The 56,440-nt window shown below is 71.2% G+C and carries 55 protein-coding genes (2 of these 55 running past the window's edge); 18 read left to right on the top strand and 37 right to left on the bottom strand.

Going from position 1 to position 56,440, the window contains the following annotated elements; translation table 11 throughout:
• Positions 1-413: the 5' portion of a DUF885 domain-containing protein gene (locus tag AB0K21_RS31025; RefSeq protein WP_364155211.1), read on the bottom strand. It extends 1,198 nt beyond the left edge of the window; only the first 413 of its 1,611 coding nucleotides appear in the window; it begins with the start codon at positions 411-413; its stop codon lies off the left edge, out of view.
• Positions 414-532: 119 nt separating this feature from the next.
• Here AB0K21_RS31025 and AB0K21_RS31020 point away from each other — a divergent pair, with 119 nt between their 5' ends.
• The gene (locus AB0K21_RS31020; protein WP_343964067.1) at positions 533-853 is read left to right on the top strand and encodes a co-chaperone GroES; all 321 of its coding nucleotides are present in this window, start codon (positions 533-535) and stop codon (positions 851-853) included.
• A 161-nt stretch (positions 854-1,014) separates the two neighbouring features.
• Here AB0K21_RS31020 and AB0K21_RS31015 read toward each other — a convergent pair whose 3' ends face one another.
• From AB0K21_RS31015 to AB0K21_RS31000, 4 genes are all read right to left on the bottom strand, one after another.
• On the bottom strand, positions 1,015-1,968 hold the full coding sequence (locus AB0K21_RS31015; RefSeq protein ID WP_343964069.1) for a hypothetical protein: 954 nt from the start codon (positions 1,966-1,968) through the stop codon (positions 1,015-1,017).
• Between the two features lie 116 nt (positions 1,969-2,084).
• The gene (locus tag AB0K21_RS31010; RefSeq protein ID WP_343964071.1) at positions 2,085-2,357 is read right to left on the bottom strand and encodes a hypothetical protein; all 273 of its coding nucleotides are present in this window, start codon (positions 2,355-2,357) and stop codon (positions 2,085-2,087) included.
• 178 nt (positions 2,358-2,535) lie between these two features.
• The gene (locus AB0K21_RS31005) at positions 2,536-3,366 is read right to left on the bottom strand and encodes an ABC transporter permease (protein ID WP_364155208.1); all 831 of its coding nucleotides are present in this window, start codon (positions 3,364-3,366) and stop codon (positions 2,536-2,538) included.
• 124 nt (positions 3,367-3,490) lie between these two features.
• A complete protein-coding gene (locus tag AB0K21_RS31000) occupies positions 3,491-4,477 on the bottom strand; it encodes an ATP-binding cassette domain-containing protein (protein WP_343964144.1) in 987 nt (328 codons plus the stop codon).
• Positions 4,478-4,608: 131 nt separating this feature from the next.
• Between AB0K21_RS31000 and AB0K21_RS30995 the strand changes: the two genes are divergently transcribed.
• Positions 4,609-5,379 (top strand): TetR/AcrR family transcriptional regulator, encoded by a 771-nt coding sequence (locus AB0K21_RS30995; RefSeq protein WP_343964076.1) that lies wholly within the window; start codon positions 4,609-4,611, stop codon positions 5,377-5,379.
• 134 nt (positions 5,380-5,513) lie between these two features.
• Here the strand turns inward: AB0K21_RS30995 and AB0K21_RS30990 are convergent, their stop codons facing one another.
• The 6 genes from AB0K21_RS30990 to soxR all read right to left on the bottom strand — a co-directional run bounded on the left by AB0K21_RS30990 (position 5,514) and on the right by soxR (position 13,823).
• On the bottom strand, positions 5,514-6,659 hold the full coding sequence (locus tag AB0K21_RS30990; protein WP_343964078.1) for an AI-2E family transporter: 1,146 nt from the start codon (positions 6,657-6,659) through the stop codon (positions 5,514-5,516).
• Between the two features lie 375 nt (positions 6,660-7,034).
• A complete protein-coding gene (locus AB0K21_RS30985; protein ID WP_364155206.1) occupies positions 7,035-8,234 on the bottom strand; it encodes a helix-turn-helix domain-containing protein in 1,200 nt (399 codons plus the stop codon).
• Between the two features lie 390 nt (positions 8,235-8,624).
• Positions 8,625-8,999, bottom strand: a complete 375-nt coding sequence (locus tag AB0K21_RS30980) for a hypothetical protein (RefSeq protein WP_343964082.1) — start codon at positions 8,997-8,999, stop codon at positions 8,625-8,627.
• A gap of 219 nt (positions 9,000-9,218) precedes the next feature.
• Positions 9,219-9,725 (bottom strand): TIGR02611 family protein, encoded by a 507-nt coding sequence (locus AB0K21_RS30975; RefSeq protein WP_343964084.1) that lies wholly within the window; start codon positions 9,723-9,725, stop codon positions 9,219-9,221.
• 444 nt (positions 9,726-10,169) lie between these two features.
• Complete coding sequence (locus AB0K21_RS30970; RefSeq protein WP_343964086.1) at positions 10,170-13,112, bottom strand: cellulose binding domain-containing protein; 2,943 nt, start codon at positions 13,110-13,112, stop codon at positions 10,170-10,172.
• Between the two features lie 234 nt (positions 13,113-13,346).
• The gene (gene soxR / locus AB0K21_RS30965; protein ID WP_343964088.1) at positions 13,347-13,823 is read right to left on the bottom strand and encodes a redox-sensitive transcriptional activator SoxR; all 477 of its coding nucleotides are present in this window, start codon (positions 13,821-13,823) and stop codon (positions 13,347-13,349) included.
• Between the two features lie 117 nt (positions 13,824-13,940).
• Here soxR and AB0K21_RS30960 point away from each other — a divergent pair, with 117 nt between their 5' ends.
• From AB0K21_RS30960 to AB0K21_RS30930, 7 genes are all read left to right on the top strand, one after another.
• Positions 13,941-14,762 carry a patatin-like phospholipase family protein gene (locus AB0K21_RS30960; RefSeq protein WP_343964090.1) on the top strand — a complete coding sequence of 274 codons (822 nt, stop codon included), beginning with the start codon at positions 13,941-13,943 and terminating at the stop codon, positions 14,760-14,762.
• Between the two features lie 7 nt (positions 14,763-14,769).
• Positions 14,770-15,378 (top strand): AAA family ATPase, encoded by a 609-nt coding sequence (locus tag AB0K21_RS30955; RefSeq protein WP_364155202.1) that lies wholly within the window; start codon positions 14,770-14,772, stop codon positions 15,376-15,378.
• Positions 15,379-15,763: 385 nt separating this feature from the next.
• Complete coding sequence (locus AB0K21_RS30950; RefSeq protein ID WP_343964094.1) at positions 15,764-16,723, top strand: LysR family transcriptional regulator; 960 nt, start codon at positions 15,764-15,766, stop codon at positions 16,721-16,723.
• An 85-nt stretch (positions 16,724-16,808) separates the two neighbouring features.
• Positions 16,809-18,308 carry a S1 family peptidase gene (locus AB0K21_RS30945; RefSeq protein ID WP_364155200.1) on the top strand — a complete coding sequence of 500 codons (1,500 nt, stop codon included), beginning with the start codon at positions 16,809-16,811 and terminating at the stop codon, positions 18,306-18,308.
• Between the two features lie 185 nt (positions 18,309-18,493).
• Positions 18,494-19,957, top strand: a complete 1,464-nt coding sequence (locus tag AB0K21_RS30940; protein WP_364155198.1) for a hypothetical protein — start codon at positions 18,494-18,496, stop codon at positions 19,955-19,957.
• 130 nt (positions 19,958-20,087) lie between these two features.
• Entirely contained in the window at positions 20,088-21,269 is a 1,182-nt protein-coding gene (locus AB0K21_RS30935) for an ROK family protein (RefSeq protein ID WP_343964100.1), read from the top strand.
• A 92-nt stretch (positions 21,270-21,361) separates the two neighbouring features.
• Positions 21,362-21,865, top strand: a complete 504-nt coding sequence (locus AB0K21_RS30930) for a GNAT family N-acetyltransferase (protein ID WP_343964102.1) — start codon at positions 21,362-21,364, stop codon at positions 21,863-21,865.
• Between the two features lie 60 nt (positions 21,866-21,925).
• Here the strand turns inward: AB0K21_RS30930 and AB0K21_RS30925 are convergent, their stop codons facing one another.
• The 7 genes from AB0K21_RS30925 to AB0K21_RS30895 form a co-directional block, all read right to left on the bottom strand.
• Entirely contained in the window at positions 21,926-22,075 is a 150-nt protein-coding gene (locus AB0K21_RS30925; RefSeq protein WP_364155195.1) for a hypothetical protein, read from the bottom strand.
• A gap of 15 nt (positions 22,076-22,090) precedes the next feature.
• Positions 22,091-22,213 (bottom strand): hypothetical protein, encoded by a 123-nt coding sequence (locus AB0K21_RS30920; RefSeq protein WP_364155193.1) that lies wholly within the window; start codon positions 22,211-22,213, stop codon positions 22,091-22,093.
• Positions 22,214-22,259: 46 nt separating this feature from the next.
• Complete coding sequence (locus AB0K21_RS30915) at positions 22,260-23,666, bottom strand: glycosyltransferase family 9 protein (RefSeq protein ID WP_343964104.1); 1,407 nt, start codon at positions 23,664-23,666, stop codon at positions 22,260-22,262.
• Positions 23,663-24,910, bottom strand: coding sequence for a glycosyltransferase family 9 protein (locus AB0K21_RS30910; RefSeq protein WP_364155191.1), 1,248 nt, complete (start codon positions 24,908-24,910; stop codon positions 23,663-23,665). Before AB0K21_RS30910 ends, AB0K21_RS30915 begins: the two co-directional genes overlap by 4 nt.
• Before the next feature lie 442 nt (positions 24,911-25,352).
• A complete protein-coding gene (locus tag AB0K21_RS30905; RefSeq protein WP_343964108.1) occupies positions 25,353-26,474 on the bottom strand; it encodes an RNA ligase in 1,122 nt (373 codons plus the stop codon).
• A 170-nt stretch (positions 26,475-26,644) separates the two neighbouring features.
• Positions 26,645-27,097, bottom strand: a complete 453-nt coding sequence (locus AB0K21_RS30900) for a dCMP deaminase (RefSeq protein ID WP_343964110.1) — start codon at positions 27,095-27,097, stop codon at positions 26,645-26,647.
• A gap of 26 nt (positions 27,098-27,123) precedes the next feature.
• A complete protein-coding gene (locus AB0K21_RS30895; RefSeq protein WP_343964112.1) occupies positions 27,124-27,822 on the bottom strand; it encodes a dihydrofolate reductase family protein in 699 nt (232 codons plus the stop codon).
• A gap of 163 nt (positions 27,823-27,985) precedes the next feature.
• Between AB0K21_RS30895 and AB0K21_RS30890 the strand changes: the two genes are divergently transcribed.
• The 4 genes from AB0K21_RS30890 to AB0K21_RS30875 all read left to right on the top strand — a co-directional run bounded on the left by AB0K21_RS30890 (position 27,986) and on the right by AB0K21_RS30875 (position 30,594).
• A complete protein-coding gene (locus AB0K21_RS30890; protein ID WP_343964114.1) occupies positions 27,986-28,135 on the top strand; it encodes a hypothetical protein in 150 nt (49 codons plus the stop codon).
• A 64-nt stretch (positions 28,136-28,199) separates the two neighbouring features.
• Positions 28,200-29,180 (top strand): inorganic phosphate transporter, encoded by a 981-nt coding sequence (locus tag AB0K21_RS30885; RefSeq protein ID WP_343964116.1) that lies wholly within the window; start codon positions 28,200-28,202, stop codon positions 29,178-29,180.
• A complete protein-coding gene (locus AB0K21_RS30880) occupies positions 29,177-29,836 on the top strand; it encodes a DUF47 family protein (protein ID WP_343964118.1) in 660 nt (219 codons plus the stop codon). The genes AB0K21_RS30885 and AB0K21_RS30880 overlap by 4 nt, the downstream gene beginning before the upstream one ends.
• Positions 29,837-29,964: 128 nt before the next feature.
• Positions 29,965-30,594, top strand: a complete 630-nt coding sequence (locus AB0K21_RS30875; protein WP_343964120.1) for a cupin domain-containing protein — start codon at positions 29,965-29,967, stop codon at positions 30,592-30,594.
• Between the two features lie 76 nt (positions 30,595-30,670).
• Here the strand turns inward: AB0K21_RS30875 and AB0K21_RS30870 are convergent, their stop codons facing one another.
• From AB0K21_RS30870 to AB0K21_RS30810, 13 genes are all read right to left on the bottom strand, one after another.
• The gene (locus tag AB0K21_RS30870; RefSeq protein WP_343964122.1) at positions 30,671-32,011 is read right to left on the bottom strand and encodes an NAD(P)/FAD-dependent oxidoreductase; all 1,341 of its coding nucleotides are present in this window, start codon (positions 32,009-32,011) and stop codon (positions 30,671-30,673) included.
• Complete coding sequence (gene kynU, locus AB0K21_RS30865) at positions 32,008-33,435, bottom strand: kynureninase (RefSeq protein WP_343964146.1); 1,428 nt, start codon at positions 33,433-33,435, stop codon at positions 32,008-32,010. Before kynU ends, AB0K21_RS30870 begins: the two co-directional genes overlap by 4 nt.
• Positions 33,436-33,597: 162 nt before the next feature.
• Positions 33,598-34,644, bottom strand: a complete 1,047-nt coding sequence (locus tag AB0K21_RS30860; RefSeq protein ID WP_343964124.1) for an LLM class flavin-dependent oxidoreductase — start codon at positions 34,642-34,644, stop codon at positions 33,598-33,600.
• Between the two features lie 11 nt (positions 34,645-34,655).
• A complete protein-coding gene (locus AB0K21_RS30855; protein ID WP_343964126.1) occupies positions 34,656-35,057 on the bottom strand; it encodes a TIGR04076 family protein in 402 nt (133 codons plus the stop codon).
• Positions 35,058-35,075: 18 nt separating this feature from the next.
• Positions 35,076-35,465: a DUF4440 domain-containing protein gene (locus AB0K21_RS30850; RefSeq protein WP_343964128.1), complete on the bottom strand. Its 390-nt coding sequence runs from the start codon at positions 35,463-35,465 to the stop codon at positions 35,076-35,078.
• Positions 35,466-35,538: 73 nt separating this feature from the next.
• Positions 35,539-36,783, bottom strand: coding sequence for an amidohydrolase family protein (locus tag AB0K21_RS30845; RefSeq protein WP_343964130.1), 1,245 nt, complete (start codon positions 36,781-36,783; stop codon positions 35,539-35,541).
• A complete protein-coding gene (locus AB0K21_RS30840; RefSeq protein ID WP_364155185.1) occupies positions 36,780-38,492 on the bottom strand; it encodes a hydantoinase B/oxoprolinase family protein in 1,713 nt (570 codons plus the stop codon). Before AB0K21_RS30840 ends, AB0K21_RS30845 begins: the two co-directional genes overlap by 4 nt.
• Positions 38,493-38,496: 4 nt before the next feature.
• Positions 38,497-40,173: a hydantoinase B/oxoprolinase family protein gene (locus AB0K21_RS30835; RefSeq protein WP_343964666.1), complete on the bottom strand. Its 1,677-nt coding sequence runs from the start codon at positions 40,171-40,173 to the stop codon at positions 38,497-38,499.
• Positions 40,170-42,227 (bottom strand): hydantoinase/oxoprolinase family protein, encoded by a 2,058-nt coding sequence (locus AB0K21_RS30830; protein ID WP_343964665.1) that lies wholly within the window; start codon positions 42,225-42,227, stop codon positions 40,170-40,172. The genes AB0K21_RS30835 and AB0K21_RS30830 overlap by 4 nt, the downstream gene beginning before the upstream one ends.
• Positions 42,228-42,235: 8 nt before the next feature.
• Positions 42,236-44,248 (bottom strand): dipeptide ABC transporter ATP-binding protein, encoded by a 2,013-nt coding sequence (locus tag AB0K21_RS30825; protein WP_343964663.1) that lies wholly within the window; start codon positions 44,246-44,248, stop codon positions 42,236-42,238.
• 6 nt (positions 44,249-44,254) lie between these two features.
• Positions 44,255-45,106: an ABC transporter permease gene (locus AB0K21_RS30820; protein ID WP_343964661.1), complete on the bottom strand. Its 852-nt coding sequence runs from the start codon at positions 45,104-45,106 to the stop codon at positions 44,255-44,257.
• Positions 45,106-46,116, bottom strand: coding sequence for an ABC transporter permease (locus AB0K21_RS30815; RefSeq protein ID WP_343964659.1), 1,011 nt, complete (start codon positions 46,114-46,116; stop codon positions 45,106-45,108). Before AB0K21_RS30815 ends, AB0K21_RS30820 begins: the two co-directional genes overlap by 1 nt.
• A 3-nt stretch (positions 46,117-46,119) precedes the next feature.
• Positions 46,120-47,796: an ABC transporter substrate-binding protein gene (locus AB0K21_RS30810; RefSeq protein WP_343964657.1), complete on the bottom strand. Its 1,677-nt coding sequence runs from the start codon at positions 47,794-47,796 to the stop codon at positions 46,120-46,122.
• Between the two features lie 344 nt (positions 47,797-48,140).
• On the opposite strand from AB0K21_RS30810, the gene AB0K21_RS30805 reads away from it, so the two are divergent.
• Together AB0K21_RS30805 and AB0K21_RS30800 are read left to right on the top strand one after the other, a co-directional pair.
• Positions 48,141-48,374: a type II toxin-antitoxin system CcdA family antitoxin gene (locus tag AB0K21_RS30805; RefSeq protein ID WP_343964655.1), complete on the top strand. Its 234-nt coding sequence runs from the start codon at positions 48,141-48,143 to the stop codon at positions 48,372-48,374.
• 15 nt (positions 48,375-48,389) lie between these two features.
• Entirely contained in the window at positions 48,390-48,788 is a 399-nt protein-coding gene (locus tag AB0K21_RS30800; RefSeq protein ID WP_343964653.1) for a hypothetical protein, read from the top strand.
• Here AB0K21_RS30800 and AB0K21_RS30795 read toward each other — a convergent pair.
• Entirely contained in the window at positions 48,700-49,026 is a 327-nt protein-coding gene (locus AB0K21_RS30795; protein ID WP_364155266.1) for a Scr1 family TA system antitoxin-like transcriptional regulator, read from the bottom strand. The genes AB0K21_RS30800 and AB0K21_RS30795 overlap by 89 nt on opposite strands.
• A gap of 58 nt (positions 49,027-49,084) precedes the next feature.
• On the opposite strand from AB0K21_RS30795, the gene AB0K21_RS30790 reads away from it, so the two are divergent.
• Both AB0K21_RS30790 and AB0K21_RS30785 read left to right on the top strand, forming a co-directional pair.
• The gene (locus AB0K21_RS30790) at positions 49,085-49,225 is read left to right on the top strand and encodes a hypothetical protein (RefSeq protein WP_343964651.1); all 141 of its coding nucleotides are present in this window, start codon (positions 49,085-49,087) and stop codon (positions 49,223-49,225) included.
• 17 nt (positions 49,226-49,242) lie between these two features.
• Positions 49,243-49,803 (top strand): hypothetical protein, encoded by a 561-nt coding sequence (locus AB0K21_RS30785; RefSeq protein WP_343964649.1) that lies wholly within the window; start codon positions 49,243-49,245, stop codon positions 49,801-49,803.
• Positions 49,804-49,828: 25 nt separating this feature from the next.
• On the opposite strand, the gene AB0K21_RS30780 is transcribed toward AB0K21_RS30785, so the two are convergent.
• Positions 49,829-50,191 carry a hypothetical protein gene (locus tag AB0K21_RS30780; RefSeq protein WP_343964647.1) on the bottom strand — a complete coding sequence of 121 codons (363 nt, stop codon included), beginning with the start codon at positions 50,189-50,191 and terminating at the stop codon, positions 49,829-49,831.
• Positions 50,192-50,318: 127 nt separating this feature from the next.
• Between AB0K21_RS30780 and AB0K21_RS30775 the strand changes: the two genes are divergently transcribed.
• Entirely contained in the window at positions 50,319-51,443 is a 1,125-nt protein-coding gene (locus AB0K21_RS30775) for a transposase domain-containing protein (RefSeq protein ID WP_343964645.1), read from the top strand.
• Here AB0K21_RS30775 and AB0K21_RS30770 read toward each other — a convergent pair.
• The 4 genes from AB0K21_RS30770 to araB form a co-directional block, all read right to left on the bottom strand.
• Positions 51,430-52,128: a hypothetical protein gene (locus AB0K21_RS30770; protein ID WP_343964643.1), complete on the bottom strand. Its 699-nt coding sequence runs from the start codon at positions 52,126-52,128 to the stop codon at positions 51,430-51,432. The genes AB0K21_RS30775 and AB0K21_RS30770 overlap by 14 nt on opposite strands.
• A 567-nt stretch (positions 52,129-52,695) precedes the next feature.
• A complete protein-coding gene (gene araA, locus AB0K21_RS30765; RefSeq protein WP_364155179.1) occupies positions 52,696-54,192 on the bottom strand; it encodes an L-arabinose isomerase in 1,497 nt (498 codons plus the stop codon).
• A complete protein-coding gene (locus AB0K21_RS30760) occupies positions 54,189-54,857 on the bottom strand; it encodes an L-ribulose-5-phosphate 4-epimerase (RefSeq protein ID WP_343964639.1) in 669 nt (222 codons plus the stop codon). Before AB0K21_RS30760 ends, araA begins: the two co-directional genes overlap by 4 nt.
• Positions 54,854-56,440, bottom strand: the 3' portion of a protein-coding gene (gene araB, locus AB0K21_RS30755) for a ribulokinase (protein ID WP_343964637.1). The gene runs 126 nt beyond the window's last position; the window shows 1,587 of its 1,713 coding nt (coding positions 127-1,713); its start codon lies off the right edge, out of view — the gene reads right to left on this strand; the stop codon is at positions 54,854-54,856. The genes AB0K21_RS30760 and araB overlap by 4 nt, the downstream gene beginning before the upstream one ends.

The raw sequence follows: 56,440 nt of genomic DNA, 5'->3' as shown, positions 1-56,440 counted from the left end.
CGGCAGGCGGCGATGACGCCCGGCACCTCGGCCAGCCGCGCGACGGCCGCGTCCACCAGCTCGGCCTCACCGGAGAGCCGCTGCAGGAACGGGCTGAACATCGAGGAGAAGATCGGGCCCACGTAGGCGGCCGGGTCACGCCGCCAGAGCGGCCACGCCTCGTACGCGATCTCGCCACGCAAAGTGGACATGACGAGTTCCCGGTCGATCTCGTCCTCGAAGTCTCCGGAGCCCCGTTCCCCCTGGAGCAGTTCCAGCCGGCGACGTGCCTCCCGCCCTCTGGCGAGGATGCCGGCCTCGGTGAAGTCACCGAGGGTCCTGTCGTACCCCGGCGCGCCCGCGAGGGCGGCGTAGATGGGATTCTCCGCCAGGTACCAGTCGAGAAAATCGCTTACCAGCTCGGGGGACGTCATACCGCGAGATCCTACTTCGCAGGTGATTCGACCACCGATGTGGTCACCGGTCGGCCTTCGCCCCCTCGGAGTCCGCGGACGAGCAGGCGCGGCTCCGCTGTTCCCATAAACTTCATGACGTGGGTGACCCGAAGTTCGAGATCCAGATGCTCCACGACCGTGTCATGGTCAAGGTCGAGCAGGAGTCAGAGGAACGACGCAGCACGGCCGGCATCGTCATCCCGGCGACGGTGAAGATGGCCAACCGCCTCGTCTGGGGTGAGGTCTGCGGCGCGGGCCAGAACGTCCGGGCGGTCAAGGTCGGCGACAAGGTCCTGTTCAACCCCGAGGACCAGTACGAGGTCGAGGTCCACGGCCAGATCTACCTGGTCATGCGCGAGCGCGACCTGCACGCCATCGCCACCCCGCAGACCGACAACGGCACCGGCCTCTACCTCTGAGCTCCACGTGAGCTCCACGAGGACATCTCCATCGCCCGGTTCCCCCGGACCTGGTCGTCTCCGCCGGATGGCCGGACCGCTTTCCGGCGCGAGGTCCGCCTGGGCGCGAAAGAGGTCCCCGGCCCGTGACCGGCCCGCCCTCGGGCCGGGCCGCACGGGGGTCACTTCCGGGTGTATCCGAGATAGAGCTTGTTGTTCCAGTCCTCGGTGGAGAAGGCGGCCAGCACCCGCGTGGTCTTGCCCTTGAGGGTCGACAGGACCACCTGGTAGTGGTTCCCGGAGGGGACGACCGCGATGAAGTGCTTCTCGTCCCACCATCCCCACAGGGCCTTCGGCCGGATGCCGGGCACCTTGGCCGCGAGCCTGCCCGAAAGGCGATCCCAGACGCAGACGTGCTCGGTGTGGCTGGACGGGCACCAGGTCATCAGGCCCTTGCCCGAGGGAGTGAAGGCGTCCTCACCGCCGGCGGGCCTGCCGGTCTTGGCCAGGGTGCGGCGGACCGTGCCGTCCGGCGCGTAGAAGCGGGCGCCGCCCCGGTACTCGGCCACCACCTCGGTGCCGTCGGAGCTCCAGCGGAACCGCGCGGCCTTGTCGACATCGGCCACGGTCACCGTCTTGGCGCTCTTCGCGGACACGTCGACGACCACGAACCCCGAGGTCGCCCACGCCGAGCCGCTCTTCCGCTCGGTGGTCAGCACCGCCTTGCGGCCGTCGCGGCTCCAGTGCGCGTAGTGCGCGACGAGCGGTTTCCGCACCGTACGGATCCTGGTCCCCTTGGAGGTCGCCAGGTCGAGCAGGACGACCGAGTCGTAGCCGCTCTTGTAGGAGGTGGGCACCGCCAGCGCGCTGGCCCCCTTCGGCGCGACCGTGATCTCCTGGTAGGCGGCCTGCCGGGTGAACCCGTCACCCCTGCGCAGGTAGGTCATCTTTCCGGAGGAGTACGACGTCACCCTGAGCGGGTCCGTGGCGTCCTCCCGCACGGTGACCCGGGTGCCGGGCAGCACGGTGTCGACGGGTGCGGCCTCGGCGTGCGCGGCCGCGGGGAGCGGCACGATCACCGAAGCCAGCACGACAAGGCAGCCGAGGAACCGGTAAATCCCAGGAGTCACGGACACGCCGGAATCCTAAGCCGGAAATCCCTCAAGATCCCGATCTAGACCGAATCGGTTAGAACAGGTGTAAGAGAGGCCGGTGGTGGTGAAGGGCCGCCCTCTCCTTGGACGGTGCCACGTCATGTCCCCTCCCCCGGCGCGGCCCCGCACCTCAGACACTCCCCGGCCACGGGGACTCGATGGCGCCGATGTTCGTAGAACCGGTGACCGAGCGCCGCCGCGACGAGCACCCCGCCGAGCAGCAGGAGCATGAAAGGCCCGTGCTTCTCATGCCCGATCAGGCCCATGACGAGATGGGCCACACCGGCGGCGACGATGATCGCGCCGACGTTGAGCAGTTCCCTGTTGAGCGTCCACCCCGAGGCGGATCGTTCCCGTTCCGTCTCACTCATGCCCTCAGACTCACTACCGTCAGTTACAGGCCCCGGCGAATCCCGTCACCGCGGTGTAAAACGCGGAGCGGCGATGTAAAACGCGGAGCACCCTCTCCCGGCGGCAAACGTTGTGATCCATCGGGAAACAGGACTCCCCCGGCCGCACGGAGGGCCGGCGGCCGGGAGGCCGGCTCCGTCAGCCGCCGAGCCGGCGGAACCTGTGCGCCGACAGCGGCAGGAAGACGGCGATCAGCAGCAGCGGCCAGAGCACCGCCATGAGAGTGGCGTTCTGCACGATCCACGACTCTCCCGCCCAGCCTGGGTTGTCGAAGAGCCCCCTGGTGGCCGTGGCGGTGGCCGAGAGCGGGTTCCACTGCGCGATCGCGCCGAGCCAGCCGGGCATGGTGGCGGGGTCGACGAACACACTGGACAGGAAGCCGACCGGCCAGACCAGGATCTGCACCGACGTCACCACCTCCGGCCCTCCCGACACGAGGCCGATGTAGATCCCCACCCAGAGCAGGGCGAAGCGCAGCAGCAGGAGCAGGCCCACCGCGGCCAGCGCCTCGCTCAGGCCGCCCTCGGCGCGCCAGCCGAGCAGCAGCCCGGCCCCGATCATGATGGCCAGTCCGACCGTCGAGTTGAGCATGTCGGCGATCCCGCGGCCCATGACGACCGCCGAGGCGCTCATCGGCATCGAGCGGAACCGGTCGGTCACCCCCTTGGCCGCGTCGGTGGTGACCGCCATCATCGTGCTCTCCAGGCCGAAGAGCATGGTCATCGCGAACATGCCGGGGATCAGGAAGTCGAAGTAGCCACCCCCGCCGGGGACGCCGATGGCGCCGCCGAACAGGCCGCCGAACATCAGCACCATCATGACCGGGAAGAGCCAGCCGACGGCCACCGTTCCCGGGGTTCGGACCCAGTGGCTCAGATCGCGCAGGGTGATGGTCCAGGAGTCTGCCAGCGCCCAGCCGAACCGGGAGAGCGGGGAGGTGTCGGGCAGGGGAGAGGTCGTCGTGCTCACGCGGATGCCTCCGTATCGGGGGTTGGGGTCGTCGTACCGGCCGGGGTGTCCCCGTCGGGAAGGGCGGCCGCCCGTTGTGGAGGTGCCCATACCGAATCGCCGCCGAAGAGCGCGGTCGCGGCGCTCACGCGGACGCCCCGGTACGGGTGGCCGTGTTCTCGGCCCCGCCCGTCAGGTGCAGGAAGACCTCGTCGAGCGTGGGACGGCGCAGCGTGACGTCGACCGGCTCGATCCCGGCGTCGCCGAGCGCGGTGGCCATGGTGACGAGCGCCCGGGTGCGCTCGGCGACCGGGATGCTGACCCGGCGCGACTCGGCGTCCACCAGGATCCCGCCGGAGGCGACCCGCACCGCGAGCGCCTCCGCCCTGGCCACGTCCGCCGGATCGGCGAGGACAAGGTCGAGCCAGTCGCCGCCGATGGCCGACTTCAGCTCCTCGGGAGTGCCCTCGGTGACGACCCGGCCCGCCCCGAGCATGGTGATCCGGTCGGCCAGCCGGTCCGCCTCCTCCAGATACTGGGTGGTGAGCAGCACGGTCGTGCCCGAGCCGACCAGGTCGCGGATGGCCGACCACACCTCCTGGCGGGCGGCCGGGTCGAGGCCGGTGGTGGGCTCGTCCACGAAGAGCACCCGGGGTGCGACGATGAGGCTCGCCGCCAGGTCGAGACGCCTGCGCATGCCGCCGGAGTACGCGCCGACCGGCTTGGCCCCGGCATCCGCCAGCGAGAAGCGCTCCAGCAGCTCGTCGGCCCGCCTCCGTGCCCCGGCGGCCGGCAGGTGGTTCAGCCTGCCGAACATCACCAGGTTCTGCCGCCCGCTGAGGATCTCGTCGACCGCCGCGTACTGGCCGACCAGCCCGATCCGCTCGCGCACCTGCCGCGCCTGGGTGCGGACGTCGAATCCCGCGACGCTCGCCCGGCCCGAGTCCGGGCGCAGCAGCGTGGCCAGGATCCTGACGGCCGTGGTCTTGCCCGCACCGTTGGGCCCGAGCAGGCCGCAGACCGTTCCGGCCGCCACCCGCAGGTCGAACCCGTTGAGACCCGCCCCCTCGGAGGCACCCGCGTAGTTCTTGCGCACGTCGTACGCGGCGATCGCGAACTCCGTCGCTCGCACAGCCACCTGTTTCACCCCTTTTCGCCCGTCTTCCCGCCCGGCGCCGTCACGCCTTCGTGGCGTAGACCGTACCGTACATCGTACGACTCGGCTACGGTGGTCCCAACGACGAAAATCTGGAGACTGTTCCCTTGAGTGCGAAGAAAGCTTCCGACGCCGACCCGGCACGCAGCCTGGCGCTCCTGTGGGGCTCGCACAGCAAGCCGGGGCGCTCCGGGCTCACCGTGCGCTCGATCGTCCTGGCGGCGATCGAACTGGCCAACGCCGAGGGGCTCGAAGCGGTCTCGATGCGCCAGGTCGCCGAGCGGCTGGGGGCCGGGACCATGTCCCTCTACACCCACGTCCCCGGCAAGGGCGAGCTGGTCGACCTCATGGTCGACACCGCGTACGGGGAGCTGTACGCCGATGTGGACGCCCCGTCCCGGCAGGCGGGCGGATGGCGGGGCGCGATGGAGTTCGTCGCCGCGCGCAACTGGGACCTCTACCGGCGCGATCCGTGGCTGCTGCAGGTCATCGACGCCCGCTCCACGCTGGGACCGAACGCCTCACTCAAGTACGAGGCCGAGCTGCGCCCGCTGGACGGTGTCGGCCTGACGGACGTCGAGATGGACTCCGTGCTGGCCCTGGTCCTCAGCCACGTGCAGAGCACCGCCAGGGCCGCGGCCAACCAGGCACGGGTCCAGCGGGAGAGCGGGATGACCGACGTCGAGTGGTGGCTGTCCAACGCCCCGCTGCTCGACAAGATCATGGACGAGGCCCGCTTCCCGGTCGCCTCCCGCGTCGGCCAGGCCGCAGGCCAGGCCCATCATGCGATCTCCGACCCCGCCCACGCCCTCACCTTCGGCCTGGACCGCATCCTGGACGGGGTCGCCGCCCTGATCGCGAGCAGGGAGCACCCGTAGGCCGGACATTCGCCGGGTTCTCACCCCAGGGCCCATCCGACTCGCCGGCGGGAGGATCCCGGCCGTCGGTCCTCGGCCCGATCCCTCCTGGCGAGGACGGCGGCATACCCGACGTCTGGGTGCTCGTCTTCGAATCAGGCGGGCTTCTCCGCCGGTGCGGCCGCGTCGGGTTTGGGCTCCCGCGCCGGTACGGCCGCGGCGGCTTCGGGCTCCCGGGGTGGGTCGCTGAGCTGTTCGCGCAGGTAGTTCCAGACCATGGCGATCAGGGCGGCGACCGGTACGGCGAGCAGGCTGCCCACGATGCCGGCCAGGCTGGCGCCCAGCGTCACCGCGAGCAGGATCACCCCCGCGTGCAGGCCCAGGCCGTGGCTCTGCACCATCGGCTGGAACACGTTGCCCTCCAGCTGCTGGACCGCGACGATGATGGCCAGCACGATCAGCGCGTCCGTCGGGCCGTTCGACACCAGCGTGATGAGCACGGCGACGAGGCCGGCGAACAGGGCGCCGACGATGGGCACGAACGCCGTCACGAAGGTCAGGACCGCCAGCGGGAACACCAGCGGCACACCCACGATCCACAGGCCGAGGCCGATGAAGACGGCGTCGAGCAGGCCGACGAACGCCTGGGAGCGGACGAAGGCGCCGAGGGTGTCCCAGCCGCGTGCGGCCACGGTCGGCACGTCCCCGGCGAGGCGGCCGGGGAGCTGGCGGGTCAGCCACGGCAGGAACCGCGGGCCGTCCTTGAGGAAGAAGAACATCAGGAAGAGCGCGAGGACGGTGGTGACCAGACCGTTGACGACGGTGCCCACCCCGGTCACGGTGGCGCTGACGATGCCGCCGACACTGTCCTGGAGGCGGGCGATCGCGGTGTCGAGCACGCTGGTGACCTGGTCGTTGCCGATGTTCAGCGGCGGCCCGGCGGCCCATGCGCGCACCTGCTTGATGCCGTTGACCACGCCGGTGGCCAGCTCTCCGGACTGCGACACGACGGGCACGACGATCAGGACCACGATGCCCGCGGCGACCAGGAGGAACAGCAGGGTCACGACCGACGCGGCCAGCGCGGGAGGCCAGCCGTGCCGGCGCAGGAAACGGGTCACCGGCCAGGTCAGCGTGGTGAGCAGCAGGGCGACCACGAGCGGCCAGACCACGGACCACATCTGGCCCAGGATCCACAGGGTCACCGCGCTCATCAGCAGGACCAGCAGCATCTCCGCGGAGATGCGCGCCGAGGTGCGCAGTGCGGCCCTGGTCTTCGTGGTACTCAGCGTGGCAGGCATGTGATCACCCTATGCATCCTCATGATCGGGCCCGCATCAACGCACAGGATTCAGGCGGACTCAGACTGGCGTGGCACCGTTTGCCCCGTCTTGTCCTGTTAAAACGGCGCCCTGCTTCATAGTAATGAGGAGTCATGCATCCGTTTCTCCCAGAAGCCCGGCGGAGAGGGCGTCCGCACCGTCACCTCCTGGATTCCAGGCCATGGGCGCGGCTGCGCCGACATCACGCTCTCCTCATCACAACCCGGCAGAACGACCATGTCCCAGACATCCCGTGTCTAAGAACGATCATCGCAAGGAGAGACGCCGAATCGGGCGACGAAGTCCCGCAGGACGGGGCGTCCGCCCCGGGTGCCGGGTGAGTGTGGGACCACCTCAGCCCGGCGCGGGGGTGAGACCGGCGGCGCGGGCCCGGAGGACCACCTCCAGCTCGAAGCGGTCGCCGGAGGTGCCGAGCTGGTCGGCGAAGAGTTCGGTGGCCTGACGGAGGCGGTAGCGGACGGTCTGCGGGTGGATGTGCAGCCTGGCCGCGACCTCGGTGGCGTTGCCGCTCTGCAACCAGGCCAGCAGGGTCTCGGCCAGCCGGTCGCGCTGGGAGGGGCGCAGGGCGAGCAGGGGTTCCAGCCGTGTCCGGCCCATGATCTGGATCAGCGACTCGTCCTGGAAGATCATCAGGGTGGCGAGGTGCTCGGACACCCGGGTGATCCGGCGACCGTCCAGCACCCCGCGCCTGGCCAGGGCCAGCGCGTCCCTGGCGAGCCTGAGCGAGAGACCCGCCTCCCCCACCGCGACCGCGGGGCCGATCACCACGGTCCAGTCGGCCGCCATGGCGTTCAGCAGGCCGTGCCGTCCTGGGCCTTCGGGGTCGGGCACGACCATGCAGGGGTCGGAGCGGTCGAGGTCGACGAGCACGTCGGGCGGGAGACCCGGCCTGGGCAGATCGCCCTGGGCGCGGGCCGCCAGGGCGACGCAGGCCAGGGTCCGCGGCATGGTCCAGCGCACCGACCTGGCCAGGTCGGCCACGGCGCGGGAGTCGGCGGCCGGGTGGGCGACGAGCAGGTCGAGCAGCCTGCGGCGCCTGAGTTCGAGCTCACCGGCCACCCGGACCTGAGCCTCGGCGTAGCCGTCGGCCGCCGCGGCGGCGATCTCGTCGAGATAGACCAGGATCGCCTCCCCGATGTCGCACATGCGCTGCCGGGACAGGTTGAGCCGCTCGGACTCCTCGGCCAGCCGCCGCCACGCCACCCTGGCGCAGATCCGCAGCGCGGACTGGAGCGAGTCGAGGGGTCGCCCCTCCGCGGCCTCCCCGCTGCCGACGGCACGGAAGACCTCCAGCAGCCGGGACCGGCTCGCCCCCCGGTCACCGACCCGGTTCACGAATCCGGCGAGCGCCTCCTCGACGGCGTGCCTGACGATGCGGGCATAGGCGCCGCTCTGCCGGGAGTACTCCGGCACGCTGGCCTGGATCTCGCCGATCATCTCCTCGGCCAGGACGTCCAGATAGGGACGGAGGGCCTCGGCGAACTCCCGGGGGATGTCCGCCTGCGGCTGTTCGACGACACGGGCAAGGCTCACGGGGACTCCTCCTGACTTCGGACGCTACTCCGATGTCAGGAAAGCGTCTTCTGACCGAAGCGCACATTTTCCCCGGCGCCCCCACTCACCCCCGTAACAAGAAATCACCCCCCGCGTCCGCCCCCCGTGAGGCTGCTCCCACATCCCCCCAGCACCCGGCCACACCCCCTCGAACCAAGCCGCCGAGCCGTCCCAAGAACCACCCCGGGGACGTGTTCCACGCTCTCTGCCTTGAGGGACGACTCGTGAGGCCGCGCCGGGGACTGGACTGAGGAGAGAGGGGTCGCGAGGAACGAGCGACCCCTCTCGACGAGGGAAGGAGCCGGGCAAGAGCGGCCGAGCCGCGACGCGTTAGCGTCGCAGTCAGTACAGCGTCGCGGTGAATACCGGTTAGAAGTAGCCGGTGCCCGTGATGGCGGCCGTCGTGTCGCCCATGTTCTTCACCCGGTAGCGGATGCACTGGGCGGGCTGGGGGGCGCTGGCGGCGACGTACGCGGCGTGGTCGTTGGCCGCGATCGGCACCGACCCGATGTACCGGCCACGGCAGTTGCCGACCTTGACCTTGACGGGCACGCTGTTGTTCTCCAGCTTGACCAGCACGTTTCCGTTGTACTGGCGCCCGGGGACGAGCTCGGGCGTGAGGAACACCTCCTCGCCGGGCTGCACCCTCGCGGACAGGTTGACGTCATCGGCGTGGGCGGGAGTGCCGGTCAGGGCGACGGCTCCGGCGGCCGCCAGGACCAACATCGAGGACAGGGCGCGCATCGAACGTCACTCTCCTTATTCGTCTCTACCGATCCGTCCCTGCGGATCGGACGTGGAGACACTACGGAGAGTCACATCCAGGGATGATAACGAGGTGACCGAGTCCGGGTAAAACTCCCGGGGTGCCGATCTCGTTTCCCCGACATACCTCGCCATTGCCGGTCAGAGCGGCAGCCCTGGCCGTTGCCGAAGAGGGCGCCGCCTCGCGTTGGAGGCGGGCTATCGGGTGAGGAGCTTCTGTGCCTCGACGATCAGGTCGAGGTCGAGGCTGAGCTTGAGGCCGTAGTAGACGATGGCGGTGGCGGTCACCGCGGCGGTGAGGACGACCAGGATCTTGACGCTCCAGCCCTGGTGGCCCAGCCAGGCCGTCCAGGCCGACAGGGTCCGCTTGCCGAACTCCAGCAGCCGGTGTGCCCAGTGGAACTCGGTGGCCAGCACCGCCAGCCCCGCGAAGACGACCAGCCAGCCGGGGCCGGGGAAGGGCACCATGATGAGACCGCCGATGACCAGCACCGCGCCGATGGTGCCGATGACGATCTTCAGGGTGAGGCGTCCGGCGCGGGTGGACCTGATCCCGTCGAGCCAGCCGTGGATACCTGGCCGCGCGGCGGCCTCGTCCTTCGGCACGCCGGCGTCAACGATCTCGTTCGGAGCGTCGCCGGCGCCGGTTTCCGACGGGCGTCCCGTCTCGTCCTGAGGGCTGCGCACCCCGTCTGAGATCGCCATGCTCTCCCCCGGACAATCGGTTTCTTTCACAATAGGCTCTGCCAAGCGGCCCGGCCGTCGTTGACGCCTTACATCATCCTTAAGGCTGAGGCCATGGGGTTCTTCAGGTGGAGGCCGCGAGACCCCGCCTGCGGCTCGGCCGGGATACCCAGACATACCCGCAAACAACGTATAGGACGACAGGTGGCGCTTAAGCCGCGAATCGTCCAGCGGAACGGCGGAAGCGGAACGGCCCCGCCCACGCCCGTTCGGGGCGTGGGCGGGGCCGTACGGACTCCCGGTGCCCCGTGGTTCTTCACGGGGCACCGGAAGCGCCGGTGCGTCCGACGGCCTGGACCCCCCGGCCTCGGCGACGGGCCGCACCGGCAGGTCTCCCTCACCGGCCGCCCCTCCGGGGTGACCAGACCGTCAGGAAAACACCGTTCGTGGGCGCGGAAAGCGCCGTCAGGGGGCGGTGCAGGTGACGTTGGCGGGAACGCCGTTGGTACCTGTCCAGGAGGCACCGAAGCCGAACGAGGTGGAGGCTCCGGCGGCCAGGACCCCGTTCCAGCTCGCGTTCTTCACGGTGACGTCGGCGCCGGTCTGGGTGTGCACACCGCTCCAGAGCTGGGTGATCGTCTGACCGTTCGGGAACGACCACTTGACGGTCCAGCCGGTGGTCGCCGAGGTGCCGGTGTTCTTCACGGTCACCTCACCCTGGAAGCCGCCAGGCCAGGAGTTGGACACCGCGTAGGTCGCGGTGCAGCCGCCGCCGACCGGCCCGGTGAGGCTCCTGAAGGTCACCGGGTCGGAGGCGGTGGAGCTGTTCCCCGCGGCGTCACGAGCGATCACGTAGAAGGTGTACGAGGTGTCGGAGGTCAGCCCGGTCAGCGCGAACGACGCCGAGGTCGGCGAGCCGACCTTGACATCCGTCGCCCCGGCCTCACGGTAGACGTCATAACCGCTCACCCCGACGGCGTCCGTCGAGGCCGTCCAGGTGAGCGTCGCCCCCGAGGAGGTGATCGCCGAGGCGACCGGAGTGCCCGGCTTGGTCGGCGGGACGGTGTCGACCGGCGGAACGACCCCGCCGTTGTCGGCGTACAGGATGCCTCGGCCGTTGGTGCCGAGGTAGACACGGCCGTAGACGCGCGGATCGCCGGTGATCGCCTCACCCGCGTTGCCGTACCGGTGCTGGTCGTCGTTGATCCTGACCCAGCTCGCGCCGGCGTCGTCGGAGCGGAACACACCGTTGACGCCGCCGACCGTGGCGACCGCGTACAGCGCCTGGTAGCCGGAGGCGGTGGCGGACTTGCCGAAGCCGATGTTGACGGCGCTCGTGACGTTCGAGAGCTTGGTGAACGACGCGCCACCGTTGGTGGAGTGCCAGATGCCCGAGCCGGTCGTCGATCCCCCGGCCAGCCAGATGTCGCCCTCGCGGCCGGGTACGGCCTTGAACTTGACGTTGCCCTCGGTGGGCAGCCCGGTCGCGGCGGTGGCCGCGAAGGAGGCGCCGCCGTTGGTGCTGGCGTAGAACTTCCCGGCGCTGAAGCCGTAGAACCTGTTGGAGTTCACCCGGTCGGACTCCACCACGGCATTGGTCGGGAGCCCGGTGGAGGCGGTCCACGAGTTGCCGTAGCCGACCGAGTAGTGCACGCCCACGTCCTTGGGCGCCCAGACGAACCTGGACCCGTTGGCCGCGGCCGCGATCGTGCCGCCCTCGTTGATCCCGCTCGGCTCGGTGCCCTGGAACCAGTTGGCGCCACCGTCGGTGGAGAACGCGGCGTGGCTGTCGTTCGGCCGGTCGGAGTCGGTGAAGTTGCCCGCGCGGACCATGACCGACGGGTTGGTCTCGGCGTAGTCGAGGCTGGTCGTCGAGGTGAAGACGGGCGAGGTGAACATCATGGGCGGTACGGCGTCGAGGTCGGTGTGCCGGAAGCCGCCGATGTCGCCGAGACCGCTGACCAGCGGAGCTCCCGAGGGCGGGCTGATCAGGTCGAGGACCGCGGTCTCCTCGAGTCCCTTCACCATCGGCTTGATGGTGAACTGGCCGCCGGTGTCCCACTTCTTCAGGTCCTCGGTGCCGTAGAGCGTGGCGCCGGTGCCGTACATCATGCGATTGCCGTCGAACGGATCGATCTCCAGCGATTCGGTCATCCAGCCGAGCTTGGGCGTCGTCTCCGGCGGCTGGGGGTTGGCCCCGAAGGTGAGCCACGGCGAGGAGGAGATGTCCATCGTGTAGCGGAAGCTACGGTTCGGGTAGGAGGTGAAGTCCCAGACGCGGGTCCAGGTCGCACCGGAGTCGGTGGAGCGGAAGAAGATGACGTCCGGCCACCAGGAGATCTGGGTGGCGACCATGATCGTGCCGGGGTTCTGCCGGTCGATGGTGAGACCGCTGTAGCCGAAGTAGTCGTCGGCCGAACTGGAGGGGACCGGGCTGATCTGGGTCCAGGCGCCGGTGGTCGTGTTGAGCTTCCACACGTCGCCCTTGGCGCCGTCGTACGGGCCGCCGGTGTCGCTGGTGGCGATGTAGAGCGTGTGGTTGACGTGGTCCAGCACGCCCTTGTGCGCGATGTAGCCGGTGGGCTGCCCGGCCACCCTGCTCCAGGTGGTTCCGCCGTCGGAGGAGCTGTAGACGGTGTTCGCCTTGTCCGCGACGCCGACGTAGATCTTCTGCGTGGTGTTGCCCGCGGTCGCCGAGCTCGGGTCGAAGGTCACCCAGACCACGCCGGGGCGGTGGCTGAGGTAGCCGTTGGGGTCGGAGGGGTCGGCGGCGTAGTCACCCGGGTTGGTGAAGGAGGTGACCTTGGCCCAGGTCACGCCCTTGTCGGTGCTGCGCCACAGGCCGTTGCCGTCGGGCGCGCCGAGGTAGACGATGCTGTTCTTGTTGGGGTCGACGGCCAGCCGCTCGCCCATCCCCCGGCCGGGCATGTTGCCGCCGAGCTTGAACGGCAGCGCGGTGGCCTGCCAGGTCGCGCCCTTGTCGGCGGAGCGCAGGATGGCGCCGTTGTTGGGATCCCAGCTGTTGGTGTACATCCCGGCGGCGACGTAGACCCGGTTGGTCTCCACCGGGTCGGTGGCCAGGCTGACCACACCGTTGTAGCCCCACTTGTCCCAGCCCACCCAGTCGAGCAGCGGAGTCCAGGTCTTGCTCGCCTGCTCCCAGCGGTAGGCGCCGCCGATGTCGGTGCGGGCGTAGATCAGGTTCTTCTCTTTCTGGTTGAACACGATCCCCGGCACGAACCCGCCACCGTCGATCCTGACGTTCTTCCAGGTGTACGTCTCGGCGGCAGCGGCGGTGGCGGCGGTCCCGGACGCGGACGCCGGGGCGACCCCGCCCGCGACGGCCACGCCGACCGACGCGCACGCCACCGCCGCGGCGGTGAGCATGCTGAACAGCCTTCTTCGCATGTACGGCTTCCCTTCGCAATGCAACGGACAAACCGCCATGCACGATCAGGTGACGGGGCCCTGACCTTCAACCGCCCATGATGCGCGTGCATGAACGCCCAGAGGTTCACATGCCGGACCCCGCGCCGTCAATAGTTTGAACAGACAACTAACAAACCCGTGCCGGATCACCGCGTACCGCACGGAGAGGGCGGCGGTCGGGAAGGTGTCCCGCCCGCCGCGTCCGTCCCCGGGCTACTCCGACCCGCAGCCGGGGGCGCTCTCCCGGCGGGGGGCGACCATCAGCCGCGAGCCCGGCCCGCTCGCCGCGGCCACGTCGTCCGGGTTGGCCAGCGCACAGCGGTCCAGCGAGAGACAGCCGCAGGCTATGCACTCGGTCAGCCCGTGCCGGAGACGTTCGAGCTGCCTGATGCGGTCGTCGAGCTCGTCCTGCCACATCGCCGAGAGCCTCGCCCAGTCCTCCCGGGTGGGGGTCCGCCCGTCGGGAAGCGCGGACAACGCCTCCTGGATGGTCCGAAGCGGGATCCCGACCCGCTGGGAGACCCGGATGAAGGCGATCCTGCGCAGCGTGTCACGGGAGAAGCGGCGCTGGTTGCCCGCGGTGCGGCGGCTGCGGATCAGACCTTTGGCCTCGTAGAAGTGCAGGGCGGAGACGGCGACCCCGCTGCGCGAGGAGAGCTGGCCGACGGTTATCTCCGGATTGTTGGGCATAGGGCAGTCTATCTTGACCTCAACTTACATTGAGGTTATCGGCCGGCCCGTTCACCGGAGCTCGCCCAGCCGCCTCCCCCTCGGCTCCAGAGGGATATTCGGGTAAGAATAGGCCGCATGACGAGAACACTGGTACTGGGCGGCGGAGGCGTGGCGGGCATCGCCTGGGAGGCGGGGATCATCACGGGCCTGCGCAAGGCGGGGCTGGAGCTGGGAGAGGCCGACCTGGTGGTCGGCACCTCGGCCGGCTCGGTGGTCGGAACGCTGGTCGCCACCGAGGTCGACCTGGAGAGCTCGGTCGGCGTCCAGGCGGACACCGAGTCCGCGACCGTCTCCGCGGTGGACATGGAGGCGGTCATGGCCGCCTTCGGCGTGCTGTACGACCCATCCCTGGAGCCGCGGGAGGCCCGGCGCCGGGTCGGCGAGCTGGCCCTGGCCACCAAGGACACCGGCGCCAGGATCGAGACGATCGGCGACCGGCTGCCCGTCAAGGAGTGGCCGGAGCGCCGCCTGCTGATCACCGCGGTCGACGCGGCGACCGGCGAGTTCGTGGTCTGGGAACGCGACTCGGGGGCGCCGCTGGTGTCCGCGGTCGCCTCCAGCTGCGCGGTCCCCTGTGTGTTCCCGCCGGTGGAGATCGGCGGGCGCCGCTACATGGACGGCGGGGTGCGCTCGGCGACCAACGCCGACCTGGCGGCGGGCAGCTCGGCCGTGGTCATCCTGGAACCGCTGGCGCACGTCTCACCGAGGGCGCGCTTCGAGGCCGAGCTGGCCGAGCTGGGGAACGCGGCGGTGGCGCACATCGTCCCCGACGAGGCGTCGGTCGCCGTGTTCGGCGTCAACGTCCTCGACCCGGCCCTGTGGCGCCCCGCCTTCCAGGCCGGCCTCGCCCAGGCGCCCGCCGTCGCGGAGAGCGTGGCCGGCGCCTGGAAGGACTGAGAGCGAGGTGGGCACGGACGTGGCGGCACCGCTCTGGGTGGTGAGCGGGCCCCCGGGAGCGGGGAAGTCGACGGTCGCGGCGGCGCTGCCGGCGCTGCTCGACCCACCTCCCGCGCTGCTCGACAACGACACCGTCTACGGCGGCTTCGTCGCCGCCACCCTCCGCGCCCACGGCCGCGACGACGGGGAACGCGAGGGCCCCTGGTACGACGAGCACATCAAGCGGTACGAGTACGACGGGCTGACCGAGGTCGCCCGGCAGATCCGCTCGCACGGCTGCCCGGTGATACTGGAAGGTCCCTTCACCACCCAGGTACACGACGCGGCGGTGTGGGAGCGCTGGGTCGGGCGGCTGGGCGGGCCGCCCGTACACCTCCTCTGGGTCCGCTCGGACGGCGCGGCGCTGCGCTCCCGGCTGGAGGCCAGGGGGCTCGCCAGGGACGCGGGCAAGCTCGACCGCTTCGAGGACTACCTGCGGGCCATCAGGGTGGACGAACCACCCGTCGTGCCGCACGACGAGATCGACAACCGTCCAGGAGCGCCCGCCCTGACGGCACAGCTGGAGAGGATCATCGCCTCCCGGCAGGCCGCCCGCCGCGGCGTCTCCGAGCCCTGACCGGCCCGGTCCCGGCCCCGTGACAGGGAAGCGATTCACCCGCCGGGCGACCCGGCGGCCCCCTCGCCGAGCATGACGGCGGACGTCGGCGCGGCCGCCTCTTTCGCCCGTACGGGAATCCCGGACGCCGGATATCGGCGTGCCCGGCGCCCGAAACGCGGGTGAAATCCGAATCGCGGAAATCTCGGATGCCGGACAGCGGCGCCGACTGTCCACCATGGGAATCGGAATCTTCTGGATTCGGCCCCCGGCAGGCGCCAACGGTCGCCCCAAGATGCCCCAATTTCCGGACCAGAACCCTTTTTGGAACGATTCGACAAAATTGAGTCATATTTCATGACACGTTTGCATTGCAGGCATAACGTAGCGGCCTTACGTTCCCGGTATGGATCTCGAGCTCCGACACCTCAAGATCGTGCGCGCGGTGGCGCAGGCCGGTAGCGTCACCAAGGCCGCCACCCACCTCGGACTGGCCCAACCCGCACTGACGGCACAGCTCAAACGAATAGAGCGGGTTCTCGGGGGAGCTCTTTTCGAACGTGATCACAACGGCGCGCGGCCCACGCCCCTGGGGGAGCTGGTCCTGTCACGCGCGATGGTGCTCCTGCCCGCGGCCCGGGAACTCCAGGAGGAGGCGCTTCGATTCGCCAACGCGAACGCCGACATCCCCAGCTACCGGCTGGGCGCCACCAACGGCCCGATACTCGGCGGCCTGATGGACCGCCTGGCCACCGCCTGGCCGTCCACCCCCGTGAGCACCCACACCTCCTGGTCCGCCAAGGAGCTCACCACCATGGTGATGCTGGGCCGGATCGACTTCGCGTTCATCGGCGCCTGCGGGGAGAGCCCGCCCCCGGTGGAGGGGCCGGTGGTGTGGTCGACCGTGGGCACCGACCCGGTCTTCGTACTGCTCAACGAGGACCATCCGCTGGTCGACAGAGAGGAGGTGGAACTGGCCGAGCTGGCCGACGAGCAGTGGACCGTCACCCCCGGCGACAGCTGCTTCGGCGACTGCTTCGCCACGGCCTGCGCCCGCGCCGGCTTCACCCCCAAGACCATCTACGAGACCGACGTGGCCACCTGCATGCACCTGGCCAAGGTCGGCCGCGCCGCCGCGCTCTGCCAGGCGACCTTCCAGCCCGCCGAGGGGCTGAAGCTGGTGCCGCTGGCCGGAGCCCCGCTGCGCTGGCGGCAGCTGTTCGGCTGGCACCCGGAGGCGGCCACCGCCAGAGCCGCCGCGGCGATCCTCGAACACGCGAAGGCCGCGCACGCCGACGCGGTCGGGCGGAGCAGGCGGTACGCCGCCTGGCTGGTCGACAACCCCGGGCTGGGCACCTCTCCATAACGTGACGGTAGGGGACATTCGGTAGAGGTGAGCCTCATGTGCATACCGTTACTTTTACGGCACCCCCCACATGAGGAGAGAACCCATGCTCCGCAGAAGTGCCGTGACAGCGGGCTTCGCACTCGCCATCGCCATGGTGGCCACCCCCGCCGTCGCCCATCAGGGACCTGGCGAGACCGCCGCCGCCCCCTACACCCTCGCCGAGGCCCGAACGTTGGTGGAGGCCACCGCCAAGCCGTCTCCGGGTCTGGTCGACGCCATCCGGCGCGACCTCGGCGGTACCGGCGAGCAGGCCGCGGCCCGGCTGGTCAACGAGGCCGCCGCCGCCAAGGTCGAGCCCGTCCTCCGCGGGCGGCTCGGCACCTCCTTCGCCGGAGCCTGGGTGACCGGCCCCACCTCCGACCTCGTGGTCGCCACCAACGACTCCACCAAGATCGCCTCGCTCGCCAAGTCGGGCGCGGAGGTCAAGCTCTTCAAGAACTCCCTGGCCACGCTCGACATGGCCAAGGAGCGGCTCGACCGGCTCGTGGCCTCCGCGCCGAGGTCGGTCCCGTCCTGGTACGTCGACGTGCGGAGCAACAGCGTCGTCGTGCTGGCCGGTGACGTCGCCGAGGCGCAGGCGTTCGTGGACGGCAGCGGCGTGGACAAGGCGCTCGTCCGCGTCGAGGCCTCGCAGGAGAAGCCCAGGCCGCTCTACGACGTCCGCGGCGGCGACGCCTTCTACATGGGCGGACGCTGCTCGGTCGGCTTCTCGGTCACCCGCGGCGGCCAGGGCGGCTTCGCCACCGCCGGCCACTGCGGCACGGCCGGCACCGCCACCCAGGGCTACAACCAGGTCGCCCAGGGCACCTTCCAGGGCTCGTCCTTCCCCGGCAACGACTACGCGTGGGTCGCGGTCAACTCCAACTGGACCCCGACCGGGGTGGTGAACGGCTACAGCGCGGGCATCCTTCCGGTGACCGGCTCCACCCAGCAGGTCGTGGGCAGCTCCATCTGCCGCTCCGGCTCCACCACCCAGTACCGCTGCGGCACCATCAGCCAGCACAACACGAGCGTCACCTACCCCGAGGGCACCATCACCGGCCTGACCCGCACCACCGTGTGCGCCGAACCCGGCGACTCCGGCGGCTCCTACATCTCCGGCAGCCAGGCCCAGGGCGTCACCTCCGGCGGCTCGGGCAACTGCACCGTCGGCGGCACCACCTACCACCAGCCGATCAACGAGATCCTGTCGGCGTACGGGCTCACCCTGGTGACCAACGGGACCCCGCCCCCCGGCTGCAGCGGCTACCAGAACTCCTACACCGGCTCGCTGACCTCCAACGCCAACGCCTACCAGCCCGGCACCGCCGGCTACAGCGCCGCCGCTGGCGTCCACCGCGTCTGCCTGGACGGGCCCAACGGCACCGACTACGACGCCTACCTGCAGAAGCTGAGCGGCTCCACCTGGACGACCGTGGCCAGCGGGACCTCCCCCAACCCCGATGAGGCCTTCACCTACAGCGGCACCGCGGGCACCTACCGCGTACGGGTGCACGCCTACAGCGGCTCCGGCTCCTACACCCTCGGCCTGACCAGGCCGTAAGGGGTTTCCCCGCCGGGCTCGATCGAGTCCGGCGGGGAACACGCCGGGCACACGGGCCCCGGGGATCGCCCATCCCGAGCAGATCCCGGGAAGGTGTCCCGGACGCCCTCCCCGCCACGAGCATGCGCGACCTCGTGGCGGGGAGGGCGGCGTCGCCATGCCCGGACGTCGAGAACAATGGGATGATGAGCGACCTTCTGACGCTGAGCGAGGGCGCGGTGCTGACGCACCTCGTCACCCGGGCCGAGCTGGCGAGCGGGGTGCTGCCGGCCTCCGACGACCTGCGGCTGTGGGCGCGGCTGGCCGACGGCGACGGGGTGCCGCTGGCCGGGGGCGGCCGGGTGCTGACCTCCCTCGACACCGGGGAGCCCGCCCTGACCGGCCCCGAGGGCTGGCTGGCCCGCCTGGAGCCCGAGCAGGTGATCGCGCTGCGCCTGCGCGACGGCGTCCTGGAGCTGTCGGCCGTCGAGCTGGACGACGTTCCGGCGGAACGGGTGATGCGGGTCGTCCAGGAGTTCGGCGAGCAGGCCCTCGACGCGCTGCGCGCCTTCGCGGAGGGGCTGGAGCCCAGCCCGGGCGTACCGGTCGACGTGGTGGTCCTGGAGCTGCTGATGAAGGCCCCGGAGACGTTCGCCGACCCGCTGCCGCCGCTGGCCCCGCTGCTGCGCAACGCCTCGCTGGAGGTGCGCGGCGGCAGGGTGGGCATCGTGGGGGCGCCGTGGGACACGGCGTCGGTCGCCGACCTGGCGCCGCTGGACATCATCAGGCTGGCCCTGGTGCGCAGCGCGCTGCGCACCTACGGCGAGGGCGCCGACCTCTCCAAGGCCGTCACCTACCTGTCCCGCTCCGACACGGTGCTGGCGAGGATCGCCGACGAGGTGGAGCGCGAGCCGCTCGGCCCGGCACTGGTCGAGGCACTGCCCCGCACCGAACCGGCCGCGCTGCTGCTGATCGCCAGGTCCGCCGAGGGCGAGGGCCGCTCGTTCGAGGCGTCCGGGCTGATCTCCGAGGTGCTCTCCCTGGCCCCCGGCCTGGCTCCGGCCGTGCACGACGCGGCCGAGTACGCCGCGTGCCGCACCGACCCCGGCGCCCCGCTGCCCGAGCGCGCCGCGCACCTGTACCGGCAGCTGCTCGCGTACGCCTACCGCCCGGCCCGCAGGCGGCTGATCGAGGACCTGATCGCGCTGAGCGTCCGGGTGGCCGAGCCCGCCCTGGCGGACCTGGCCCTGTTCGAGAACGACGTGGTCGGCGAGTTCCTGGACGCGCGCGCCGAGTGGCTGCGCGACGACGAGGTGGCACTGCTGGAGTCGTGGCGGCGGACGCCGCTGCGCCTGTGGGAGGTCCTCGACGTCTCCGGGCACGAGATCACCGTGGCCGCCGCCGAGGGCGGAGACGGGGACGGGGGGCGGGTGACGCTGGCCGACGAGCTGCTCTCCGGGCAGGCGCTGCCGGGAGACCTGATGCTGACCCGGCTGCTGGGCGACGGGGAGGGCCCGCACGTGTTCGGCCACCCGTTCAAGGTCGCCCCGGAGCGAAGGCAGGAGATGCTGGAGCTGCTCACCGACCCCGTCGACCCCTACGCGGTGGCCGCCTTCTTCAGGCGCCTCGGCCGGACCCCCGGCGCGACGGGCGGGGACGCCCGGCCCTGACCTCCCGCGGGCACGCGGGCTCCCTTATGTCGATGACTAAGCAAAAGAAAATCACCAATAGGCATAATGGAGCAGGTGGAGGGCGTAAGTCGCTTTGACGTGGCGGAAACAAGGAGTGTTGACTGTGCGCATGCTTAGCGAAGCGAACGGCTCGATCGCCGGCGCGGGGGCGCTTCTGAACATCATGCGCGACGGTCGGGCCAGGACGCGGGCCGAGCTGATCCAGTTGACCGGGTTGGCCAGGTCCACCCTGGCCCAGCGCCTCGACGCACTGCTGAGCCGGCAGTGGATCGTCCCGACCGAGGAGGCCATCTCCTCGGGAGGCCGGCCCGCCGTCGCCTTCACGTTCAACCGCACCGCCCGCGTCGTCCTCGCCGCCGACCTCGGCGCCACCCACGCCCGGGTGGCGGTCACCGACCTCGGCACCGCGGTCCTGGCGGAGCGCGCGGCCGAGGTGCCGATAGACCGCGGCCCCGAGGAGACGCTCGGCTGGCTACAGCACACCTTCGAGGAGATGCTCGCCGAGACCGGCCACCGCCCCGAGGAGATCTGCGGCATCGGCGTCGGTCTCCCCGGCCCGGTCGAGCACAGCTCGGGACGCCCGGTCAACCCGCCGATAATGCCGGGCTGGGACGGTTTCCCCGTCCCGGAGTGGCTCGGCTCGCGCCTCGGCGCGCCCGTCCTCGTCGACAACGACGTGAACATCATGGCGCTGGGCGAGCACTGGGCCGCCCGCCCCGAGGCCGACCACCTCATCTTCGTCAAGATCGGTACCGGCATCGGCTGCGGCATCATCAGCGACCGCCGCCTGCACCGGGGCGCCCAGGGCGCGGCGGGCGACATCGGCCACATCCAGGTGGCCTCGGCCCTCGATACCGTCTGCCGCTGCGGCAACGTCGGCTGCCTGGAGGCCGTCGCCAGCGGCGCCGCCATCTCGGCCAAACTCTGCGCGGCCGGGGTGACGGCCGAGGACAGCCGCGACGTGGTCCGTCTGGTGCGCGGCGGCAACACCCAGGCCGTCCAGCTCATCCGGCAGGCGGGCCGCGAGGTCGGCGACGTGCTCGCCTCGATCGTCAACTTCTTCAACCCCTCGGTGATCGTGGTCGGCGGCGACATCTCCGAGGCCGGGGAGCAGGTGCTCGCCGGCCTTCGCGAGGTGATCTACAGCAGGTCGCTGCCGCTGGCCACCCAGCATCTGACGATCACCGGCAGCGAGCTGGGCGACCGCGCGGGCGTGATCGGCGCCGCCGTCATGGTCATCGAGCACGTCCTGGCCCCCGGCAGCGTCGACCGTTCCGTCAGCCCGGCCTGACCGCGTGCGGCTCCGGCGCCGCGGTTCCGCCGGGGAGGCCCGCGCCCCGGCGAGCCCGGACCGATCGGCGGCCGTGGGACACTCGTCCGGCCATGGACGCAGAAACCATCAGGACCGCCCGGCTCACGCTCGAACCGCTGGCGGTGCGCCACGCGGCCGAGATGGCCGAGGTGCTCGGCGATCCGGCCCTGCACACCTTCATCGGCGGCTCTCCGGAGACCCCCGGACGACTCCGCGACCGCTACGCCCGCCTGGTCGCCGGACCGCCACCGGGCCGGGAGGAGTCGTGGCTCAACTGGGTGATCCACCTCGACGGCCCGGATCGGCTGGTCGGCCACGTCCAGGCGACGGTGACCCGCGACCACGCGGCCGTGGCCTGGGTGGTGGGAACCCGCTGGCAGGGCCGGGGCATCGCCGGGGAGGCCGCGGTCGCCCTCGTCGACTGGCTCAGGGCACGCGGCGCGGCCGTCGTCGCCACCATCCATCCCGACCATGCCGCCTCGTCGGCCGTGGCCCGTGGGGCGGGACTGGTACCGACCGGCGAGCGGGTGGACGGGGAGGTCGTCTGGAGATACGGCGGGCGCGAACCTGAGTAGGAGTGCTCAGCCGCCGCTGAGTGCGTACGCTCTCCCCCGGCTTGGCGATCTTCGAAATTCTCAGCTCATGAAATGGTGGATTTTCCTGGTCGCGCTCGTCAGCACGGTGGTCGCGGCGTGGCTGCTCGTGTACGCCGACGTCCCGCTCTCCACGTTCCTGTCGCTCGGGCTCGGCGCGATCAGCCTGATCTGGCTGATCGTGCTCCTCACCCTGCCGTGGAACCTCTACTTCGGGGCACGCCAGGTGGTCCACGAGATCCACGTGTCCAGGGAGCGCGGCATCCAGGTGCCGGAGGGGCACGAGGCCGAGGCGCTGGAGATCGCCGGGCGGATGCGCCGGTTCGCCATCGGCGGTCACCTCCTCTCCGCGGTGATCCTGGCCGTCATCACCTACCTATCCGGTGCCTCGGTGGGCTACTACTTCGCCGGCTTCTACCTGCTGAGCACCTGCTTCCGTCCGGCCGGGGCCTACCTGTCCCACCTGCGCGATCGGGTCACCACGCTGATGAGCGAGGCCCGCCACCCCCGCGAGGACATCGTCTCGCTCGCCGCCAGGGTGGACGGCCTGGCCGCCGAGGTGACCGCGCTGACCGAGTCGGCCGAGCGGCTCCGGGAGGACGTCGGAACGCTCGGCGCCGACCTGCGCGACGGCGACGAGGCCCTGGAGCGCCGGATCACCGGGCTCGCCCGGCGTTTCGAGGACACCGTGGACGGTCTCACCGACAACCACGAGGTCATCACCGGGCTCAAGGCCTTCCTGCGCCTGGTCCGGGCCGACGCCCACGGCCAGGCCTGACCCGCGCCGTACCCGGGGCACCACCTCCAGCAGCCGCGCCGCGGCGCCGAGGACGTCCCGGACACCGATCTCCAGCAGACCCGGATCGGGCCGGTAGGCGTAGGGGTCGCCGTGGCCGCCCGCCCACAGGACGACATGCGGTCCCGTCTCCGGAGGGCCCCACACGGCGGGTGCGACGGGGCCGAACAGCGCCACCGAGGGCGTGGCGAACGCGGCCGCCAGATGGGTCACCCCGGTGTCCCCGCAGACCACCAGCCTGGCCCTGGCCACCAGCGCGGCCAGCTCGCGCAGCCCGGTGCGCCCGGCGAGCACGCACGAGGGCGGCAGCCCGGCGAGCATGGCCACCCGCTCGGCGAGGTCCCGCTCTCCCACGCTCCCGGTGACCACCACCTCGTACCCGTTCCTCCGCAGGTCCGCGGCCACCAGCGCGAACCGCTCCGGCGGCCAGCGCCTGGCCGGGTACCCGGCCCCGGGGTGGACGACGACGGGCCGCGGCTCCTCCTCGCGGAGAGCGGGGCGCCGGAGCCCCAGGTCGGCGGGGTCCGCCGCGATGTCGTACCAGGCGAGCAGGTCGCACCAGCGCCGCACCTCGTGCACGCCGTCCCGCCAGACCGGTCCGCGCGCGCCGGGGAAGGCGGGGTGGGAGTGGGTCAGCAGCCGGGCCGGGGCGGTGCGGTGGAGCGCGGCGATGCCGCGCGGGCCGGCGCCGTGCAGGTTGACCGCGATGTCGACGCGCCGGCCGAGCGGCGGTACACGGCCGGGCCCCGACACGTCGCACACCTCGTCCACCGCGCCGATCAGCGGCACCAGGGGCGCCAGCGCGGAAGGCGCGGCCAGCACGATCCGGTGGCCGGGGTGGGAGCGGCGCAGGGCGCGCAGGGCGGGGACCGAGGTGAGCAGGTCACCGAGTCCCAGCCCGCGCAGTACCACCATGACCGGGCGGTCCGCCTCGGGCCCGGCGGCACCGGTCTCGCGGAGACTCTCCCGGGCCGGAGCGGTGCTCATCTGATCGTCTCCTTGACGGGGGTCAGCTGGTCGACCGCCTCGACGACCCGCGCGCTCGGCACCGACGACAGGCAGGGATGACCGGTGACGGCGCAGGCGCCCTCCCGGGTCACCCGGCAGGGGGTCCGCTGGTCACCGAGGATCACCACCGGCACGCCGTACGGCGCCCAGCGGCCCGCGGGGGCCAGCGGGGCGAACAGGCTGACGACCGGCGTGCCGACCGCCGCCGCGAGGTGGGCGGGCCCCGCGTCCGCGACGACCACGGCGCACGCCCCGGCGAGCACCGCGGCGAGTTCGGGAAAGGTGGTCCTGCCGCCCAGGTCGACGACGGACCTTCCCCGCTGCCCGCCGTGCGCGGCCGAGGGGCCGTTCCAGTTCCGGCCGCCCGTCGCGGCACACGTCCCGTCGACCCAGCCGGCGGTGAAGGCGGGCTCGTCCACCCTCCAGCCGCGCAGCCGGGCGGGCCCGCCGCCCGTCCAGCCGCCCGTCCAGCCGCCCGCGAAGACGGGTCCCGGCGACAGACCGTGCTGCCCGGCACCCGCGGCGATCCGCGCGGTGAGCCCGTGCTCGTCCTGGCCACCGGTCACGACGACCCTGCGGCCCGAGCGGACGAGGTCCCGAACCGCGCGCGCCCACCTCTCCGCGGGCCATGCCCTGGCGGGGACCGAGGTGCCGGGATGCACGACCACGTACCCCGGCGGCCCGGTGAGGTGGCGAACCTCGGGCAACGGGTGCCGTACGGCGAGTCCCCCCGAATCTCCGCGCGGGAGCTCGAATCCGGCCGCCCTGGCCAGCCCGAGCATGCGCTCGCTCTCCGGCACGTCCACGTCCTCGTCGACGAGGTGCCGCACGTCGAGCAGCGAGCCCGGGTCGTCGGCGGAGACGGCGGCGACCCTCGGCGTGCCCGCCAGCCTGAGCACCAGGGCCAGCGGCAACGGGGACTGGTGGCACGAGGTGAGGATCAGTGCCTGCTCGGGGGCCGTGTCCCGGATGATCCGCAGCAGTCTCAGCGCGTGCGGGCCGGTCACCGGCGGCGCGGTGGGGTCGATCCACGGCGCACGCCACTCCACCACCCGCGACACCCCCGGCAGCAGCTCGCCCGCGGGCCGGCCTCGCGGCCCGGTGAGCAGCACGACCTGCCGCGCGCCCGCGGCCACCGCACGGATCGCGGGCCCCGCCAGCAGGACCTCGCCCGCGTTGTCCAGACGGGCGACGAGAACGGTGCCGGTCACGGTGCCGGTCATCGCCGGGACACCGGTGGGTCCACCGAGGCGGGTCCGGGTCGCTCGGGAGCGCCGCGGGGGGCGTCGACGGCGAGGGGTACCACTAGATCGCCCAAAATCCCCTTTATGCCGATAAATCTCATTGAATTTGGCCTCCCGTCCGACATCTACTGACTACCAACAGTGATGCCCTTCAGACAGAAGAACCGGACATAAATTCAGTTAAGGGGATTTATGACTAAAGAACATCGCGCTGAGTGGCCGCCCGATGGTTTATCCGCCCCTCCGAAAGGGCAGCGGCTCAAAAGCCCCGAAGCTCCGGCGGGAGACCCATGGCCGATCGGCGGACTCCGGCCTCGCGGATCTGCGGGGTTCACCCGGGAAGCACGGACCCCCGGCGCGGCGGGCCGCGCCGGGGGATCAGCCGCTCGGAGAGGTTCGCGTAGGCGAGAGCCGGAAAACGTCAGGCCGTGTCCTCGCCGAGCTGGATGGGGCGGTCGTCACCCGAGGGCCGAAGCGACCTCCACACCGCCGGACGCGGGTCCTTGCCGTCCAGGAGCAGGAACAGCAGTTTCCTCATCGGTGAGCGGGCCGCGGCGGCGGCGTACTCGCCGCGCCCCCAGCCCTCCGGCAGCATGGCGACGATCCGCTCGTGGGCCGACTCGGCCTCCTTGACGATCTCGTCGGCACGGCCGCCGAGCCGTCCGGCGAGGTCGCGGACCCAGCCGTGGAACTCGTCCGGCAGCCGCTCGCAGATGTCGGCCACGCTCTTACCCGCGTCAAGCTCCTCCCACACGACGCGGGCGTTGAGACCGGCGAGGATACGGTGCAGCCTCAGATAGTCGGCCTGCTTGACCTTCAGCATCCGGCCGGTCCCGACCAGCCGTACCACCACCCCCTCCGCACCCGGCCTGGGCGGCATGGCGAGCGCGTCCGACAGGGCCGCGACGGGGAACACCCGGGCCGACGGCCCGGGCCAGCCCTGGATCTCGCCGGGTGCCAGGACCCTGCCGGTGGCCGTCTCCACAGCCCCGATGAGGAACAGGTCGTCGGTGTCGCCGTAGTGGCAGACACCCCGGTTGCCCGGGTAGACGATCTCGAACAGGACCGTCAGCCCCTGCTGCGGGACGAAGTCGCCGTAGCGGTCGCGGAGCAGGTTCGTGGCGTGTACGGCCTGGTCGCTGGTGAAGGAGCCCCTGGTCGCGACGGCGGGACCGGACGAGGTCGGGTAGAGGACACCGAGCGATCCGTCCAGCTTGTCGACCACCACGGCCTCAGCCGACAGGTCCAGTTCCCCGGCCAGCGGGTCGCCGTAGTTGAAGAACTTGCGGAACGGCCGTGCGACGATCCGGCCCTCGTCGTCGACGATCAGCCCGCGGCAGGCGAGGGTCGCCGCGTTCCAGGCTCGCTCCACCTGGGCCTTCTCGGTGTAGTTGAGGATCCGCAGCGGCTCGTCCGGGTGGCTTTGCCCACGGACGTGACCGGCCGCGATCGCGGCGTCCAGCTCGCTCGGGTCGAACAGGTCGGCGGCGTGCAGGGGGGCGTCCGCGGGGGCCCCGGAGGGAGGACGGAGGGAGTCGCTCATCGATGGGGTCGTCCTTTGTACGGGCGACCACGCCAGGCACGATGGTCCCGGGCCGGGCGCGGCCGATGTGTCGGCGGTCTGCGGAACGCCCGCCTTGCGGGAGGGCGTGCTTCCTGAGACGAGTCCGACGGCCCGTTGGTTCGCGAAGCGCGGAAAGCGGGGGAAACCGGTCAGCCGGGGATGTCGGGCAGGAGGTGCGCGTTGGGCCGGCGGGCGAGCCCGGCCAACTCGGGGATCTCCACCACGGTCGCCCCCGCCTCCGCGAGCTCCTCGGCCCCGTGGCAGTCGACGAAGAGCAGCGGCTCCCGCCACGCCAGCACCACTCTCCGGACGCCGCTGTCCAGGATCAGACGGGTGCAGGTCCTGGGGCGCGAACTGCGCGCGCTGCACGGCTCCAGGCTGCTGTAGACCGTGGCCCCGGCCAGCCTGGGATCGTCCGGGGAGATCTTGCCGAGCGCCGACTCCTCCGCGTGGACGTGGGGGTCGCCCTCCCGCGAGTAGCCGCGGGAGATCTCCTCACCGTCCGCGGAGACGACCACGGCGCCGACGGAGAAGGCCGTCTCGGAGGGCGGGCACAGCCTCGCCAGGTCGCATGCCAGCCCCAGCCAGTCGTGGTCGTTCATCCGGACCTCCCGGTAGACGGTGCGTGTCAGGCCAGCAGGTACCGCAGCAGGGTGACGTCGCCCATCCTGCGGACCTCCGCCAGGTCCATTCTGCGGTGGCGGTCCCGGGGAAAGTCCCCCTCCAGGACGAAACGCGGGGCGGCGGGGTCCCCGACGAAGAACGGGGCGACGACGAGATGGAGCTCGTCCACCAGGTCCTGGCGCAGGAAACGGGTGTGGACGGAGGTGCCGCCCTCGACCATCAGACGGCGCACTCCCCGCCCGTACAGGTCGGCGAGGACCCGGTCGAGATCGATCGGCTCTCCCGCGTCGACCACCTCCGCGGCCCCCGCGAGACGGACGGTGAGTTTCGCCACGGCGGGCGACGCGGCGTACACGATCTTCTCCGGGTCGCCGGCGGTGAAGAAGGCGGCGGCCGGGTCGAGGTCCCCGGTGGCGGTCAGCGTCACCTTCGCCGGGGACGGCGGCAGGCCGCGCGCGACCCGCTCCCGCCCGCGCTCCGGCGACCTGACCAGGAGCCGGGGGTCGTCGCGGCGGACGGTGCCCGCCCCGACCAGGATCGCGTCACAGCCGGCGCGGACCTCGTCGACCCGGTCGAAGTCCTCGTCGTTGGAGAGCAGCAGCCGCTGCGGCGTACGGTCGTCGATGTAGCCGTCGACGGACATCGCGCAGCTCAGCAGCACGTACGGGCGCTCGCCCACTCCCCGCCTCCCCCGGTCAGGCACCGACCGATCGTAACAACCCGCCGCCCTTCCCGCGCGCTGCCGCCCACCTTCCGGTTTCCCCTGGTGAACCGCTACGACAGGTCTTCCGATCAGCGGCACATGCCCCTGTTTGTTTACCTTCTGTTAACCTGAAACTGAAGCTTCCCGGGGTGAGGAGTTCATCATGCGTGCGGTTCTGCCGGACCTTGGTCACAAAGGCGCCTGCTCCACTCCTGTCGAGGAGCCGATCGGCCGCCCCCTCCACGACCCCGGCGTGCCGCCGGGAACCACCGTCCGCGCGACCGGCACCGGCCGGGGCGGGGAAGGCACATGACGGCGGGCCACCCGGTACGCGAGTGTCCAGAAGGCGCCGAGCACGACCGGCGGCACCGCCTCTGATGGGATGGACTCTGGCGTTCGCCGCCGTGGCGATCCTCTTCGTGCTGGTCAGCGGCGCCAACGACGGCGCCACCCTCATCGGCCTCGGGCTCAGGTTCCCCCGCTTCCCCGGATGGGCCGCCGCCGCGATCCTCGTGGTCGTGCTCTTCGCCGTCCCCTACCTGCTGGGGGTGACCGTCGCGCGCACCTTCACCGAGCGGCTGGCCGGGCTCGGCACGAGCGGCGGCGCGGCGGCGTTCCTGGTGGGGGTGGTGGTCGCGGTGGCGGTGGTCGCGGTGCTGACCGGCAGAGGACTGCCGACCAGCCTGACGCTCGCGGTGATCGGAGGCATCGGCGGCGCGGGGCTCGGTGCCGGACTACCGGTCTCCTGGACCGACCTGGGCGCCGTCCTGGCGATCGGGGCCTGCGCGCCCATGGCCGGGCTGGTCCTGGGCTACCTGCTGGGGGCCGTCTCGCGCCGGGTGCCCTCCTACCGCCGCATGTCGCGGCTGGTGTCCGGCACCCACCTGCTGGCCTACACGGCCCAGTGCGCGGCGTACGCGCTGAACGACGGACAGAAGATGATCGCGGTGGTGAGCGTGGCGGTCGGCGTGGGCCGCGGCGGGCTCGGCGGGGTCGGTCCCATCGAGGTCCCGCCGGCGTGGATGGCCGCCCTGGTGGCGCTCTTCCTCGCCGGTGCGCTGACCAGCCTGATCCGTGTCGGAGGGCGGCTGGGCCGCGGGCTGGTCATCACCCGCCCGCTGCACATCGTCTCCGCGGAGGCGGCGGCCACCGGCGCCGTCCTCGGCAGCTCGGCTCTGGGAAGCCCGGTGAGCATGACTCAGTCGATCACCGCAGGGGTGGTCGGCTCGGCGGCAAGTGAGGGAATGAGGAGAGTGCGATGGCAGGGCGTCGTGAACGTGGGTACGGCATGGCTGGTCACGCTGCCGTCGTCAATGGCGCTGGGCTGCCTCGGCGGTCTCGCGCTGAGACTGATGTGAGCGGCAAGGACGGTCGCACCCGGAGGTTCGCGCGCGCCTGGGACGACCTGCGCGGCCGGTCGGGGCGGCGGATCGTCGGACTGGTGAGGGGCCAGGTCGCCGTCGCGCGGGCGGGAGCCGAACTGGCCCGCTCGACCGCGGCCGGCGAGATCGAGCGATCCGCCGCGCGCGCCCGGATGGCGGAGGTGGAGCACGAGGGGGACGAGGCGCGGGCCGAGCTGGTGCGGATACTGCGGCGGGTGCTGGCGACCCCCATCGACCGGGAGGACCTGTTCCGGATCTCGCGCTCGATCGACGACGTGCTGGACCAGCTCCGCGACTATGTGCGCGAGCTCGACCTGTTCGGCCCGGAGGACCTGCGGTTCGCGGTCGAGCCCCTGCAGGCGGTGATCGACGGCCTCGACGAACTGGAGGGCGCCGTGCTGAAGATGATCGACGCCCCGGGCTCGGTCACCATGGCCGTGCTGGACACGCGCAAGGCGTGCAGCCGGGTCCGCCAGCTCTACCAGGCCCGGCTCGCCGAACTGTTCGCCGAACCGCTGAACATGGACACCCTGCGCAGGCGCGAGCTGCTGTCACGGCTCGACGCGGTGGGCCGTCGGCTCGGCGAGGCCGCCGACGCGCTCGCGGACGCGATGCTCAAGCGGAGCCACTGAAACCGCACCGCCCTGCCCATCACCGTCTGCCATTTCCCACTCCCTTTTGACGAAGGACGACTCTTGTTATGAAATATGTTTAGCTAGAGCGAACAGGCGGCCATGCCGCTTGACGGAGGGAGCCGCGGGTGGGCACATCGGAGCGTCATGGCGGTGAGGAGCCGGACCGCCAAGGCGCCGTCGGAGCCCGGATGCGGCAGTTCCGCAAGGAGCGCGGCCTGACGTTGCGCGGTCTCGCCACCCACTCCGGGCTCTCCATCGGGTTCCTCTCCCAGGTCGAGCGGGGCATCTCCTCCATCGGCCTGACCGCGCTCAACAGTGTGGCCACGGCGCTCGACCGGAGCGTGGCGGAGTTCTTCAACGACACCCCGCCGGAGGGAGAGACCGAGGAGAGGCAGCCATCGGCCTCCCCGCTGCCGAGCCACTTCACGCTCACCCGCTCCGCGACGGCCGCCACCGAGTACATCTCGGGCCAGCAGACCTACCGCATGCTCTCCGCCAGGGGGCCGAACCTGGTGCTCGAACCGCTGCTGGTGCACATCGCGCCCGGCGGCAGGCGGGAGAACTCCTACGGGCACGCCGGTGAGGAGTTCGCCTTCGTGCTGGAGGGCGAGCTGCTGTACGAGGTCGACGGCGTCGAGCACCGGTTGCACCCGGGCGACAGCGTCCACCTGAGGTCGACGGTCCCGCACAGCATGTTCAACGACACCGACCGGGTCACCACCGTCGTGTCCGTGGTGACCCCTCGGCTGTTCTGACCTTCTCCACCGCTCGCGCTCTCGCCTCGCGGGTGCGGACCCTCGCGAGGGCGGACCCGCGGCGGCGGAGCCGCGGTCAGTGCCGGCGCAGGGCGCGGATCGCCGACACTGCCAGCCCGGCCACGGCCAGCGCGCCGAGCGCTCCGGCGGCGACCGCCCGGCGCTGGCGGGAGATGCGCGGCTGGATCTCGGCGTACGGCACGGTGCTGAACGAGACGAGCTCGTAGCGCGAGGTGTAGCGGCCTGGCAGCAACCGCTCCAGGCCGTGCTCGACGCGCTTGCCCAGCAGGAACGTCCGGGAGGCGACCTTGTCGCGCATCTCGACGAAGTTCGCGAGCGCGAGTTCGGCGATGGTGTCGGCGTGCTCCTTGCGGCGGGCGCCGTACCGGGCGAGGGCCTCGGGGAAGTCGTCGCCGGTCTCCTGCAGGCAGCGGTCGAGTTCCACGCAGTCCTCGAAGCCGCAGTTGGCGCCCTGGCCGTAGAAGGGGACGATGGCATGGGCGGCGTCGCCGAGCAGGCCGACCACGGCACCGGTGCCGCGCACCTGCCAGGGGTGTGCCCGCACGGTGACCAGGTGCCCGATCGGGTTGTGCGCGTAGTCCCCGGCGAGGTCGGGCATGAGCGCGCGGGCGTCGGCGTAGTTGGCGGCGAAGAACTCCTCGAACCGCTCCGCGGTGTCCAGTTCCTCGAAGCTGCCGGGCCCCGACTTGGGCCAGAACAGCGTGCAGGTGAAGGACCTGTCCGGGTTGGGCAGCGCGATCATCATCGCCTTGCCGCGCGGCCAGATGTGCAGCGCGCCGGGATCGAGGGCGAACCCGCCGTCGCGTGCCGGGATCGTCAGTTCCTTGTAGCCGTAGTCCAGGTAGTCCTGGCTGAAGTCGAAGCCGGGCAGCAGTTGCAGCCGTCCGCGTACCGCGCTGTAGGCGCCGTCGGCGCCGAGCACGACCGGGGCGCTGTGGGTGACGGGCCCGGCGGGCGTGTCGAAGTCCATCCGCCCCGAGTCGACGTCGAGCCCGGTCAGCCGGTGCTCGAAGAGGGCGCGGACCCCGGGCATGGCCAGGGCCGCCTCCAGCAGCGTGCGGTTGAGCTCGGAGCGGCTGATGGAGTTGATCGCCCGCTGCCCTCCGGCGCTGTACGGCTGGAAGCTGAGCGTGCCGTCCGGGGCGTGCACCATCCGGCCCGGCATCGGCAGCGCGGCCTTCAGCACCGCCTCGTCCAGCCCGATCCCGCGCAGCGCGTCGATCCCCCGCTCGGAGAGCGCCAGGTTGATCGAGCGCCCGCGCTCCGGCGTCGCCTGGCGCGGGTCGGACCTGCGCTCGTACAGGGTGACCCGGTAGCCCCGGCGGGCCAGGTAGCAGGCCGTCAGGCAGCCGACCAGCCCGGCGCCGACCACGGCGACCTCACCACGGGAGCTCATACCGGGTTCACCTCCTCGGCGAGCGCGGCGGCCGCCCGCCAGCAGTCGTGGAACGTGGAGTACATCGGCACGGGGGCCAGCCGGATGACGTCCGGCCGCCGCACGTCGGCGAGGACGCCGTGCGTCTCGTGCAACCGGGCGGCGACGGCAGCGGCGTCCGCAGCGTCAGCGCCCCCGATCACCCGCAGGGAGAGCTGTGCTCCGCGCCTGGCCGGGTCGGCGGGCGTGACGATCTCCAGCGGGCGGTCGCGGGCGACCTCGGCGAGCAGCCGCTCCAGGTAGCCGGTGAGCGCCAGGCTCCGCTCCCGCAGCGCCGCCATCCCGGTCTCGGCGAACATCCGCAGCGAGACCCTGACCGGTGCCATGGCCAGGATCGGCGGGTTGGAGATCTGCCAGGCGTCGGCGGTGGGCACCGGGACGAGCTCGGGCCGCATCTCGAAGCGGGTCGCCTGCTCGGTGCTCCACCACCCGGCCAGCCGGGGCAGCTCGGGGTCGGTCACGTGGCGCCGGTGCACGAAGCAGCCCGCGACGGCGCCGGGGCCGGCGTTGAGGTACTTGTACGAGCACCAGGCCGCGAAGTCCACGTCCCAGTCGTGCAGCGCCAGCGGCACGTTCCCTGCGGCGTGCGCGAGGTCCCAGCCGACGACGCACCCGGCCGCGTGCCCGGCGGCGGTGACGGCGGGGATGTCGAGGAACTCTCCGGTCAGGTAGTTGACCCCGCCGAGGAGCACGAGCGCCACCCGGTGCCCCTCGCGGGCCAGGTAGTCCACGATGTCCTCGGTGCGCAGGCAGTCCTCGCCGGGGCGGGGGCGCAGCCGGACCACCGTCTCGTCGGGGTCGAGGCCGTGGTGGACCGCCTGGCTGCGCACCGCGTAGCTGTCCGAGGAGAAGGCGTGGTCCTCGATGACGATGCGGGTGCGCTCGCCCGCCGGGCGGTAGAAGGTGGCCATCATCAGGTGCAGGTTGACCGTGAGGGAGTTCATCACCACGGTCTCCTCGGGGGCCGCGCCCACCAGCGCGGCGGCGTCCTCGCGCAGCTCGGCGTGGTAGGGCAGCCAGGGGTGTGCCGCCCGGTGGTGCCCCTCGACCGCGTGCAGCGCCCAGTCGTCCAGCTCGGCGGAGAGCGCGGCGCGGACGGCGCGGGGCTGCAGGCCGAGCGAGTTGCCCGCGAAGTAGGCGACCTCGGAATATCCGCAGGAGGCGGGGGCGGGCGGCAGCAGGAACTCCTCGCGACGGCAGACCGAGTCCTCGGCGTCGGCCGCCAGCGCCGCCCGCTCACCGAACTCGCCGTCCTCGCCGAACACGCCGGGAGCGCGCGGCGCGCCGAGCCCGGCGGAACCGCCGGAGCCCTCGGCACCGCCCCGGCCGGATCCCGCCGAGCCGGCCGCGCTCGGATCGCGGAGGTCCTCGGCCCGCGCGGCCATCACGCCGACGTCCTGATCGCCGGACCTCCGGCACGCTCGCTCATCACATCGTCTCCTTCTTCCCCGCCAATGTTCACTCATGCTGAACTCAAGTGAAATTGAGAGTGCGAGACGATTCGGGCAGCGCGCTTTGCGGACGAAAGGTTCTGCGGGAATCCGGTTTCAGGATGACGGAGCGTCACCCATGGACACCGCCGCCCTCCTCGGCGCGCGGTTCAGCAACGGCAGCACCTCGGTGCCCAGCAACTCCACGCCACGGTCGTCGGTGAGGCCGTGCGGCGTGCCGAACTCCACCCGGTGCGCGCCCGCGTCGATGAGGGCCTGTGCCTGCGCGGCGACCTGCTCCGGGTCACCGGAGAAGGCGAACAGGTCGAGCAGGTCGTCGGGGATCAGCCGTCCGGCGGCCTCGTCCCTGCCGTCGTCGACCAGTTCCTTGACCCGGCCGAGCAGGTCGGCCGGGATCTCCACGGTCGGGTCGAGGTCGGCGACCACCGCGAGGTACATGGCGACCTCGCTGCGCGCCCTGGCTCTGGCCGCGGCGCCGTCGACGTCCACGACCGTCACCGCGCCCAGGACGACGCCCACCTCGCCCGGGTCGCGTCCGGCCGCCGCCGCCCCGGCCGCGACCCGCTCACGGATCACCCCGACCATCGCCGGGTTCGCGCTGCCGCCCACCTTGATCTCGTCGGCGATCCGCCCGGCCAGCGCCGCGCCCTTCGGCCCCCAGGCGCCGAGCAGCAGCGGTGGCCGGGCGCGGTGTACGGGATAACGCAGCCGGGTGCCAGGCGCCAGACGGAACATCTCCCCCTCGTACCCTCCGGCGTCGCCGGCCAGCAGCCGGTAGACCACCTCGACGGCCTCCGCCAGCGCGGTCAGCGGCCGGGGCTGGGCGATGCCCACGGCACCGAGCCAGGTGCCACGCGCCAGGCCCAGGTAGGCGCGGCCGTGCGAGGCCAGGTCAAGGGCGGCGAGCTGCCCGGCGACCTCGTACGGCGCCGCCGAGTAGGGGTTGAGGCAGGCCGCGCCGAGCCGCACCCTCTCGGTGGCGGCGGCCATCTCCAGCAGCGGGAAGATCGGCGGCTGGTACATCAGGTCGCCGAACACGCTCAGCACGTCGAAGCCGTGCTCCTCGGCGCGGCGCGCGAGCCGCGCGTAGTCGCCGGCCCGCTTGTCGCTCTGCAGGCCGAGACCGATCTCGACAGTGGTCATCGGGGATCACCTCAGGTCAGGTCGGCGGAGTTCATCCGGCGGCGGCGGGTCCGCTCGACCCGCATCACCAGCCGCTCCTCCGGGTCGGGGCAGCTGAAGTGGGAGTCCTGCGCCAGCCAGTCGCCCTGGGCGAGGTCGCGCTGCTTGGCCGCGAGGAACGGCAGGACCGAGGCGAGCGCGTAGACGCAGAAGTGCCTGCCTTCCGGGAGCCGCAGGTGCGCGCTCTGCTCCAGCGTGAAACAGTCGCCCACCTCCATGCCGCAGACGGATCTGCCCTCGATCCGGTCGACCACGACCCGCAGGTCGTACAGCTCCATCTCCGTGTTCGAAGCGGTCGGGGCCTGGCCGTCGCCCGCCTCGACCGAGGAGCCGCTCCCTTCGGGGAGCGGAGGAGTCACGTCACCGTCGTCCATGTCGGTCCCTTCCTCGGCTCACGGCACGACCAGCTCGGAGTGGTGGTGCACGATGAGCCAGTCGTCGCCGGTCCTGCGCAGCACGTCGGTCACCCGGCTGTACTGCGCGGGTTCGCCCGGCGCCTCGGCGACGAGCACGTAGCGCGCCACCCCGGCGTCGCCCCACACGTCGATCCGCTTGTTCTCGGCGGCCAGCCTGTCGAGTGTGGGACGGGCACCCGAGCCGTCCCTCTCGTCGCGGTAGGCGTCGAGTTCCGACCGGGTGCGCAGCGGTCCCGGCAGGTGCGTCTCCCAGGTGGTCACCTCGGCGTGCAGGTGGCTGTCGAACCGGCGACGGTCCGCCGCGAGGAAGGCGTCGTACATGTCGTCGATGCCCGCCGCGATCGCGGCGGTCTCCGTGTCGTTCACAGAACCGTTCATAGGGCCGTTCACCAGTACCTCACCCAGATGTCCCGGTCTTCAGACCCCGGGAAAATCGCGTTCACTGCTTCTCCCATCCCGACCGGTCGTCGCGGACGACCCGGCCGCCCTTCATCACCCAGCGGACCCCCCGGAAGGCCGAGGTGTCCGTGAGCGGGTCCGCGTCCATGGCGATGAGGTCCGCGTACTTGCCGACCTCGACGGTGCCGAGGTCGGCGTCGGCGCCGAGCCAGCGCACCGGGCCGAGCGTGCCCGCGTAAAGCGCTCCCGCCGGGCCGAGACCTCCCTCGGACATGCACTCCAGCTCGCGTACCGAGGCGTTGGTCCCCTCGAAGTCCCAGAACGGCGGCATGTCGCTGCCCAGCAGGACGTCCACCCCGGCGTCGAGGGCCATGGCGTAGCTCTCCAGATGCCGGGGGCCCGCGCCGAGCGAGCGGCACTGCATCCACTCCGGCACCCCGAGTTCGTCGAAGAACTCCTTGCAGCGGGTGACGAGCAGCGTCGGCACCAGGGCGGTGCCGCGCTCGGCCATTCTCTTCGCGACCTCGGGGGTGAGCTGGTAGCCGTGCTCCACGCAGTCGAGGCCCAGCTCGACGGCCTCGGCGATGACCGCCGCCGGCCCCGCGTGCGCGGTGACCTTCCGGCCCCAGGCGTGCGCGGTCTGCAGCGCCGCCGCCATCTCGTCGGAGAACAGCTGAGGGGTGTCGATGCTCTCGTGCTCTCCGGCGATACCGCCGGAGATCATGATCTTGATGAGGTCGGCACCCGCCTTGACCTGGGTGCGCACCCCGCGCCGGAACCCGTCGACTCCGTCGCACTCCATGGTGTCGTTCGCCTCGTGGCCGTGGCCGCCGGTGCAGACCAGGGCCTGGCCCGCCGTGAAGATGCGCGGCCCGGTCGCCCTGCCCGACTCGATGGCCCGGCGCAGCGCGAAGTCGGCGTGGTCCTTCTCGGCCACGCACCGCACCGTGGTGACCCCGCACCGCAGGGTACGACGGGCACCGTCGGCCATGTAGAGGACGAGTTCGTGCGCCGTCATGTTCTTGACGTTGTCGCCGCCCTGGCCGGGCAGCGACAGGGACAGGTGGGTGTGCATGTTGACCAGGCCGGGGGTGAGGTACGCGCCGTCGAGATCGAGCCGCTGGGCCTCCCCCACCCGTTCCAGGACCTGCTCGCGGGGACCCACGGCCGCGATCCGGTCGTCCCGGATCCACACCGCCGCGTCCGCGATCCGCCCCTCGGCGCTCTTCGAGGCGCCGGCGCGGGCGTCGGTTACCGTGCAGTTGACAATGACCACGTCGTTCATCGGACGGCCTCGATCCCGTAGATCCTGCGGGCGGCGTCGGGAGAGACATAGCCCTCGGCGACGTCGCGGCGGACCAGTTCCGGGTCGCGCTCGCACGGATCCCCGTGCCCGCCGCCCCCCGCGGTCAGCAACCTGATCCGGTCACCGACCCGCACCCTGGTCCGCCTGGTACTGACCCGATGCTCGCGCTCGGTGTCGGGGAAGATCACCACCTGGTTGGGCTCGGGCTCCAGCCCGCCCTCCAGCGCCCACGGCCGCGACCGCGTCTTCTTGATGACCGACAGGAACTCCCCCGGGGTCACGAACCGGATGTCCCTTCGCAACCCCACCCCACCGCGGAACCGCCCGGCACCACCGGAATCCTCGCGCATCTCGACGCGCTCGAAGAACATCCCGGTCTTGGCCTCCAGGACCTCGACGGGGGTGTTGCGGGCCTGGGTCTGGCACAGGTGGTTGGCGGCGTTCATGCCGTCGTGGGAGGGGGTGGCGCCCCAGCCGACCGGGTCGTTGTTGCTGACCGCGAACATCTGCCCGGTCTCCGGGTGGACCCCGACCATCATGAACCCCGGCACGTCCCCTCCGGAGGAGGCGGGCAGCCTGTCCGGCATGCCCTGCGCCAGCGCCTTGTAGATCAGTTCCAGGGCGACGGTCCCCGTCCACTGGGTGAAGGTCGCCGCCGGGTAGACGGCGTGGAAGAGCGTTCCAGGCTCGGCCCGCACCCGCAGGGGGGCGAAGTGCCCGGCGTTGGTCTGCTCCCCCGGGGTGGTGATCGCCTTGAACGCGACCCGGCAGGTCGCGATGGTCGCGCCGAACGGGAGGTTGACCGGCCCGGCGGTCGCGCCGGACGATCCGTCGAAGTCGACGGTGAAGGTGCCGTCGGCGACGGTGACGGTGACCCGCATCCGGATCGGGTCCTCGGTGATGCCGTCGTCGTCCAGCCAGTCGACCGCGGTCCACGACCCCTGCGGGAGGCGGGCGACGGCCTCGGCCGCGGACTGGGCGGCCGCCTCGACCACGGTCTCGACGACGGACTCGACGACCGCCGTGCCGTAGCGGGCGTACAGCTCCTGGAGCCGGCGCTCTCCGGTGCGCAACGCGGCGACCTGCGCGTTCAGATCACCGATCACCAGATCCGGCATCCGCGAGTTGAACCGGATCAACTCGATGATCTCCCGGTTCGGCTCACCCCCCGAGAACACCTTCGTCCCGGGAAAGATCATCCCCTCCTGATGCATGTCCGTGGAATCCAGCACATACCCCGGATCCTTGGCCCCCAGATCCATCCAGTGAGCCCGCACACACAGGAAACCCACCAACTCGGAGGCCAGGAACACCGGCGAGAACAACGTCGCGTCATAGGCATGAGCCGCGTTCCAGTACGGATAGTTCAGCAGCACCACATCACCCGGACGCAGGTTCTCCCGCCCCACGTACTCCACACCCTTGCGGATGGAGTAGTCGTTGGCGCCGAGGAAGCGGCTCAGCCCCGTCGACTCGGCGACCAGGCGCAGGCCGGAGTCGTAGACGGAGATGCCGAAGTCGAAGACCTCGTAGATGACCGGGTTGAAGGCGGTACGCACGAGCGTGGCCCGCATCTCCTCGGCGGCCGAGGCGAGATGGCTGCGCACCACCTCGACCGTCGCGCCGTCCACCCGCGGCAGAGCCGTGCCGGGCGGCTCGGACACCGTCTCAGACACCGTCTCAGACATCGTCTCAGACACCGTCGATCCCGTAGATCCTGCGGGCGGCGTCGGGAGAGACATAGCCCTCGGCGACGTCGCGGCGGACCAGTTCCGGGTCGCGCTCGCACGGATCCCCGTGCCCGCCGCCTCCCGCGGTCAGCAACCTGATCCGGTCACCGACCCGCACCCTGGTCCGCTTGGTACTGACCCGATGCTCGCGCTCGGTGTCGGGGAAGATCACCACCTGGTTGGGCTCGGGCTCCAGCCCGCCCTCCAGCGCCCACGGCCGCGACCGCGTCTTCTTGATGACCGACAGGAACTCCCCCGGGGTCACGAACCGGATGTCCCTTCGCAACCCCACCCCACCGCGGAACCGCCCGGCACCACCGGAATCCTCGCGCATCTCCATCCGCTCGAAGAACATCCCGGTCCGCGCCTCCAGGACCTCGATCGGGGTGATCCTCCCGGTACTGCCCGAGACGTGGGTGGCGGCGTTCATGCCGTCGTGGGAGGGGGTGGCGCCCCAGCCGACCGGGTCGTTGTTGCTGACCGCGAACATCTGCCCGGTCTCCGGGTGGACCCCGACCATCATGAACCCCGGCACGTCCCCTCCGGAGGAGGCGGGCAGCCTGTCCGGCATGCCCTGCGCCAGCGCCTTCAGGATGAGCTCGACCGCGACGATGCCGGTCCACAGGGTGAACGTCGGCTGCGGGTAGACGGCGTGGAAGAGCGTTCCAGGCTCGGCCCGCACCCGCAGGGGCACGGTCGTGCCGAAGTTGGACGGCTCGTCGGGCGAGGTGAGCGACTTGAGGACCACCTTGCAGATCGCCTCGGTGGCGCCGAACGGCATGTTGATGGGACCGGGCGTGGCCGGCGCGGAACCGTCGAAGTCGACGGTGAAGGTGCCGTCGGCGATGGTGACGGTGACCTGCATGCGGACCGGGTCCTCGGTGATGCCGTCGTCGTCGACCCAGTCGACCGCGGTCCACGACCCCTGCGGCAGCTCGGCGAGGGCGGCGCGGGTGCGCGCCTCGCCGTCCTCGATCATCCGCCCGACGGCGGCCTCCACCGTCGGGCGGCCGAACTTCTCCAGGATCTCCAGGAACCGGCGCTCTCCGGTGCGCAACGCGGCGACCTGCGCGTTCAGATCACCGATCACCAGATCCGGCATCCGCGAGTTGAACCGGATCAACTCGATGATCTCCCGGTTCGGCTCACCCCCCGAGAACACCTTCGTCCCGGGAAAGATCATCCCCTCCTGATGCATGTCCGTGGAATCCAGCACATACCCCGGATCCTTGGCCCCCAGATCCATCCAGTGAGCCCGCACACACAGGAAACCCACCAACTCGGAGGCCAGGAACACCGGCGAGAACAACGTCGCGTCATAGGCGTGAGCCGCGTTCCAGTACGGATAGTTCAGCAGCACCACATCACCCGGACGCAGGTTCTCCCGCCCCACGTACTCCACACCCTTGCGCAGTGAGAAGTCGTTGGCGCCGAGGAAGAAGGTGAGCCCGGTGGCCTCGGCGATCAGCCGCAGGTCGGCGTCGTACATCGACATGCCGAAGTCGTGGACCTCGTAGATGACCGGGTTGAACGACGTGCGGATCAGCGTGGCCCGCATCTCCTCCGCCGCGGCGAGCAGGTAGCTGCGCACCACCTCCGCGGTCGCCCCGTCAAGGGTCTTGCCCGGTTGCTCGGTCACGATGCCACCTCCACAAGCCTGACCAGCAGGTAACCGTGCTCGTCGACCTCGACCCGCTGCCCCGAGGGGACCACGGTGGTCGAGGTGCCCTCGTCGATGAGGGCGGGTCCGTCGAACGCGTCGCCCGGCTCCAGCAGCGCCCGGTCGTAGACGGCGAACGACGCCGTGGCGCGGGTACCGAAGTCGTAGGCGTCCCTGCGGGCGAACAGCGCCCGGCCCGCGTCGCCGTCGCCCGGCGGGCGCACCACCAGCTCCGGCCGGTCGGTACGGCCGATGCCGCGCACCCGCAGGTTGAGGATCTGCAGCCGGTTGTCCATGGCGTGGCCGTAGCGCGCCACGTGGGTCTCCTCGAACGCCCGCCTGATCGCGTCCCGGTCGAGGTCGCGGCCCGCGGTGACGATGAGCGAGTGCTCCTGCCCCAGGTAGCGCAGCTCGAACTGGCGCTCAAGGACCATGCGCTCGGCCGGGACCCGCTGCGCCTCCAGGGAGTCGACGGCCTCGGCCTCGATGCCCTTGAAGATCGTCTCCAGCTCGTCGAGGTCGGCGTCGTCCAGGGTGGCCATCACCGTGCGGGAGAAGTCGTCGACGATGTCCGCGCTGAGCATGCCCCAGGCGGAGAAACCGGACGGCGCGAACGGCACGATGACCTCGCCGATGCCCATCTCCGCCGCGAGCAGCGGGGCGAGCAGCGGTCCGGCCCCGCCGAACGCGAGCAACGAGAAGCCCCGGGGGTCGTGCCCCCGCTCGACGGTGATCTGCCGGACCGCGCCGACGGTCTTGGCCAGCAGCACGTCGAAGACGCCCGCCGCGGCGGCCTCCGTGCTCAGCCCGAGGGGCCGGGCCACCTGCTCGTCGAGCGCCGCGCGGGCGGCGTCGGCGTGCAGGTCCATGGTCCCGGCCAGGAAACGGCCCGGGTCCACGTAGCCGAGGACCACCGCCGCGTCGGTGACAGTGGGGCGGGTGCCGCCCCGGCCGTAACACACCGGGCCGGGGTCGGCACCCGCGCTGTGCGGACCCACCTTGAGCAATCCCCTCTCCAACCACGCGATCGAGCCCCCTCCGGCCCCTATCGTGCGGATGTCGTAAGTGGGGATCAGCAGCGGAAAATGCTCCAGCTGCGCCTCGTAGGCGGCCACCGGGGACCCGTGCTCGATCACGCACGCGTCCAGCGAGGTGCCGCCGATGTCGAAGGTGAGCAGGTCCCGGCGGCCGAGGGCGGCGGCGAGGTGCGCCGCGCCGACGATGCCGCCCGCCGGACCCGACAGCACCGTGTGCGTCGGGGAGGTCTTGGCCACCGACGACGTCATGGAACCGCCGCCGGACCTCATGATCAGGAACTGCCCACCGAACCCACGCTCGGCCAGCCCGTGCTCCAGCCTGTCGACGTACCTCTCGAAGATCGGCCGGATGTAGGCGTCGAGGACCGTCGTGCTGGTCCGCTCGTACTCGCGGTACTCCCTGACGATGTCGGTGGAGAGCGAGACCGTCACCTCCGGATACGCCTCGCGGATGATCCGGGCGGCCTGGCGCTCGTGGGAGGGGTCGAGGAAGGAGTGCAGGAAGCAGACGGCGATCGACACCACGCCCTCCTCCTCGACCAGGACCCGGGCCGCCTCCCTGACGCCCTCGGCGTCGAGCTCCTCGACCACGCGGCCCCGGTGGTCGAGCCGTCCCCGTACCCCCGCGGTGTGACGGCGCCGCACGAGGCTCTCGGGGCGCTCGTACTGGAAGTCGTACATGTGGTCGGCGGGCACGTTGCCCCGGCCGATCAGGAAGATGTCGCGGAAGCCGTCGTTGGTGATGATCCCCGTCGGCTCGCCGCGCCGTTCCAGGACCGCGTTGAGACCCAGGGTGGTGCCGTGGATGAACAACTCCACCTCCGACAGGTCGGTGCCGAGCGCGGTGACCGCGTCGAGCACGCCCTCCCAGGGACGGGCCGGGGTGGTCGAGGCCTTCCTGAAACGCACCTCGTGAGTACGGGTGTTCAGCTCCATCGCGTCGACGAAGGTGCCGCCGATGTCGACGGCCAGCCGGATGTGCTTCGGGTCGGGCATTGAGGGTGTCACCTTTCGATCAGCGCGGGGATCTCGGCGGCGCGGCGGCAGGCGACCAGGCTCGCGTGGTACGGGCGGAGCTCCTGCTCCTGCTCGCCGCACTCGTCTGTCGCGAAGGGGCAGCGCGGCGCGAGCGCGCAGCCCCCGGCCGCGTCCGCCTCCTCCAGATCCTTGGTCAACTCGACCTGCGGGCCGCCGTAACCGGAGCCGAGGCTGGGGGCACTGGACAGCAGTGCCCTGGTGTAGGGGTGCCCGGGATTGCCGAAGACCTCTTCCACCGGCCCCTCCTCGACGATCCGTCCCAGGTAGAGCACCACGACGCGGTCGCAGAACCCCCGTACGGTGGCCAGGTCGTGGGAGATGAAGACCGAGCCACGTGAGCTGTCGCCGCTCACCTCGGCGATCACCTTCAGGATCTGCGCCTGTACCGTGACGTCAAGCGCCGAGGTCGGCTCGTCGAAGACGATCAGATCGGGTTCGCCGACGAGCGCGCGGGCGATGCCGACGCGCTGCGCCTGCCCGCCGGACAGCTCGTGCGGGCGCCGCCCCAGGATCGACGGGTCCAGCTCCATCCGCTCCAGGGCGCGGGCGACGCGTGCGGCGCGCTCCGCGGCGGGCACCCCGGCGGCGCGCAGCGGCTCGCCGATCGCGTCCTGCACGGTCCGCCGGGGACTGAGCGACCCGATCGGATCCTGGAAGACCAGCTGGGCGCGGGTGCGCAGCCGGCGCAGCCGGGCGCCGCGCAGCTCGGCCAGGGCGTGACCGGCCACCTCGACCCTGCCCCGCGAGGGCTGCACCAGGCCGAGCATCAGCCTGGCCAGGGTGCTCTTGCCGCAGCCGCTCTCCCCGACGACGCCCAGCCGCTCGCCCGCGGCGACGCTGAGGCTGACCCCGCGCAGGGCGTGGTGACCCCCGCCGCCGAAGCGGCCGCGGTAGACGACGTGCGCGTCCTCGATGCGCAGCACGCTCCCCTTCGCATCGGGCGAGGTGGCCGTACCGGCGGACGGGACCGCTCCCGCGGGCGGGGTCTCCGCCGGAACCGGCGGCTCGGCGGGATCGTCGAGTGGACCCGAGCGGGGGTGGAAGCAGGCGGCGCTCCAGTCCATGGCCAGGGGCCCGGCGACGGGCAGGTCCGCCGTGCACAGTTGCGTCGCGTGCGCGCAGCGCGGCGCGAACGGGCAGGATGACGGCGCCTCGGTCAGCAGCGGCATCGCGCCGGGGGTCGCGGTCACCGGGCGCCCGTCGATGTCGGGCACCGAGCGCAGCAGCGCCCGCGTGTAGGGGTGGGCCGGCTCATGGAGCACCTGCGGGCCGGGGCCGCTCTCCACCACCGTCCCCGCGTAGAGCACCACGACGCGGTCGCAGACCTCCGCGATGGACGCCAGGTCGTGGGAGATCAGCAGCACACCGCGCCGCTCCGCGTTCGCGGCGAGCCGGAACCGGTTGAGGATCTCCCTGGTGAGCGTGACGTCCAGCCCGGTGGTGGGCTCGTCGGCGATCAGCAGGCCGGGCGCGCACCCGGTGGCCAGCGAGATCATGACGCGTTGCGCCATGCCGCCGGAGAGCTCGTGCGGGTAGGCGTCCAGGCGGCGCCTCGGGCTGCGGATGCCGACCGACTCGAACAGCTCGGCGGCGACCTCCCTGGCCGGAGCCGGGGCCAGCGACCGGTGGGTGACCAGCCGGTCGACGAGCTGGCGGCCGACGGTACGGGTGGGGCTGAGCGCGCCGCGCGGGTTCTGGAAGCAGATCGCGGCGCCGTGCCCGCGGAACGCCTCCAGCTCGGCGGCGTCCATTGTCAGCACGTCGGCACCGTCGAACATGACGCGTCCGCTCGTCCGGGAGCCACCGGGCAGCAGGCCCACGATCGAGCGGGCCACCATGCTCTTGCCGCCGCCGCTCTCACCGACCAGGCCGACCACCTCGCCCGGCTCGACGCTCAGGTTCACCCCGCTCAGCGCGGCGACCCGGCGTCCCGGCCGCTGGATCACGACGGAGAGGTCCTCGATCGACAGGAGTGTCATCGTCTGTCACCTCCTTGTGGAGTCGGCGCGTTCCTGCAGGCCCTCACCGAGGAGGCTGAAGCCCAGGACGCAGATCAGCAGGAAGAGGCCGGGCGGGACCGAGGTCCACCACCGGCCCGCGACGACGTCGCCGGAACCGAGGCTGATCATGGCGCCCCACTCCGCGGTGGGCAGCGGCACGCCGAGGCCCAGGAAGGACAGCCCGGCCAGCGTGAGCATCGCCCAGCCGCAGTTCAGCGGAGCGATGACCCGCACCGGCGTCAGGCTGTTGGGCAGTACGTGCCGCCAGAGCACCCCCCAGAAGGAGGAGCCGGAGGTGCGGGACGCCTCCACGAAGGGCAGTTCCCTGATGGATCGCACCTCGGCGCGGACCAGCCGGGCGTAGGCGGGTGCGTTCACCAGGGCGATGACCGCGATCAGGTTCGCCGTACCGCCGCCGAGCAGCGCGGCCACCGCCAGGGCCAGGATGAAGGTGGGGAACGCCTGGAAGACGTCGAGCACCCGCATCAGCACGTCGTCGGCCCAGCCGCCCCGGTATCCGGCGACCAGGCCGACGAGGCTGCCCGCGACCACGGCCAGGGCGACCGCGGCGACGGCGATGCCGACGTCGAGCCGGGCGGCGTGCAGGACCCGGCTCCACACGTCCATGCCGTTGAGGTCGGTGCCCAGCAGGTGTGCGCCACCTGGCGGGGCGAGGGAGGCGAGAGGGTCGATCTCCTCGGGCCCCCAGGAGCTCAGCAGCGGCGCGAACAGGACCGCCACCGCGACCACGGCCAGGATGACGGACCCCACCGTGATCAGGGACGACGCGAAGCGGCGGTCCGCGCCCGCCTCCCGGACTCCCGAAGCCTCGGCCATCAGATCCTCACTCTCGGGTCGAGGATCGCGTGGACGACGTCGGCGATGAGGAAGACCACCACGTAGAACAGCGCGATCACGAGCACCGACGCCTGAACCACCGGGTAGTCCCGGTAGAGCAGGCCGCGCAGCGCCCACTGCCCGAAGCCCTGCCAGGAGAAGACGTACTCCACGAGGACCGTCGAGCCGATGGAGAAGCCGAACACCAGGGCCGCCAGCGCGGGGAGCCGCACCAGCGTGGCCCGCACCAGGTAGCCGCGGAGCAGCAGCCGGTCCTTCAGGCCGTGCGCGGCGGCGGCCGTGTACGCCTCGGAGGCCAGCACCTCAAGCGCGGAGGCCCGGACGCTGCGCAACAGCGGCGCGACGATGACGATGACCAACGTGGCCACCGGCAACGCGAGGTGCTCCAGCGCGGAGACGAACGCCGGGCCGTTGGCGGTCAGCGCCGCGTCGAGCAGGTCGGCACCGGTGATCAGGTTCAGCTCGGTGTCGGGGTCCACCCGGCCGCTGGGGGCCGGGAACCAGCCCAGCACGCTGTAGCCCACCAGGACCAGCACCAGTCCGAGCCAGAACTCCGGTACCGAGTTGCCGATGAGCGCCGCGACGCGGACCGTGTGGTCGCCGAACCGGCCCGCGTGCCTGGCCGACCAGATGCCGAGCACCACCGCCAGCACGAGCGCCACGGCCAGCGCGATCACCACGAGTTCCATGGTCGGCCCGATCCGCAGGGCCATCTCCGAGCCCACCGGGGCACCGCTCTGGATGGAGGTGCCGAAGTCACCGGTGAACAGTCCCCCGACATAGTCGAGGAACTGCTGCCACAGCGGCCGGTCCAGCCCGAACCTGGCCCGCGCCGCGGCGGCGTCCGCCTCCGTGGCGTTGGGGCCGAGGATGGTACGGATCGGGTCACCCGGCAGGACCCTGACGAGCAGGAAGGTCAGCACGACCACCCCGAGGAGCACCGGGACGAGCTGGAGGAGCCGCCTGAGGACGAACCGGATGATACGCATGGATCAGGAGGAGCTGCTCAGGTAGCGCAGCCGGGCCAGGCCGTCCATCGGCTGGACCCACCCCGCCACCTCCTCCCGGACCGGGAGGTTGAAGTTGGGCTGGCAGATGACGACCCATGGCACGTCCTCGGCCAGGATCTCCTGCACGCGCAGCCAGAGCTTGGCACGCTCGGCCGGGTCGACGACGGTGTGGGACTCCTCGAAGATCTTCTCGATCTCGGGGTTGACGTAGTTGGAGTAGTTGAGGCTGGCCCCCTTGGTGAAGCTGGTGCCGAGCATGTACTCCACGTCGTTGACCCAGAGCTGGCCCAGGGTGATCTGCAGGGGGATGTTCTTCTTCGCCCTGCGCTCGCCGAGCGTGGCGGGGTCGAGCGGGGTGAGCTTCAGCTCGATGCCCGCCTTCCTGGCCTCGCTCTGCACGAGCACGGCGATCTGCTGCTGCTCCTCGCTGTCGGTCTGGAAGACCAGCTCGGAGGTGATCGAGGTCTTGCCCGCCGCGGCCAGCGTCTCCTTGGCCTTGGCGACGTCGTAGGCGTAGGGGTAGCCGGTCTCGGAGTAGCCGGGCATGTCCAGCGGGACGACGCTCTTGGCCGCCCGCGCGTCGCCGCCGTAGACGTTGGCGATGATCTGCTCGTACGGCACCGCTTGGGCGAGCGCCCTGCGCACCGCGGGATCGTCGAAGGGGGCGGTGGTCACCGACATCTGGATGGCGAGCTGGTTGTTGCTCGGCGCGGAGATGACCTTGACGCCCTTCGTGGACTTGAGGTCCTTGATGTCGCGCTGGCCGATGCCGAAGGCGACGTCGATGTCGCCGTTCTGCAGCTGCAGGCGCTGGTTGGAGGCCGCGGGCACCACGCTCAGCCTGATCTCGGAGCTCTTGGCACCGTCGGTGCCCGGGTAGCCGGCGTTGGCGGTGAGCACGATCTCCTGGCCCTGGACCGCCTTCTCCACGTTGAAGTAGCCGCCGGTCGGGGGGTTCTTGGCGAACCACTCCTTGGCCCAGGGGTCGGCGTCGGTGGCGTGCTTCTTCGCCTCCTCCGAGTCGAAGACGTACAGCGAGATGGCCTGGATCTGCCGGGTCAGCGCGCTGGGGAATGCCTGGGTGAAGGTCACCGTGTAGTCGTCGACCACCTCGATCTGGTCGGCCTTGGTGAGCCCGATCAGCCGGTAGACGCCGGCGACGTTGGCCTTCGCGGCGAACGCGCGGTCCTTGGACCACTTGACGTCCTTGGCGGTCATCTCGTTGCCGCTGGCGAACTTGACGCCCTTGCGCAGCTTGAGGGTCCAGACCTTGTTGTCGGCGTCGGGCTCGAAGGACTCGGCGAAGGTGGGGGCGATGGCCTCGGTGTCGAGGATCTGGCCGTCGCCGACCGAGGCGACCCCATAGTCGATCATGTAGGGGAAGACGTTCTTGTAGAGCATCAGGGCGGTCAGGTCGAACCCGACGAAGTCCTGGTCCCAGCTGCTCAGATAGCTGCTCACCGCGATCCGCAACTTCGAGGCGGCCGGGGCCCCGCCGGGGGCGGTGCTCGCCGCGGGCGCGGTGGATCCGTCGCCACCCGTGGTGCCGGCGGCGCACCCGGTCGCCAGGAGGAGGGCGACCCCGCTGCCGAGCTGCAGGACCGAGCGGCGGGACAGCGCCGGGGATCCCGGACCGTTGGGACGAGAGAAGCCGGGCACGGCAGTCCTCCAGGGGGCCACGAGGGATAGGCCGCGAGGGAGACGGTCCACCCGACCTACATGTGGCATTTGTTCTATCAGACCTGAGTTTGGTGAACAAGTGATCAATCTCTGTTCACGAACGAGGCCGGTGCTTAAAAAGCGGCAGGACAGCATGGAGATCATGCCCAACAGGCATGTTCACTGAATTTCACAAGACCGTCGCCCGCATGTGACCGATATCCCGTACCGTATCGGCAGAATCGCCTCCGCCCGGCGGCCCGGCCCGGAGCGGTGACAGGACCACTTTCCGCCCGGCACCTCGGCCAGCGGAAAAGATCTTAGTGCGGTACTACCGTGTCACCATGGCCACACCGGAGACCATCAGCGTGACCGTCGATCGCAATCTGCTCGATCACGCCAGGCAGCGGGTCGGCACCGGCTCACTGTCCGCCTACGTCAACGAGGCCCTCGCCCTGAAAGTCCAGCGGGAGCGCCATCGCCGCGCACTCTGGAACGCGAAGGCCGCTGACGCCGACCCCGATCGCGTGGCCCGCATGATGGCCCATGTCGAGAGCCAGGGCGAGCCCGACCGGTGACCGGCCCCCTACCTCTTGGACACGAGCGTCCTGACGGAGATCGCCCGCGGCGACAGCGATCTGATCGGACTCGTTCAGCGTTACGACGCCCAGGAACAACCGATGGTCATCCCGGCACTGGCGATCACCGGAGCCTCGCTCGACGTTCGAAGCGAAGAAGGCGACGATCTGCTGGGAGGACTCGACCTCTTCGACCAGGTGACGATCGCACCACTGGCCGGCACCGATCAGGCCCTGGCCCTGGCCTCCATGATCTCCAGAACAGGGCTCACCCCCTGGGACGCGCACGTGGCAGCCATAGCCGACGTGGCCGTACTCCCGATCCTCACTCTCGACCGGACCAAATGGGAAGAGCCCTCCCGCACCCTCGACGAGCCACTACACATCCGGGAGATCGCCGACCCCGACCAATAAAGGAGAAAGACTCCTCGACCTCGTATGCGGTCGCGCGAAGGTGATCAAATGCAATGGAGCGTGCGTACTCGTCCGTTTGGAGCATCCCGGGAATGATCTGCGCCGAGAAGCCGCGAATTGACGCGGCTTCGGCTTCGGGGGCGATGTAGGAGGCGAGTTCGGTGGGCAGGGTGTCGCCGCAGGCGTCCCACCATCCTTTGCGGCGTGCGTTGCGGTTGCCTACTTGATGGCGGTGCACCAAGTGAGAGCCCCAGGGCGGCTACACCTGCGCGCTCCAGCTGCGTGAGGCTCTCACGGTGAGGCAGACCGGCGCCCCGGGTGACAGGTTGGTGGCCGGTCAGGCGGTCGAAGGTGGAAACGACGTACAGGAGGCGCAGTGGCTGATCAGTCTGTGGCGGGCGTGGAGGCGTCTGGAGCCGATGCCCGAACTGGCCTGAACGGGTTCGCGTGGGCCGTGACGGAGGTGTTCGCGCCGCAGCATCTGATGCTGAGCCTGCCGCCGGTGGTCGGCGGGCTGGCGGCCGGTTGGGCGGGTGCGGCGTGGGGTGCAGCGGTCTCGGCGGTGTGCGGCGGGGTGCCAGCCACGGTGATTGCGGTCGGTGTGCGGCGGGGCCGGTTGGACTCGCGGCACATAGTGGAGCGGTCGAGCCGATTCAAGCCGATGCTGGCGGCATTGGCCGCCGTGGTCGTGACGCTGCTGGTGTTGCTGGTGGCCGAGGGGGATCCGGCCGAGCTGACGGCGATGGTCGTGGTGATGCTGGGCTGGCTGGCGGTGCTGGGCCCGATCACCTTGGTGTGGAAGATCTCGTTTCACACGAGCACGGCCGCCGGGGTCGCGGTCGTGCTGGCGTACGTGCTCTCGGCCGCGGTGACGCTCACGGTGGGTGCGGCGCTGGTGGCGGTGATCGGGTGGGCGCGGGTGCGGATTTCTCACCACACGCTCGCCCAAGCCGTCGCGGGCGCGGCAGCCGGGGCGGCCGTGGCGTGGGCGGTGTTCACCGCCATGGGCGTGTGAGGGGTTCAACAACGGGCGGGGGCACTCAGGTCTGGGGGATGAGTGCCTTCGCCTGCTCACGTTCGGCGCGGATCATGTCGAGGGGGCGCATGTCGAGCACCTTTTGCATAGCGGTGACGTTCTCGGCGGCCAGCATGTAGGCCGCTCCTCGCTGAGATTCTCGCTGAGACTCCTGCTGAGGTCGGCGCGCTTCGGCCAGGAGCCTGGAGGTGCGGGCCTGAGAGGGCATGCGCGCCAGGGTCTCGCGGGCGTCTCCGACAAGCTGGTCGGAGGCGAGGACGGCCTGTTCGTGGGCGTGGACATCGGCGGGGTCGGGGGTGGAGACCGGCCACCCGCCCTTGCGGTGGTTCTTCGGCCTGACGCTGCACGTGAGGTCTACATCCGGCATGCAGCAACCGGCTACGGCACTCACCTCGTGCGCATTTTTTGAGCTGATTTAGATAGGTTTGTATAGGAAATAAAGCGTTTGACCGCCTAGGGCTTGACAGCGAGTACACAAGGGCATGACTAGGCGAGTGAAGACTGAGCCGGTCCATGGGCGGCTGGCCGATCATCTGGCGATCGGGATCCTCACCTCCGCCTTCCCCGTACCGCTCCTCGACGAGGTCGTGCTGGCCAGCGGCTGCGCCGACCAGCGGCGGCGGGCACTGCCCGCCCGCCTGACGATCTACTACGTGCTGGCCCTGTGCATGTTCCCTGACCGGAACTACGACGAGGTCATGCGCCTGCTGCTGAACGGCCTGTCGTGGCGTTCGCACTGGGCCAAGAGCTGGGAGGTGCCCAGCGTGTCGGCGATCAGCCGGGCCCGCGCGCGGCTCGGCGCGGAGCCGCTGCGGGTGCTGTTCCGCCGGGTGGCCGTGCCGCTGCCGGAGCCCGGGGCCACCGGGTCGCGGCTGGCCGGACTGCGGGCGGTGATGATGGACGGCACCACGCTGACCGTCCCGGAGACCCGCGACAACGCGGCGTTCGGCTACCCGGACGAGAGCGCCCGCCTGCCGTGCGTCCGGGTGGTGGCCGTGGTCGACGGCGGGACGCACGCGCTGATCGACGCGACCATCGGCGGCTCGGGGGCGGGGCGGCAGGCGCTCGCGCCGAGGCTGCTGCGCCGCCTGGAGCCCGGCGTGCTGCTGCTCGCCGGTCCGGGGGCGAGAGGGGCCGAGCTGTGGCGGAAGGCGGCGGGAACCGGCACGCACCTGCTGTGGCGGACCGGCGAAGCGGGCGGGTTCCCCGTGGCGCGCCGTCTCGGCGACGGGTCGTTCCTGTCCAGGCCGCCCGGCTGGGCGGACGCCCTGCTGCGGGTCATCCCGCTGCCCGGCACGGAACGGCTGGTCACCACGCTGCTCGACCCGGGACGGGCCCCGGCGCCGGAGCTGGTGGCGCGGTACGCGGAGCGCTGGGTCATGGACGGCGCGCTGGCCTGGCTGCGATCCGACCGGAGCGGCGCGACGGTCACGCTCCGTTCCAGGACCCCCGAGACGGTGGCCCAGGAGATCTGGGCGCTGCTCTGCGTCTACCAGGCGGTACGAGCCCTGACCTGCCGGGGGGCCGGCCGCGCACGGGTGCGGCCCGCCTCCCGGATGCGTACCGGAAGGCGGGCCGAGGGTGTTCTCAGGGGCGAGGGCGTTCTCAGGGGCTGGTGAGGTACAGCTTCTGGTCGAAGACACCGGAGTTGGCGACGGTCTCCCCCATGAGCTGGAAGGTGGCGGTGTAGTTGGCCGTGCCGGGGCACAGGATGCTGCCGCTGTCCTTGGTGAGGGCGTAGTTGGTGGCCTTGGCCTGGGCCTGGGCGATCGCCGGCTTCGGGCGGCTGGCGTTGTCGGGGTTGAAGGTGTCCAGGGCGATGCTGTTACCGGCGCCGGAGCCCCGGTAGACACAGCTGATGGTGCCGAACCAGCCGGTGGACACCGAGGAGACCTTGACGCCCTTCAGGGTCACGATGCCGTCCCGCCCGGGGATCACCCTGTTGTAGACGACGCTGCCGCCGGTCCAGGTGGAGACCCCTACCGGGGACACGGTGGAGGAGCCTCCGGCGCTGTTCGGGCAGGCCGGGCCGGGAGTGTTGCTGAAGTTGAAGACCGCGATGTCCAGCGCGGTGCCGTCCGACTGGACCGTCCCGTCGATGTTGCCCGTGTTGCAGGTGGCGGTGGCGAGCGTGGTCGAGACCGACACCGGATCGATGAGCGTGGCCCGGATCTTGCCCGAATAGGCGGCGCCCATGTCGGTGTCCCGGTGGATCGTGGTGCCGGCCGCCGAGGCGGGAAGCGGGGCGAGAACGAGTGCCGCCATGGCGACGGCGGCGACGGCGAGGTTTCGGATGCGTTTCATCGGCCACTCCCTTGTAATGTGCCGGACATCGTGAGGGTAGATAGCCGCATATACACCGTCAATATCAATCACCCAAACACCGCGATCGGAGCCGAATATCACCTCCTAAGTCAATTGAAGCACCGTTGACATAAGCGCTTCGCCATTGAATGAATCGATCGGCGGGCCGACCGGATTCCCGCGAAGGAAGGCGGTCCGACCGGCCGCCGGACTCCTTCACCGGCACCCACCGCCTCTCACACCCCGCCTGAACAGCGCAGGAGTCTCCGAGCGGCGGAGCCGACGGGAATTCGGCCTCCCAAGCGCTTCTCTCAACCGTTCTGCCGATCGAGTCTGCCGCGTCACCCGAAGACGAAATCTCGGGGAAAACGCTCCACCCCGTCGCCGACGGTTGAATCGGACGCCCCTTTGCCCGCACCCCGCCGTTGTCGCCATCCGAAAACAAACGCGACGACCGCGCGTTTGAAAATACGCGGTCGCCGACAATTCTTCCGGGCGTTTCGTGTGTTCGGATGACAATACGCGTAGCAGCGGAACGGGCCCCGCCGATCGGCGGGGCCCTTCGGGTCAGAAGCCCTGCGCCAGCCGGTAGTAGGCCTGGTTCCAGCGGATCTCCTTGGCGAACTGGCGGGGGGTGGTGTCGGCGTCGATGACCAGCAGCTCGACGCCGAGCATGTCGGCGAGGTCGGTGAGCTCCTCGCCGGTCAGCGCGGACGACAGCACCGTGTGGTGCGGGCCCCCGGCGGTGAGCCACGCCTCGGCGGAGGTGCTCAGGTTCGGGCGGGGCCGCCACACCGCGCGGGCGACGGGCAGGTTGGGCAGCGGCTCGGCCGGGGCGACCACGTCGATCTCGTTGGCCACCAGCCGGAACCGCTCCCCCATGTCCGACAGACCGATCACCACCGCCGGTCCGGGTTCGGCGTCGAAGACCAGCCGGACGGGGTCCTCCCGCCCGCCGATGCCCAACGGGTGGATCTCGCACGAGGGCACCCCGGCGGCGATCGTCGGGCAGACCTCCAGCATGTGCGCGCCCAGGATGACCTCCTGGCCCGGGGCCAGATGGTAGGTGTAGTCCTCCATGAAGGAGGTGCCGCCCTCAAGACCGGCCGCCATCGTCTTCAGGGTGCGCAGCAGCACCGAGGTCTTCCAGTCGCCCTCCCCGCCGAAGCCGTAGCCGTCGGCCATCAGCCGCTGCACCGCCAGCCCCGGCAACTGCCGCAGGCCCCCGAGGTCCTCGAAGTTGGTGGTGAACGCGCCGAAGCCCCCCTCGGTGAGGAAGTGGCGCAGCCCCAGCTCGATGCGGGCGGCGTACCGCAGGGAGTCGTGGCGCTCGCCGCCGGCCCGCAGCTCGGGGGCGACCTTGTAGCTGTCCTCGTACTCGGCGACCAGGTCGTCCACCTCGGAGTCCGCCGCCGCGTCGACCACGGCGACCAGGTCGTTGACACCGTAGGTGTTGACCGAGACGCCGAAGCGCAGCTGCGCCTCCACCTTGTCGCCCTCGGTGACCGCCACGTCGCGCATGTTGTCGCCGAAGCGGGCCAGCCGCAGCGAGCCGACCTCCGCGCGTCCGGCCGCGGCCCGTGCCCACGCCCCGATGCGCGCGGCCACCGCCGGGTCGCTCACGTGCCCGGCGACGGTCTTGCGCGCCACGCCCAGCCGGGACTGGATGTAGCCGAACTCGCGGTCGCCGTGGGCCGCCTGGTTGAGGTTCATGAAGTCCATGTCGATGGAGCTCCACGGCAGCGCCACGTTGGCCTGGGTGTGCAGGTGCAACAGCGGCGTGCGCAACGCGTCCAGCCCGGCGATCCACATCTTGGCCGGGGAGAAGGTGTGCATCCAGGCGATCACCCCGACGCAGGCGTCCGAGGCGTTCGCCTCCAGGCAGACCCTGCGGATCGACGCGGCGTCGGTGAGCACCGGCTTCCACACCAGCCGGAACGCCAGCGACTCGCCGAGTTGCTCGGCGATCCGCCGGGACTGCTCGGCCACCTGGGCCAGCGTCTCCTCTCCGTACAGGCCCTGGCTTCCGGTGAGGAACCAGATCTCACGCTCGTGGAGGATCAACGCGGACTCCTTTGCCCGTAGACGTTCTGGTAGCGGTCGTACAAACTGTCGACGGCGGGCCGCGGGATCGGCAGCGGCTCGCCCAGCTGGCGGGCCACGTGCACGGTGCGCGCGACGTCCTCGCACATCACCGCGGCCTTGACCGCGGCACGGGCGTCCGCGCCGACGGTGAAGACGCCGTGGTTGCGCATCAGGATCGCCGGGGAGCGGTGCCCCTTCAGGGTGGCGACGATCCCCCTGCCGATGTCGTCCCCGCCGATCAGCGCGAACGGCCCCACCGGGATCTCCCCGCCGAACTCGTCCGCCATGGCCGTCAGCACGCACGGGATCGCCTCGCCCCGCGCCGCCCAGGCGGAGGCGTACGTGGAGTGGGTGTGCACCACCCCGCCGACCTGGGGCATCTCCCGGTAGACGTACGCGTGCGCGGCGGTGTCGCTGGACGGCGACAGCTCGCCCCCGACCGGCTCGCCGTCCAGGTCGCACACCACCATCGACTCCGGGCTCAGCTCGTCGTACGACACCCCGGACGGCTTGATGACGAACAGGTCCTCACCCGGCACCCGCCCCGAGATGTTGCCCGCGGTCCAGGCGACGAGGTTGTAGCGGACCAGCTCGTCGTGGAGCCGGCAGACCGTCTCCCGCAGCTTCCCGACGACGGCGCTCATCCGGCCGCCCCCATCACTCGTGGTAGTCCGGTCACACGTCCTCCTTGTTCTTTCGATGTGCTCGCCTCGTTGCGCAGGGCCCGCAGGCCGTGCAGCATCTCCCCGTCGGCGAAGTGGTCGTGCAGGCGGCGGTAGTCGGCGTACAGCCGGTCGTAGGCGTCGGCGCGCCCGGCGTCGGGCAGGTGGACGGCCTCGGCGCGCCTGCCCATCGCGGCCGAGGCCGCGGTGATGTCCGGGTAGGCCCCGGCGGCGACCGCGGCGTGGATGGCCGATCCCAGGGCGCACCCCTGCTCCGAGCCGATCACCGAGATCGGGCGGCGCAGCACGTCGGCGTAGACCTGCATCAGGAACCGGTTTTTGATCAGGCCGCCCGCGGCGACGAACTCGGTCACCGGCACCCCGGAGTCCTCGAAGGTCTCCACGATCACGCGGGCACCGAACGCGGTGGCCTCGATCAGCGCCCGGTAGGTGTCCTCGGGCCTCGTCGCGAGGGTCTGGCCGACGATGACGGCCGAGAGGTCGTGGTCGACCAGCACCGAGCGGTTGCCGTTGTGCCAGTCGAGCGCCACCAGGCCGTGCTGCCCGACCCGCTGCGCGGCGGCGAGTTCGGTGAGATGCTCGTGCACGGTGAGCCCGCGCCGCTCGGCCTCCCGCTCGTAGGAACCGGGCACCGAGGTCTCCACGAACCAGCCGAAGATGTCGCCGACTCCCGACTGGCCCGCCTCGTATCCCCACAGCCCCGGCACGATCCCGTCGCGCACCACACCGCACATGCCGGGCACCTCCGCCAGCGCGTCGGAGGGCATGATGTGGCAGGTGGAGGTGCCCATGATGGCGACCATCTGACCGGGCCGCACGGCGTCCGCGGCGGCGGCCGTGACGTGGGCGTCCACGTTGCCGACCGAGATCGCGATTCCCTCGGGCAGCCCGGTCCAGGCCGCGGCGCGGGCGTCCAGCCGGCCCGCGAGACCACCGAGCGGCGACAGCTCCTGACCGAGCTTGGCGGTGAAACCGGTGAAGGCCGGGTTGAGTTCGGCCAGGAACTCCGCCGAGGGGTAGCCGCCGCCGGTGTGGATGGCCTTGTACCCGGCGGCGCACACGTTGCGGGTCTCCACGCCGGTGAGCTGCCAGACGATCCAGTCGGCGGCCTCGATCCAGCGCTCGGCGCGGCCGTAGACCTCCGGGTCCTCCTCCAGTACCTGCAGGCCCTTGGCGAACGCCCACTCCGCGGAGATCTTCCCGCCGTAGCGGGACAGCCACGTCTCCTTCCTGCGGGCGGCGACGGCGTTGATCCGGTCGGCGTGCGGCTGCGCCGCGTGGTGCTTCCACAGCTTCGGCCACGCGTGCGGGCGCTCCGCGAGCCCGTCGACCTCGCAGAGCGGGGTACCGTCCGCGGTGGCGGGCAGCACGGTGCAGGCGGTGAAGTCGGTGCCCAGGCCGATGACCTTCGACGGGGAGATCCCGGCCGCCGCCACCGCCCCGGGCACCGCCACGCGCAGCACCTGCCGCCAGTCCTCCGGCGACTGCAACGCCCAGTCGGGGCCCAGCCGCACGGCACTGCCGGGCAGCCGTTCCTCGATCAC

Source organism: Streptosporangium sp. NPDC049248 (assembly GCF_040678965.1).
In the GTDB taxonomy this organism is placed as follows: domain Bacteria; phylum Actinomycetota; class Actinomycetes; order Streptosporangiales; family Streptosporangiaceae; genus Streptosporangium; species Streptosporangium fukuiense.
This window is presented reverse-complemented; position numbering and strand designations above follow the sequence as displayed.

Coding starts and splice junctions, on each gene's coding strand:
- AB0K21_RS31010 (WP_343964071.1), bottom strand. CDS start 2,357: ATGAGTGAGACGGAACGGGAACGATCCGCCTCGGGGTGGACGCTCAAC.
- AB0K21_RS30990 (WP_343964078.1), bottom strand. CDS start 6,659: ATGCCTGCCACGCTGAGTACCACGAAGACCAGGGCCGCACTGCGCACC.
- AB0K21_RS30980 (WP_343964082.1), bottom strand. CDS start 8,999: ATGCGCGCCCTGTCCTCGATGTTGGTCCTGGCGGCCGCCGGAGCCGTC.
- AB0K21_RS30975 (WP_343964084.1), bottom strand. CDS start 9,725: ATGGCGATCTCAGACGGGGTGCGCAGCCCTCAGGACGAGACGGGACGC.
- AB0K21_RS30970 (WP_343964086.1), bottom strand. CDS start 13,112: ATGCGAAGAAGGCTGTTCAGCATGCTCACCGCCGCGGCGGTGGCGTGC.
- soxR (WP_343964088.1), bottom strand. CDS start 13,823: ATGCCCAACAATCCGGAGATAACCGTCGGCCAGCTCTCCTCGCGCAGC.
- AB0K21_RS30960 (WP_343964090.1), top strand. CDS start 13,941: ATGACGAGAACACTGGTACTGGGCGGCGGAGGCGTGGCGGGCATCGCC.
- AB0K21_RS30950 (WP_343964094.1), top strand. CDS start 15,764: ATGGATCTCGAGCTCCGACACCTCAAGATCGTGCGCGCGGTGGCGCAG.
- AB0K21_RS30945 (WP_364155200.1), top strand. CDS start 16,809: ATGCTCCGCAGAAGTGCCGTGACAGCGGGCTTCGCACTCGCCATCGCC.
- AB0K21_RS30940 (WP_364155198.1), top strand. CDS start 18,494: ATGAGCGACCTTCTGACGCTGAGCGAGGGCGCGGTGCTGACGCACCTC.
- AB0K21_RS30935 (WP_343964100.1), top strand. CDS start 20,088: ATGCTTAGCGAAGCGAACGGCTCGATCGCCGGCGCGGGGGCGCTTCTG.
- AB0K21_RS30930 (WP_343964102.1), top strand. CDS start 21,362: ATGGACGCAGAAACCATCAGGACCGCCCGGCTCACGCTCGAACCGCTG.
- AB0K21_RS30920 (WP_364155193.1), bottom strand. CDS start 22,213: ATGGCGAACCGGCGCATCCGCCCGGCGATCTCCAGCGCCTCGGCCTCG.
- AB0K21_RS30915 (WP_343964104.1), bottom strand. CDS start 23,666: ATGAGCACCGCTCCGGCCCGGGAGAGTCTCCGCGAGACCGGTGCCGCC.
- AB0K21_RS30910 (WP_364155191.1), bottom strand. CDS start 24,910: ATGACCGGCACCGTGACCGGCACCGTTCTCGTCGCCCGTCTGGACAAC.
- AB0K21_RS30905 (WP_343964108.1), bottom strand. CDS start 26,474: ATGAGCGACTCCCTCCGTCCTCCCTCCGGGGCCCCCGCGGACGCCCCC.
- AB0K21_RS30900 (WP_343964110.1), bottom strand. CDS start 27,097: ATGAACGACCACGACTGGCTGGGGCTGGCATGCGACCTGGCGAGGCTG.
- AB0K21_RS30890 (WP_343964114.1), top strand. CDS start 27,986: ATGCGTGCGGTTCTGCCGGACCTTGGTCACAAAGGCGCCTGCTCCACT.
- AB0K21_RS30885 (WP_343964116.1), top strand. CDS start 28,200: ATGGGATGGACTCTGGCGTTCGCCGCCGTGGCGATCCTCTTCGTGCTG.
- AB0K21_RS30870 (WP_343964122.1), bottom strand. CDS start 32,011: ATGAGCTCCCGTGGTGAGGTCGCCGTGGTCGGCGCCGGGCTGGTCGGC.
- kynU (WP_343964146.1), bottom strand. CDS start 33,435: ATGGCCGCGCGGGCCGAGGACCTCCGCGATCCGAGCGCGGCCGGCTCG.
- AB0K21_RS30860 (WP_343964124.1), bottom strand. CDS start 34,644: ATGACCACTGTCGAGATCGGTCTCGGCCTGCAGAGCGACAAGCGGGCC.
- AB0K21_RS30855 (WP_343964126.1), bottom strand. CDS start 35,057: ATGGACGACGGTGACGTGACTCCTCCGCTCCCCGAAGGGAGCGGCTCC.
- AB0K21_RS30845 (WP_343964130.1), bottom strand. CDS start 36,783: ATGAACGACGTGGTCATTGTCAACTGCACGGTAACCGACGCCCGCGCC.
- AB0K21_RS30840 (WP_364155185.1), bottom strand. CDS start 38,492: ATGTCTGAGACGGTGTCTGAGACGGTGTCCGAGCCGCCCGGCACGGCT.
- AB0K21_RS30830 (WP_343964665.1), bottom strand. CDS start 42,227: ATGCCCGACCCGAAGCACATCCGGCTGGCCGTCGACATCGGCGGCACC.
- AB0K21_RS30825 (WP_343964663.1), bottom strand. CDS start 44,248: ATGACACTCCTGTCGATCGAGGACCTCTCCGTCGTGATCCAGCGGCCG.
- AB0K21_RS30820 (WP_343964661.1), bottom strand. CDS start 45,106: ATGGCCGAGGCTTCGGGAGTCCGGGAGGCGGGCGCGGACCGCCGCTTC.
- AB0K21_RS30815 (WP_343964659.1), bottom strand. CDS start 46,116: ATGCGTATCATCCGGTTCGTCCTCAGGCGGCTCCTCCAGCTCGTCCCG.
- AB0K21_RS30805 (WP_343964655.1), top strand. CDS start 48,141: ATGGCCACACCGGAGACCATCAGCGTGACCGTCGATCGCAATCTGCTC.
- AB0K21_RS30780 (WP_343964647.1), bottom strand. CDS start 50,191: ATGCCGGATGTAGACCTCACGTGCAGCGTCAGGCCGAAGAACCACCGC.
- AB0K21_RS30770 (WP_343964643.1), bottom strand. CDS start 52,128: ATGAAACGCATCCGAAACCTCGCCGTCGCCGCCGTCGCCATGGCGGCA.
- AB0K21_RS30760 (WP_343964639.1), bottom strand. CDS start 54,857: ATGAGCGCCGTCGTCGGGAAGCTGCGGGAGACGGTCTGCCGGCTCCAC.